Annotated in this window: 49 protein-coding genes (1 of these 49 running past the window's edge); 19 read left to right on the top strand and 30 right to left on the bottom strand. The window is 73.4% G+C overall.

Annotated features, from left to right (window positions below; genetic code table 11):
- The 19 genes from ACWCRA_RS02135 to ACWCRA_RS02045 all read right to left on the bottom strand — a co-directional run.
- Window positions 1-5: the start of a sensor histidine kinase gene (locus ACWCRA_RS02135; protein ID WP_351552687.1), read on the bottom strand. It extends 1393 nt beyond the left edge of the window; the window shows 5 of its 1398 coding nt (coding positions 1-5); the start codon lies at window positions 3-5; its stop codon lies off the left edge, out of view.
- 55 nt (window positions 6-60) lie between these two features.
- The gene (locus ACWCRA_RS02130; protein WP_351552836.1) at window positions 61-747 is read right to left on the bottom strand and encodes a response regulator transcription factor; all 687 of its coding nucleotides are present in this window, start codon (window positions 745-747) and stop codon (window positions 61-63) included.
- Between the two features lie 75 nt (window positions 748-822).
- Window positions 823-1455: a class I SAM-dependent methyltransferase gene (locus ACWCRA_RS02125; protein ID WP_351552690.1), complete on the bottom strand. Its 633-nt coding sequence runs from the start codon at window positions 1453-1455 to the stop codon at window positions 823-825.
- 165 nt (window positions 1456-1620) lie between these two features.
- Window positions 1621-3450 carry a glycoside hydrolase family 3 protein gene (locus ACWCRA_RS02120; protein ID WP_351552693.1) on the bottom strand — a complete coding sequence of 610 codons (1830 nt, stop codon included), beginning with the start codon at window positions 3448-3450 and terminating at the stop codon, window positions 1621-1623.
- A 491-nt stretch (window positions 3451-3941) separates the two neighbouring features.
- Complete coding sequence (locus ACWCRA_RS02115) at window positions 3942-5018, bottom strand: thiopeptide maturation pyridine synthase (protein ID WP_351552696.1); 1077 nt, start codon at window positions 5016-5018, stop codon at window positions 3942-3944.
- Window positions 5015-5968: a thiopeptide-type bacteriocin biosynthesis protein gene (locus tag ACWCRA_RS02110; RefSeq protein WP_451066645.1), complete on the bottom strand. Its 954-nt coding sequence runs from the start codon at window positions 5966-5968 to the stop codon at window positions 5015-5017. Before ACWCRA_RS02110 ends, ACWCRA_RS02115 begins: the two co-directional genes overlap by 4 nt.
- Before the next feature lies 1 nt (window position 5969).
- Entirely contained in the window at window positions 5970-8489 is a 2520-nt protein-coding gene (locus tag ACWCRA_RS02105; RefSeq protein WP_451066644.1) for a hypothetical protein, read from the bottom strand.
- Window positions 8490-8552: 63 nt separating this feature from the next.
- Window positions 8553-8717 (bottom strand): hypothetical protein, encoded by a 165-nt coding sequence (locus tag ACWCRA_RS02100; protein WP_351552703.1) that lies wholly within the window; start codon window positions 8715-8717, stop codon window positions 8553-8555.
- A 258-nt stretch (window positions 8718-8975) separates the two neighbouring features.
- Window positions 8976-10451 (bottom strand): amino acid permease, encoded by a 1476-nt coding sequence (locus tag ACWCRA_RS02095; protein WP_451066643.1) that lies wholly within the window; start codon window positions 10449-10451, stop codon window positions 8976-8978.
- 54 nt (window positions 10452-10505) lie between these two features.
- Window positions 10506-12278, bottom strand: a complete 1773-nt coding sequence (locus ACWCRA_RS02090) for a hypothetical protein (protein WP_451066642.1) — start codon at window positions 12276-12278, stop codon at window positions 10506-10508.
- Between the two features lie 77 nt (window positions 12279-12355).
- Complete coding sequence (gene kynU, locus ACWCRA_RS02085) at window positions 12356-13591, bottom strand: kynureninase (protein WP_451066641.1); 1236 nt, start codon at window positions 13589-13591, stop codon at window positions 12356-12358.
- Window positions 13585-14670, bottom strand: a complete 1086-nt coding sequence (dmpG, locus tag ACWCRA_RS02080; RefSeq protein WP_351552714.1) for a 4-hydroxy-2-oxovalerate aldolase — start codon at window positions 14668-14670, stop codon at window positions 13585-13587. Before dmpG ends, kynU begins: the two co-directional genes overlap by 7 nt.
- The gene (locus tag ACWCRA_RS02075) at window positions 14667-15581 is read right to left on the bottom strand and encodes an acetaldehyde dehydrogenase (acetylating) (protein WP_351552717.1); all 915 of its coding nucleotides are present in this window, start codon (window positions 15579-15581) and stop codon (window positions 14667-14669) included. Before ACWCRA_RS02075 ends, dmpG begins: the two co-directional genes overlap by 4 nt.
- Window positions 15578-16600 carry an amidohydrolase family protein gene (locus tag ACWCRA_RS02070; protein WP_351552720.1) on the bottom strand — a complete coding sequence of 341 codons (1023 nt, stop codon included), beginning with the start codon at window positions 16598-16600 and terminating at the stop codon, window positions 15578-15580. Before ACWCRA_RS02070 ends, ACWCRA_RS02075 begins: the two co-directional genes overlap by 4 nt.
- Window positions 16597-17169: a 3-hydroxyanthranilate 3,4-dioxygenase gene (locus ACWCRA_RS02065; protein WP_451066640.1), complete on the bottom strand. Its 573-nt coding sequence runs from the start codon at window positions 17167-17169 to the stop codon at window positions 16597-16599. Before ACWCRA_RS02065 ends, ACWCRA_RS02070 begins: the two co-directional genes overlap by 4 nt.
- Complete coding sequence (locus ACWCRA_RS02060; protein ID WP_351552725.1) at window positions 17166-17585, bottom strand: RidA family protein; 420 nt, start codon at window positions 17583-17585, stop codon at window positions 17166-17168. Before ACWCRA_RS02060 ends, ACWCRA_RS02065 begins: the two co-directional genes overlap by 4 nt.
- Window positions 17582-18349, bottom strand: coding sequence for a 2-keto-4-pentenoate hydratase (locus ACWCRA_RS02055; protein ID WP_451066639.1), 768 nt, complete (start codon window positions 18347-18349; stop codon window positions 17582-17584). The genes ACWCRA_RS02060 and ACWCRA_RS02055 overlap by 4 nt, the downstream gene beginning before the upstream one ends.
- The gene (locus tag ACWCRA_RS02050) at window positions 18346-19182 is read right to left on the bottom strand and encodes a 2-keto-4-pentenoate hydratase (protein WP_351552730.1); all 837 of its coding nucleotides are present in this window, start codon (window positions 19180-19182) and stop codon (window positions 18346-18348) included. The genes ACWCRA_RS02055 and ACWCRA_RS02050 overlap by 4 nt, the downstream gene beginning before the upstream one ends.
- Entirely contained in the window at window positions 19179-20621 is a 1443-nt protein-coding gene (locus ACWCRA_RS02045) for a 2-hydroxymuconic semialdehyde dehydrogenase (protein ID WP_451066638.1), read from the bottom strand. Before ACWCRA_RS02045 ends, ACWCRA_RS02050 begins: the two co-directional genes overlap by 4 nt.
- Window positions 20622-20789: 168 nt before the next feature.
- Here ACWCRA_RS02045 and ACWCRA_RS02040 point away from each other — a divergent pair, with 168 nt between their 5' ends.
- Window positions 20790-21737, top strand: a complete 948-nt coding sequence (locus ACWCRA_RS02040; protein ID WP_351552736.1) for a LysR substrate-binding domain-containing protein — start codon at window positions 20790-20792, stop codon at window positions 21735-21737.
- Window positions 21738-21893: 156 nt separating this feature from the next.
- On the opposite strand, the gene ACWCRA_RS02035 is transcribed toward ACWCRA_RS02040, so the two are convergent.
- Complete coding sequence (locus ACWCRA_RS02035; protein ID WP_351552739.1) at window positions 21894-22574, bottom strand: class I SAM-dependent methyltransferase; 681 nt, start codon at window positions 22572-22574, stop codon at window positions 21894-21896.
- 215 nt (window positions 22575-22789) lie between these two features.
- On the opposite strand from ACWCRA_RS02035, the gene ACWCRA_RS02030 reads away from it, so the two are divergent.
- From ACWCRA_RS02030 to ACWCRA_RS02020, 3 genes are all read left to right on the top strand, one after another.
- Window positions 22790-23974 (top strand): acyl-CoA dehydrogenase family protein, encoded by a 1185-nt coding sequence (locus tag ACWCRA_RS02030; protein WP_351552742.1) that lies wholly within the window; start codon window positions 22790-22792, stop codon window positions 23972-23974.
- 281 nt (window positions 23975-24255) lie between these two features.
- Complete coding sequence (locus tag ACWCRA_RS02025; RefSeq protein ID WP_351552744.1) at window positions 24256-24789, top strand: hypothetical protein; 534 nt, start codon at window positions 24256-24258, stop codon at window positions 24787-24789.
- Between the two features lie 93 nt (window positions 24790-24882).
- Complete coding sequence (locus ACWCRA_RS02020; protein WP_451066637.1) at window positions 24883-26511, top strand: multicopper oxidase family protein; 1629 nt, start codon at window positions 24883-24885, stop codon at window positions 26509-26511.
- A 384-nt stretch (window positions 26512-26895) separates the two neighbouring features.
- Here ACWCRA_RS02020 and ACWCRA_RS02015 read toward each other — a convergent pair whose 3' ends face one another.
- Both ACWCRA_RS02015 and ACWCRA_RS02010 read right to left on the bottom strand, forming a co-directional pair.
- The gene (locus ACWCRA_RS02015) at window positions 26896-27162 is read right to left on the bottom strand and encodes a hypothetical protein (RefSeq protein WP_351552750.1); all 267 of its coding nucleotides are present in this window, start codon (window positions 27160-27162) and stop codon (window positions 26896-26898) included.
- A complete protein-coding gene (locus ACWCRA_RS02010; RefSeq protein ID WP_351552753.1) occupies window positions 27159-27749 on the bottom strand; it encodes an RNA polymerase sigma factor in 591 nt (196 codons plus the stop codon). Before ACWCRA_RS02010 ends, ACWCRA_RS02015 begins: the two co-directional genes overlap by 4 nt.
- Window positions 27750-28238: 489 nt before the next feature.
- On the opposite strand from ACWCRA_RS02010, the gene ACWCRA_RS02005 reads away from it, so the two are divergent.
- Complete coding sequence (locus ACWCRA_RS02005; RefSeq protein WP_351552756.1) at window positions 28239-29435, top strand: cytochrome P450; 1197 nt, start codon at window positions 28239-28241, stop codon at window positions 29433-29435.
- Window positions 29436-29626: 191 nt separating this feature from the next.
- On the opposite strand, the gene ACWCRA_RS02000 is transcribed toward ACWCRA_RS02005, so the two are convergent.
- The 8 genes from ACWCRA_RS02000 to ACWCRA_RS01965 form a co-directional block, all read right to left on the bottom strand.
- Window positions 29627-30265 carry a class F sortase gene (locus ACWCRA_RS02000; RefSeq protein WP_351552759.1) on the bottom strand — a complete coding sequence of 213 codons (639 nt, stop codon included), beginning with the start codon at window positions 30263-30265 and terminating at the stop codon, window positions 29627-29629.
- A 49-nt stretch (window positions 30266-30314) separates the two neighbouring features.
- On the bottom strand, window positions 30315-30929 hold the full coding sequence (locus tag ACWCRA_RS01995; RefSeq protein ID WP_351552762.1) for a hypothetical protein: 615 nt from the start codon (window positions 30927-30929) through the stop codon (window positions 30315-30317).
- A 239-nt stretch (window positions 30930-31168) separates the two neighbouring features.
- Window positions 31169-31759 carry a hypothetical protein gene (locus ACWCRA_RS01990; RefSeq protein ID WP_451066636.1) on the bottom strand — a complete coding sequence of 197 codons (591 nt, stop codon included), beginning with the start codon at window positions 31757-31759 and terminating at the stop codon, window positions 31169-31171.
- A gap of 231 nt (window positions 31760-31990) precedes the next feature.
- A complete protein-coding gene (locus ACWCRA_RS01985; RefSeq protein WP_351552768.1) occupies window positions 31991-32437 on the bottom strand; it encodes a response regulator in 447 nt (148 codons plus the stop codon).
- Window positions 32434-34023, bottom strand: coding sequence for a sensor histidine kinase (locus tag ACWCRA_RS01980; RefSeq protein ID WP_451066762.1), 1590 nt, complete (start codon window positions 34021-34023; stop codon window positions 32434-32436). Before ACWCRA_RS01980 ends, ACWCRA_RS01985 begins: the two co-directional genes overlap by 4 nt.
- Window positions 34024-34172: 149 nt before the next feature.
- Entirely contained in the window at window positions 34173-35462 is a 1290-nt protein-coding gene (locus ACWCRA_RS01975; RefSeq protein ID WP_451066635.1) for a PP2C family protein-serine/threonine phosphatase, read from the bottom strand.
- Between the two features lie 480 nt (window positions 35463-35942).
- Entirely contained in the window at window positions 35943-39002 is a 3060-nt protein-coding gene (locus ACWCRA_RS01970; protein ID WP_451066634.1) for a BTAD domain-containing putative transcriptional regulator, read from the bottom strand.
- Window positions 39003-39463: 461 nt separating this feature from the next.
- The gene (locus ACWCRA_RS01965; RefSeq protein WP_351552780.1) at window positions 39464-40072 is read right to left on the bottom strand and encodes a response regulator transcription factor; all 609 of its coding nucleotides are present in this window, start codon (window positions 40070-40072) and stop codon (window positions 39464-39466) included.
- Window positions 40073-40837: 765 nt separating this feature from the next.
- On the opposite strand from ACWCRA_RS01965, the gene ACWCRA_RS01960 reads away from it, so the two are divergent.
- The 14 genes from ACWCRA_RS01960 (at window position 40838) to ACWCRA_RS01895 (ending at window position 57486) form a co-directional block, all read left to right on the top strand.
- Complete coding sequence (locus ACWCRA_RS01960; RefSeq protein WP_451066633.1) at window positions 40838-42709, top strand: alpha/beta fold hydrolase; 1872 nt, start codon at window positions 40838-40840, stop codon at window positions 42707-42709.
- Complete coding sequence (locus ACWCRA_RS01955; RefSeq protein ID WP_451066632.1) at window positions 42706-43290, top strand: hypothetical protein; 585 nt, start codon at window positions 42706-42708, stop codon at window positions 43288-43290. The genes ACWCRA_RS01960 and ACWCRA_RS01955 overlap by 4 nt, the downstream gene beginning before the upstream one ends.
- A gap of 379 nt (window positions 43291-43669) precedes the next feature.
- Entirely contained in the window at window positions 43670-44782 is a 1113-nt protein-coding gene (locus ACWCRA_RS01950) for a WD40 repeat domain-containing protein (RefSeq protein ID WP_351552789.1), read from the top strand.
- A gap of 1129 nt (window positions 44783-45911) precedes the next feature.
- Window positions 45912-46970 (top strand): amidohydrolase family protein, encoded by a 1059-nt coding sequence (locus ACWCRA_RS01945; protein ID WP_351552792.1) that lies wholly within the window; start codon window positions 45912-45914, stop codon window positions 46968-46970.
- Window positions 46971-46974: 4 nt separating this feature from the next.
- Complete coding sequence (locus tag ACWCRA_RS01940; RefSeq protein ID WP_451066631.1) at window positions 46975-48237, top strand: glycosyltransferase; 1263 nt, start codon at window positions 46975-46977, stop codon at window positions 48235-48237.
- Entirely contained in the window at window positions 48234-49553 is a 1320-nt protein-coding gene (locus ACWCRA_RS01935) for an MFS transporter (protein ID WP_351552798.1), read from the top strand. The genes ACWCRA_RS01940 and ACWCRA_RS01935 overlap by 4 nt, the downstream gene beginning before the upstream one ends.
- Window positions 49550-50164, top strand: a complete 615-nt coding sequence (locus ACWCRA_RS01930; RefSeq protein WP_451066630.1) for a hypothetical protein — start codon at window positions 49550-49552, stop codon at window positions 50162-50164. The genes ACWCRA_RS01935 and ACWCRA_RS01930 overlap by 4 nt, the downstream gene beginning before the upstream one ends.
- Window positions 50161-51420, top strand: a complete 1260-nt coding sequence (locus ACWCRA_RS01925; protein WP_351552804.1) for an NAD(P)/FAD-dependent oxidoreductase — start codon at window positions 50161-50163, stop codon at window positions 51418-51420. The genes ACWCRA_RS01930 and ACWCRA_RS01925 overlap by 4 nt, the downstream gene beginning before the upstream one ends.
- Window positions 51421-51465: 45 nt before the next feature.
- Window positions 51466-52365 carry a sugar phosphate nucleotidyltransferase gene (locus tag ACWCRA_RS01920; protein ID WP_451066629.1) on the top strand — a complete coding sequence of 300 codons (900 nt, stop codon included), beginning with the start codon at window positions 51466-51468 and terminating at the stop codon, window positions 52363-52365.
- 168 nt (window positions 52366-52533) lie between these two features.
- Window positions 52534-53721 (top strand): glycosyltransferase family 4 protein, encoded by a 1188-nt coding sequence (locus tag ACWCRA_RS01915; RefSeq protein ID WP_351552809.1) that lies wholly within the window; start codon window positions 52534-52536, stop codon window positions 53719-53721.
- Window positions 53722-53821: 100 nt separating this feature from the next.
- Window positions 53822-54730: an aminotransferase class IV gene (locus tag ACWCRA_RS01910; protein WP_351552812.1), complete on the top strand. Its 909-nt coding sequence runs from the start codon at window positions 53822-53824 to the stop codon at window positions 54728-54730.
- Complete coding sequence (locus ACWCRA_RS01905; protein WP_351552815.1) at window positions 54727-55287, top strand: NUDIX hydrolase; 561 nt, start codon at window positions 54727-54729, stop codon at window positions 55285-55287. The genes ACWCRA_RS01910 and ACWCRA_RS01905 overlap by 4 nt, the downstream gene beginning before the upstream one ends.
- An 8-nt stretch (window positions 55288-55295) precedes the next feature.
- Entirely contained in the window at window positions 55296-56636 is a 1341-nt protein-coding gene (locus ACWCRA_RS01900; protein ID WP_351552818.1) for an alkaline phosphatase, read from the top strand.
- On the top strand, window positions 56629-57486 hold the full coding sequence (locus tag ACWCRA_RS01895) for an SDR family NAD(P)-dependent oxidoreductase (RefSeq protein ID WP_351552821.1): 858 nt from the start codon (window positions 56629-56631) through the stop codon (window positions 57484-57486). Before ACWCRA_RS01900 ends, ACWCRA_RS01895 begins: the two co-directional genes overlap by 8 nt.
- The last annotated feature ends 185 nt before the right edge of the window (window positions 57487-57671 follow it).

Here is a 57671-nt window from a genome sequence, read left to right as displayed (position 1 = left end):
ATCACGGCGCGCCTCCCTCGTCCGCGCCGGGAGCCGCCCGGGCGGGGCGCTCCCCGGTGGTCACTCGGTCCCCGCGCTCTCGGTGAGCACCAGCCGGAACCCGACGCCGCGCACCGTCTCGATCACCACCGCTCCGGCGAGCTTGCGGCGCAGGGCGGCCACATGCACGTCGAGGGTCTTGGTCGGGCCGAACCAGTTGGCGTCCCAGACCGCCTCCATGATCTGCTCCCGCGACATCAGGGCGCCGGGCTCCTCGGTGAGAAAGGCCAGCAGGTCGTACTCCTTCGGGGTGAGCGCGACCTCCGCCCCGTCCAGCCGGACCCGGGCGGCCTTGCGGTCCAGCAGAAGCCGGGAGCCGTACCGGTCCGGGCCGCCGGCCGCGGCACTCTGCGCGGGCTGGACCCGGCGCATCACCGCGCGAATCCGGGCGATCACCTCACGGACGCCGAAGGGCTTGGAGACATAGTCGTCCGCCCCGATCTCCAGGCCCACCACCCGGTCGGTCTCGTCGCTGCGGGCGCTGATGACGATGATCGGCACATTGCCGCGCCGGCGCAGCTCCCGGCAGACGTCGAGGCCGTCGGTGTCCGGCAGCCCCAGATCCAGCAGCACCAGGTCGTAGGGCTCGGTGACGGCCAGCGCGGCCGTCCCGGTGGAGGCCCATTCCACGGCGAAGCCGTAGCGCAGCAGCCCGCGCCGCAGCGACTCGGCGACGGGCTCGTCGTCCTCCACCAGCAGTACCCGCAATGCATGCACGGATGCACCCTAGTGTGCGGAGGCCGCACCCATGTACGACAAGCCCGTACCCCCGGGGTTCGGGGGTCAGTTCCGGCGGCCGTGCACGAACAGCTGGGGCTCGGCCGCCGCCTCCGGATGGTCCGGGGTGAAGAGGGTGCTCCGCTCCGCGAGGACCTCGAAGCCGGACGCGGCGACCAGGGCGGTGAACTCCCCGGGGCCGAAGCTGGTCAGCCGCACCGGCCGTCCCATGAACACCCCTTCGACGCCCTCCACGTCCAGCGGGACGGTCGCCGCGGCGAGCAGGCCCCCGGGGACCAGCGCCCGGCCGAGCCGCCCCAGGAGCCGGGACTGCTCGTCGCGGTCCATCTGGAGCAGCGAGAAGTAGACACAGACCGCGTCGAAACTCCCCTCTTCCAGGGGAAGTTCACGGATGTCGGCGTGGCGGAAGACGGCGGACGGCACCTGCCGGGTCGCCAGCTCCACCATCACCGGCGACACATCGACACCCAGCACCTCGTGTCCCGCGTCCGCCAGCCGCCGCGCGGTCGGCCGGCCCGTGCCGCTGCCCACGTCCAGGACCCGGCTGTGCGGTGCGAGCCGCTCCAGCAGCCACTCCAGTGAGGCGTGGTGAGCCGGGGAGTCGGCGAAGGCCTGCTCGTACGCGGCGCCCAGGGCGTCGAAGACCTCTGCGGCGGGGGGACGTCGGTCCTCGGCCATCGGCGTGCTTCCTTCCGTTGCCCTGCGAGGGTGGGCATCGTCTCATGATCCGCCCACCGGCGGGCCGGGTCCCCGGGGCCCCGGGAGCCCGCCCGCCGGTGGACCGCGTACCGCCGGGCCGGTGGTGGACCCACCGGGTGCCGGCGGTGCTCCGGGGCGTTCGGATCAGTCGTCGTAGGACAGTCCGTGCCCGATGGGGTAGAGCACTCGGCCGGGATCGTCGGCGCACTGCACGGGTACGGGCAGCTCACCGCGGGGTTCGGCGCGGCCCGCGATCACCCGGGCGGCGGCCCGCAGCTCCACGCTGGTCCAGCAGTAGGTGGCGAGGGACGCTCCCACTCCGTCGAGGTGGGCGATGTCGTAGGGGTTGCGGACGGCGACATGGACGACCGGCACCCCGGTCGCGACCAGCCGCCGGACCAGGGACCGCTGGCCGTCGGCGGCGGCGATGTCGTGGGTCAGGACGACGATCGCGTCCTTGCCCCGGGCGGCGGCGACCGCCGCGTCGGCCCCCCGCTCGTCGGGAGTGATCCCGGTGGGCAGTGCCGTGACGGAGAAGCGCAGCTCGGTGAGGGCATCGGCCAGCGCCGGCAGGGCGCTGAGGCTCTCGTCGTGGGGGAATTTCTCATCGGCGCCGACGACCAGCAGATTCTTCCGGCGCCGCCTGTTCAGGGGCAGTAGTCCCGCCTTGTTGACCAGCAGGGTCGTGGTGTTCTCGGCGATGCGGTCGGCGGTGGCGAGGTGCCCGCGCGTGCCGACCCCGCGGTCCACCGCCGCCTCGGGGACATACGGGTCCCGGAGGAGTCCGAGCTTCTCCTTGAGGCGCAGGATGCGCAGGATCGCCTCGTCCAGGCGGGCCTCGGCGAGTTCGCCGTCCTGTACCGCCCTGAGGACCGCGTTCCACGCGAGCGGCAGGTTGTTCGGGTAGAGGAGCTGGTCCACACCCGCCTTCAGGGCGAGCACGGGCACCCGCTCCTCGCCGTACTTCTGCAGGACGCCCCGCATGTTGAGGGCGTCGCTCACGATGACGCCGTCGTAGCCGAGCTCCTCGCGCAGCACCCCGGTGATGATGGGACGGGAGAGCGTCGCCGGATCGTCGCTCGGGTCGAGCGCGGGCATCTGGAGATGCGCGGTCATGATCGAGTCGACGCCCGCCGCGATGGCCGCGCGGAAGGGCGGGGCGTCGATCCGCTGCCACTCCTCGCGGGTGTGGGTGATCACCGGGAGGCCGAAGTGGCTGTCCACCGCCGTGTCGCCATGGCCGGGGAAGTGCTTGGCGACGGCGGAGACACCCACCCGCTGGTACCCCTCGACCTGGGCGGCGACCATCCGCGTCACGGCGCCGGGATCGGCGCCGAAGGAGCGGACGTTGATGACCGGGTTGGCCGGGTTGACATTGACGTCGGCGACCGGGGCGAAGTTCTGCCGGATGCCCATCGCGGCCAGTTCGGTTCCGGCGATCCGGGCGGCGGTGCGGGCGTCGCGCGCCGAGCCGCCCGCGCCCAGGGCCATGGCGGCGGGCAGCTGGGTCGCCGGAGCGCCGATCCGGACGTTCGCGCCGTACTCCTGGTCGATGGAGATCAGCAGCGGCACCCCGGCGGAGGAGTCGAGAGCGGCCCGCTGGAGGCCGTTGGAGAGGCCGGCGATCTGGCGCGGGTTCCAGATGTTCCCCGACCAGACGAAGTAGATGACCCCGCCGAGGTGGAATCTGGCGACCGCCTCGGCGCCGGTGCTGACACCCATCAGCGCCCGGTTGGCCTCGGCGGCCTCGGGTACGGGGTCGGTGGCCGACGCGCCGCAGACGAAGGTGGCGAAGACCTGGCCGACCTTCTCCTCCGCGCTCATCCCCGCGATGAGCCGGCGGAGCCGCGCGTCCCGGGCCCCCGGGCTCTCGGCGGCGGCGGACGGGGTGCTGCCGTGGGCGACGACGGCCGTGGCGGCGGTCGCGGTGGAAGCGGCTATGAGGGTGCGTCTGGAGACACTCCGATGGTGCATGTTCTGCCCTTCCGGCCATGCCTGATATCGAGACAGAGAAGTGTCCGAAACCATTCGGACAGCCGGAAAGGTACTGATGGATCAATGGCCGGGCAAGGGAGTTTTCACCAGGAGGGGAAATAGGGCGGAATGGCCGGAGCTATTTTTAACTGATTCATATATTCCACTTACACTTTCCGGCTTCACCTGAACACCCACGGTGTCGGAGAGCCCCTCCACTCCCCTGGTCCGCGCCCCGAACAAGGGTGCGCCGAGCGGGCATTGGGCGAGTGGGAGAGGCGCCCGCTCGCCCGGCGCGGCCGGCTGTGAAAAGCCCCACGACGCTCCTGCCGGGAGAACCACCGTGCCGGGCGGGAACATGTCGGCGGCGGGATATTCGACAATCGGGGCACTACGGGATTCGGGGCTTGGCGGGCGGGGCCGGGAACGCCCGCCGCGCCCGGGAGAACGGGCGCGGCGGCCGGCCCGGTCCGGTGGGGCCCGGGGGCTGCTCAGCTTCGGGCGGTGGCCCAGGCACGGGCCCTCTCCACCGGGGACACCCCGTACTCCGCCTCGACGGCGCCGGCGATCAGATGGCAGAACAGATAGCGCTGGAGGGGGACGAGACCGAGCCGGGAGAGATGGGCGTAGAGCATGTTGATGGCCAGCCGGTGAGTGAGGAACCACTCGGAGCCGAGGACCTCGGTCGTGTAGCGCCCGGTGCCCAGGAGGACCTCGTGGAAGTCGACGGTGTGGCGCTGGACCATCCCCGGCTCCGGCGCCGCGCCGTCCAGATCGATCTCCCCGCCGGCGATCAGCGGCGCGGCGATCTCCTTCTGCCGCGCGACGAGCCGGAGCCACTCCCGGACGTGCCTCGGCGAGCGGTCCTCGTCGACCCGGGCCACCCGGTCGCGGACGAGCGCGCGCAGGGGCGCGGCCTGCCGCTGGTACGCGGCCTCGAACCCCGCCCGGACGCCGTCGCGGTCCTCGCAGTAGGAGCAGAACGCCTCGGCGTGCGAACGGAAGGACATATAGCCGCGGGCGATCGGGGGGACGCTGGTGTGCGCGAAGGCGATCATCAGATCGAGCGCCACCCGGAACAGGCTCAGCTCCCCCCGGCGGATGGCCTCCAGCGTCGGGAACGCCAGCGCCGTGCTCTCGGCGTGGAAGGTGTCGAGGAGATCGATGAGCCGGTCGTCGCGGAGAATGTGACGGCGGTCCTCGTACGGCTCGGTCTGGAGCGTGTTGTCGGGGTACCAGGGACCCAGCGGGCCGTGGTCGCTCTCCCGGACGGCGAGCAGCCGCTGCCGCTCGGTCACGGCGGCCTCGTCGAGGACGGTGGTCGAGGGGTGGTCCCGCAGATGGCGGCCGAGCCTCGCGGTGGCCTCGGGCAGCACCTCCCGCTCCCAGACGTCCGCGTCCGCGCGGAGGTTGAGCCGCAGATGCGGGCCGCGCCGCCAGTGCCGGACGATGTACGGCTGCCGTACCCGGTCGCCCAGATCGGCCAGGAGGGGGCGGACGGCGTCCAGGATGAGGTCGTCCTTGGCCTCGCTGTAGTAGCGGATCTGGATGCTGCGCCAGTCGGTCACGGGCTCTCCCTGAGGTCGAGGAAGGTCATGGCGGTCAGATAGCGCAGATGGGCTTCCTGGGGGCCGGACAGGCCGAGCCGGTTGCAGAGCAGGTGGACACAGCGCAGCAGCAGGATCGTCCTGTCGCCGTGCGGGCCGGCGCCCGGGTGGAAGGACGAGCCGGCGGGCGCTGGACGGAAGCGGCCGGCCGCCTGGAGGGTGCGGATCTCGTGGTGCAGGGTGCGGATCGAGCGCGCCCACGCGCCGGTGAGCCCGTCCGGGGCGGGGTCGGCGGCGATCCGGCGGCAGCGGATGGCCTGGGCGGTCAGCGCGGCGCGCTGGCGGGCGAAGGCCGCCGCCCGCCCGGCCCCGGCCGTGGCGGGGTCGTCCCAGCGGTCGCGGGTGCGCTCCAGCACCGAGGTGACGCGGTCGTGATCCGGTTCCCCGGCCGTCAGCGCGAGCATCAGGGAGGCCAGGGCGAAGCCCAGCCGGCGTTCGGGTGCCGCGGTGCGTTCCAGGACCGCCAGGGCGATACGGCTGGAGTCGGTGAAGTGGCGCTCGACGGCGTCGACCGCCTCGGGCCCGCCGAACACCGCGTACTCCGGCCGGTAGGGGATGTCCTCCACACCGTCGGCGAGCCGCAGCCGCCGGTCGTAGTACGGCAGTTCCTCGGCGCGCGCCAGGCTCTCGGCGGTGAGCGCGTAGCGGTCCGGGTCCCAGCGCTCGGTGGTGGGGTGCTCCTCCAGGTGCTTCTCCAGCGCGGCCCTGGCCCGGTCCCGTACGTCGGCGCCGTCGGCGGGGCGCAGCCGCAGCCGCAGATGCGGGCCGCCCTCCCAGTAGCGGAGGAAGAAGAACCGGTCGAGCAGCCGGTCGGCGTCCAGGGAGCGGACCAGGTCGCCGACCGCGCCGACGATCAGCCGGTCGGTGCCGCCCCGGTGGAAGACGTGCAGCGAGGTCCACGCCTCCGCCATCTCAGACCTCCCGCGGGCCGGTCAGCTCGACCACGAACTCGGTGACATGGCGTCCGTGCCCGCCCAGGTCGGTGGCCATGGTGAAGTCCGGGAGCTGCTCGTGGAAGACGACGCAGGGGCCGCTGTCGCGGAGCCGGCGGTCGAGCAGCGCGACCAGCGCGGGATTCGCGAGATCCAGATAGGTCGGCTTGGCGAGCCGGGACGTCCGCCAGGGGTCCTCGCACCAGGAGCCGGGGTCCAGGGACGACACGAAGCAGCGGGCCGGGATGGCGTGCTCGGCGAACCACTGGGCGAGGAGCAGCAGATGGGACGCCTCGGACTGGCCCCTGCCGCGACGGGGAACCGCCTCCAGCGGCGCGTACCAGGCGGCGCGGGACACGACCACCCGCCCGACCTCGACCCGGGCGGCGCGGATCACGCCGTCGGGTGTGCGCTCCGGCGGCGGGGAGAAGACGGCCCACGTCGGGACGGTGGTGCTCGGCAGATCGCCGAAGAGCTGGAGCAGCAGCCGGGCGGTGCGGGGCAGGAACAGCGCCGCCATCATCCCGGTGTGCAGGGGGAGCACGCGCCGGTCCGCCGCGTCGAGCAGCAGGAGACGGCCGGTGCCGGGGTCGTGGCGGACGGCCAGGTCCCCCAGCGCCATCCGCTCGGCGGGCGGGCGGCCGGGGACGACCCCGGGGTAGTCGATCTCGTACGCGGCGGCGGGCGAGCGCAGATTGACGTTGGTGCCGAAACTCCCCGAGAACTCGGCGGACACCTCCTCGTCGCCGCCGGCCGTCCGGTTGCCGGGACCGCTCCCCAGCAGGCGGTGCACCCGGCTGCGCATGGCGCCGTGCCCGACGGCCACACCGTTCAGCACCAGCCGTGCCGGATGCGCGGAGACCTGCTGGACGAAGCAGGCCAGGGAGCGCGCCGGCCGTCCCGACCGCCATCGGTCCAGCAGGGCGGGATCGATCCGCACCGTTCCGTCGGGATCGGGCCGCCGCTCGCGCAGGGCGGCCGAGGCCCGGTCCCGGGCCTCCTGGAGCGCGCGCAGCTCCGGGACCGCGCTCGTCTCCTCCGTCGCCCGGTACAGCAGGGCGTGCAGCTCGGCCGCGGGTGTGCCGGGCGGCGCGCCGGCCGTCCACGCGGCGAGCGAGCGGTGGAAGCGCCCGAGGGGGACGACGGCGCCGGGGCCGAACCGCTCGGCGAACAGCTTCCCGGCGAGCAGCCCGGTGGCCGCGTTCCGCTGGAACCCGCCGAGGAACCTCCGGACCGTGTGCAGATCCTCGATCGCCGGGCGCCATGTCTCCTCGCCCAGCAGCGGAACGGGCGAGTCGAAGACGGCGTTCTCGTGGAAGAGGTTCTTGTCCGGCAGCCGGTTCTCCCCGGCCAGCTCCGTCAGGGCCGCCCGGACCCGCTCCTGGACCGCCACCCGGTCGGCGGCGCCGGGGTAGTCGTCCAGGGCCCGGCCGAGGTCCGCCAGCGAGCGGGCGACGGGGTGCGGCGCGAGGGCGGCGGCCAGGTCGGCGGAGGGGCGGAGGGACTGGTCGGCGACGGGTGGATGGATCTCCAGCAGGCCCGGAACGGCCAGCCGTTCCAGCTCCCGGGGCGCGATCCCCAGCCGGTCGCGGATGTCGGCGACCCGGTGCCGGGAGCCGTCGCCCAGGACCTCCAGCAGTCTCCGCAGGCTCTCGGTGGGGACGACGCTGTGGTAGCGGTCCTCGGTCCGGCTGAGGAACCACAGCCGGTGTCCGTCCCCGGCCAGGCTCGGATTGATCCTGACCTCGAAGAGCCCGGCGAGGTCATCGTCGCTCCCGGCGAGGTCGGTGAGGAGCAGCCGCAGGAGCCGGACGTCCGGCTCGACGGCGCCGCGCCACTCCCACGGTCCCGTCCAGCGCGCCGCCTCCGCCTTCGCCCGCGCGTCCCACCGGCCGAGGCCCGTCATCGTGAAGGTGGCGTGCGGGCTGGTCTTGGCGACGACCCGCGCGAGGTACTTGGTGAGGCGCAGCGCGACCTTGGGCGGCGGTGCGGTCCCGGGCGGGGACGCCAGCCAGCGGCGGAGCGCCGCCGACAGCGCGGGACTGGCCTGGAGCAGACCGTGGACGAAGGCGTCGGCGGCGACCCAGCGGCGCAGCGCCTCGTGCGCGGCCCGCCGTTCCCGCTCCAGGACGCCGGGCAGGTCAGCGGTCAGCCGGCCGAGCCGGTCGTGGTCGGCCAGCCACTCCTTCAGCCGGATCGCGAGCGCGGGCTCCAGGGGGAGGGCGAGCAGGGCGGGCGGCGGGCGGCGTGTTCCGTACAGGGCTCTGCGCAGACCCACCAGCCGTGGTCGCAGCGGGCCGGAGGAGAGACCGATCGGGCCTTCGAGGGCCACGGCGAGATCGCGGCCCGCTCGGACGAGCCGGCCGCGATCCGCGATGATCTCCTGGACGGTGTGCCAGGTGGCGGTGCACCTCAGCTCGTCCAGGGCGGAGACGGGCAGGGCGGCGATCCTGGCCACCACGGTCTCATCCGCTCCGGGCCCCCGTGTCACTTCGGTCACCGGCACCCGGCTTCCCCGACTCTCGGGTTCTCAGATCTCAGGCTCAGGTCTCAGGCTCGGGTCTCAGACGAGCCAGCTCTTGCCGGAAGGAGTCCCGGAGGCGCCGATCTCGGTGTTGCCGAGGCCCATCGCCGCGGCCTCCACCAGTCCTTCACCGCCCGGCAGCTCGACCGACACCACATCCAGCTCCCCGAGGTCGAGGTCCCACTGCGTTTCCCTCTCGGCCATCTTGTCCTCCAGACAGGTCGGGCGCGAAACATTCCTATGAGCACAACTAACACGGAGGACGAACCGAGTCCATGGAAGGATTCCCCTTGCCCACAATTGATCGCCACAACAAAGGAATGAATCAGAAAAGCAAATTCTCGGAACGGATTTCTTGCGAACTTCAGTTCTTCTGACGCACATCCGATCGGATATCCGGATGGCGGCGACGGTCCCGCCCCCGGCCGGGTGCCGGGGGCGGGACCGCCCCCGGCCCCTCCGCTACGTCCGCCGCGCCCGGCGCCGGGTGGTCAGTCCGTAGCAGACGAACAGGACGGCCGTGAAGGCGAGGCCGATCCCCGCCGCCTGGCGCATGTCGGGAACCTCCACCGCGGTGGCGGCGACGGCGAGCACCCCGAGGACGGCCACGATCGCCAGCTTCCCGCCCGCCGGGACGCTGAAGCCGGTGAACTCCTCCGGGTGCGCCGTCCGGTGGCGCCGGAAGGCGATGTACGACGCGAGGATCAGCAGCCACACCAGCAGCACCGCGAAGAGGGCGATCGACATCAGGATGCCGAAGAGACCGCTGACGTCGTAGAAGGCCAGCAGCGCGGCGGCGGCGATGCCCAGCGTCGAGGCGGCCAGGGCGACCGCCGGGACTCCGCGCCGGCTGAGCCTGGCCATCGGCGCCGGGGCCAGACCGTCGCCGCCCAAGGAGTGCAGCAGCCGGGAGGCGCCGTACAGATGGGCGTTGGCGGCGGACATGGCGGCGATGAGGACGACCGCGTTGGTGAGGGTCGCCGCCGCGGGCACACCGACCTCCGAGAAGACCCGCACGAAGGGGCTCGTCTCGACGCTCCCGTCACCGCCCGCCAACGTGCGCCACGGGGTCAGCGCGAGCACCAGGGTGATGGAGAGGAGGTAGAAGAAGCTCAGCCGCCAGGCCAGCTGGCGCATCGCGGTACGGATGGTGCGCTGCGGGTCGATCGCCTCGGCGGACGCGATGGCGACGACCTCGAAACCGGCGTACGCGAACATCACCACCGACATGGCCAGCCAGATCGAACTCGCCCCGTGCGGGAGGAAGCCGTCGTCGCCGAGGTTCGCGAAGCCGGTGGCCTCGCTGTCGGGCAGTCCGAAGAAGACCAGCAGGGCGGCGCAGAGGATGAACGCGCAGAGCGCGACCACCTTGATGGTGGAGAGCCAGAACTCGGTGGTGCCGAAGGACTTCACGCTGATGATGTTGACCGCGAGGACCACCGCCGCGATCGCCAGGATCGCCAGCGACATCGGGACCTCGGGCCACCACCACCGGATGTAGAGCGCGGAGGCGACGACCTCCGTCCCGATGACGACCACCGCGCTGAACCAGTACAGATACCGGCTGAGGAACCCGGCCCACGGGCCGAGATAGCGGTGCGCGATGGTGCCGAACGAGCCCTGGACCGGGTGGGCGGCGGACATCTCGCCGAGCAGGACGGCGATGATGGCGACCAGCACCGCGCCGATCGCGTACGAGACGATCACGGCGGGACCGGCGACGGATATCGCGGAGCCGGAGCCGAGGAAGAGCCCGGTGCCGAGCGCGGAGCCCAGTCCGATCATGGTGGTCTGCCGGTGGGTGAGGGAACGGACCAGACCCTCACCGCCGGGCGCCGGTCTGACGCCTCCGGCATCGGAGGAGGTCGGGGAGGACGGGGAAGGCGGGGCGGGCGGGGAAGGCGGGGCGGGCGGTGCGGAGTCGCTGGGAGCGGCCATGGCGGTGGTGCCCTTCTGGAGGATGGCGGGGAGCGGGCGAAGGAGGGTCGGGGCTCAGAACTCGCTGGTGCGGAACGGCCGGTCCGGCGCGTCCAGGTCCGGGGTGCCCAGGACCTTGCGCGAGGACAGCGCGTAGATGCCGTGGTTGGTCAGCGTCCAGGCGATGTTGCGGTCCCACTCCACGTAGACGCCGTGGGTCTGGTTGCCGTACGCGTACTCGGGGGTCCCCTGGCCGTGCGCCTTCGGGACGAAGTAGGCGGAGATCTCCGGCGACGCGGGGTCGGAGACATCGAAGAACTGCACGCCCGCGTTGTAGAAGCCGTAGCTCAGCACCCCGGGGGTGTGCCGGCCGGGGTTGGTGTAGTAGCCGGTGCGCTTGGGGCCGAAGCTGCCGCGGCGCTGGCAGTAGTCGGTGATGCCGGCGGCCTTCGGCGGGGTCGGGCGGGGCAGGACGCCGACGACGCGGGGGCGCTTCGGGTCCCGGGCGTCGATCTGGTAGACGTCCTTGTACGGCTCGTAGCAGTCCTCGGTGAGCGGGTAGCCGGAGTAGTAGATCATTCCGGTCCTCTCGTACTGGGAGACGTCGATGTTGTCGCCCTCGGTGCCCGCGACCGAGGCCGGCAGGTCCAGATGGCTGACCGTTCTCATGTCCGAGGGGTTGGAGACGTCCAGCACGGTCAGGCCGTAGCCGCCCATGGCGGCGAAGGCGTAGCGCCCGCCCTTCTCCACGGGCCTGGGGAGGAAGAGCGGCATCCGGGCGCCCATCCAGCTGGTCCGGTTCCCGCAGCGCGGGTTGTCGCGGTACGCGGCGTCCTCGCCGGTCCGCTGGCCCGGCAGGTGCCAGGTGTCGAGGAGCTTCGGGCGGGCCGGGTCGGACATGTCCCAGGACTGGTAGCCGGCCGAGTGCAGATTGGTCGGGTACTCGGTCCCCGACCAGCTGTCGTCCGGCGCCGTGGCGATGAACATGTACTTCTCGCCGGTCCAGTACGGCACGTCGATCGAGCCGGAGCCCTGCTGCGCCCTGGCCGGGTCGCTCCTGAGGGGGTCGGCCTGGGTGGAGTCGGTGGAGACCGTCGACAGCAGCCGCCAGTCCTTCTTGCGCGGCCCGTCCAGCCGGTACACCTTGAACCCCTTGAGACCCGGCTTGGCGCGCACCTTCCGCACGCCCTCGGGGTTGTTGAACTTGTCGCCGGGCGGCTGGTCGGAGAGTTCCGAGATCTGGCGCTTGCTCTCGAAGCTCTGGACCATCACATACGCGTTCAGCTTCCTGTTCCACTGGATGGTGGAGGCGCCCCAGTAGTCGTGCGCGGCCCAGTCGGCGTTCGCCCGGGTCTCGTCGCCGCCCACGTCCCCGCGGCTCAGCCGCTCGACCACCCTGACCTTTCTGACATCGGTGATGTCGTAGACACGGCCCTCGGAGCGGCCGTACTGGAAGAGGTAGCGGCGGCCGTCGAAGTCGACGATGTTCTGCCAGCTGTGGAAGTAGTCGGGGGTGAAGCCCGCTCCCTCGTAGGCGCCTTCGACCTTCATGTTCCTGATGTACGAGCGGGTGTCGTACTCCGCGTTGAGGCCGGGGAAGGGGTGGTTGGACCCCTCGTCGACCGGGGTGAGGGCGGGGTGCCGGAAGCCGCCGTCCAACTGCATGCCGTACGCGCCGGGATCGGCCGGCCCGGGCCTGCGGTCGGCGCACACGTCCACGATGTCCGGGTCGGCGGCCGGGGTGGTGGCGGCGGTGTCCGCGCCGGACACCCCGGGGCTGAGGAGGGTGGCCGTGGTGGCGGCGGCGACCAGCGCGGCCAGGGCGGCGTTTCTGCGGAGGGAACGCATCTGACGGTCCTTTCGGAGGAGGAAGGGAGCGGGATGTGCGCGCGGTGCGCCCCTGGGGCGGGCGGGGGTGGGACCGGTCAGGTGACGGTGGGACGCGTCCGGAAGGCGGGGGCCAGGTGCTCGCCGCCGGTCACCACGGCGCGCAGCTCCCGTACGGCGCGCAGCACGTCGCCGTGGGTGACGTACAGGGCGTTGAACCCGAAGCGGAGCAGGTCGGGGGCGCGCATGTCGCCGATGACGCCGCGGGCGGTGAGGGCGGCCACCAGCGGGTACGCCTCCGGGTGGCGCAGGGCGACCTGGCTGCCGCGGCGCGCCGGGTCGCGCGGGGTGGCCAGGGTGAAGCCGAGGCCGTCGAGGAGTGTGCCGGCGCACTCCTGGAAGAAGCCGGTCAGGGAGAGGCTCTTCTCCCGCACGGCCGTCATCTCGACCCCGTCGAAGGCCGTCAGCGCGGCCTCCAGGGCGAGCAGCGACAGCAGCGGCGGGGTGCTGACGCGGGCCCTGGCGATGTCCGCGGCGGGGGTGTACGTGCCGGACATGGCGAACGGCTCGGCGTGCCCGTGCCAGCCGGTGAGGGGGTGGTCGAAGTCGGCCTGGTGCCGGCGGGCGACATAGGCGAACGCGGGTGCCCCGGGGCCGCCGGAGAGGTACTTGTAGCCGCAGCCGACCGCGAAGTCCGCCTCCATGGCGTCGAGTTCGACGGGCAGGGCGCCCGCCGCGTGGCACAGGTCCCAGTGCGTCAGGGCCCCGGCGGTGTGCGCGGCGGCGGTGAGCGCGGCCATGTCGTGCAGCTCCCCGGTGCGGTAGTCCACCGGGGCGTAGGCGGCGACGGCGACCTGACCGGCCTCGGCGGCCAGCACCGACGCGGCCTCGCGCGCCGGCACCCGGCGGACCTCCAGACCGAGGAGCCGGCCCACCGAGTCGGCGATGTACTGGTCGGTGGGGAAGTGGTCGGGGTCGGTCAGCAGCAGCCGGCGGCCGGGGCGCATCCGGGCGGCGGCGAGCAGGGTGTTGAAGAGCTGGACACTGGTGGAGTCACCGGCGACCACCTGCCCGGGGGCCGCGCCGATCAGCCGGCCGACGGCGTCGCCCGTCCGGGCCGGCGCCTCCCACCAACCGTTGCCGTTCCAGGAGCGGATGAGGTCGGTGCCCCACTGGCGGTGCACGGCGTCCTCGACGGCCGCCGGGACGGCGGAGGGCAGGGCGCCCAGGGAGTTGCCGTCGAGGTACACCACCCCTTCGGGGAGGAGGAAGCGGGCGCGGACATGGGCCAGGGGGTCTGCGGCGTCCAGCGCGGCGGCGCGTTCGGTCAGCACGGGGTGTCTCCGTCGGGGTGGGAGGGGGCGGTGGCGGTGGCGGCGGGGTGGGCGCCGGGGCGGGGACCGGTGTCGCGGTCCCGGGCGAGATCGAGCGCGATGTCCGTGAGCAGGTCCTCCTGCCCGCCGACCAGCCGCCGCCGTCCCGCCTCGACCAGCAGGTCGCGGGTGTCGAGACGGTGGCGCAGGGCCGTGGTCTCCGCGTGCCGCAGGAAGCTGGAGTAGACCCCGGCGTATCCGAGGGTCAGCGTCTCCCGGTCGACCCGCACGGGCCGGTCCTGGGTCGGCCGCACCAGCTCCTCGGCGGCGTCCATCAGCGGGAACAGCGCGCAGCCGTGTTCCCAGCCCATGAGGTCGAGGACCGCGACCACCGGCTCCAGCGGCGCGTTCCCGGCGCCCGCGCCCTGTCCTGCGAGGGAGGCGTCGACCCGGTGCGCCCCGGCCTCCACCGCCACGATGCTGTTGGCCACGCCGAGACCGAGGTTGTGGTGGGCGTGGATGCCGATCTCGGTGGCCGGGTCGAGGACGTCGCGGTAGGCGCGCACCCGGTCCCGTACCCCGTCCATGGTCAGCCGGCCGCCGGAGTCGGTGACATAGACGCAGTGCGCGCCGTACGACTCCATGAGGCGGGCCCGCGCGGCCAGTTCGGCGGGTGGGGCCAGATGGGACATCATCAGGAAGCCCGACACGTCCATGCCCAGTTCGCGGGCGAGGCCGATGTGCTGGGCGGAGATGTCGGCCTCGGTGCAGTGGGTGGCGACACGGACGGATGTGACGCCGAGGGAGTGGGCGCGGCGCAGATCGTCGGCGGTGCCGATGCCGGGCAGCAGCAGGGTGGTGAGCCTGGCCCGGTCGAGCACTCCGGCCGCCGCCTCCAGCCACTCCCAGTCGGTGTGCGCGCCGGGGCCGTAGGTGACGGAGGAGCCGGAGAGGCCGTCGCCGTGGGCGACCTCGACGGCGTCGACGCCCGCCGCCTCCAGGGCGGCGGCGATCGCCCGGACCTGATCGAGGGTGTAGCGGTGCGACACGGCGTGCATGCCGTCCCGCAGGGTGACGTCCTGGACGTAGACCTTGGTCATCGGACCCGGCTCCGTTCGGCCAGGCGCTCGGCGGTGCGCAGCGCGGCGGAGGTCATGATGTCGAGGTTTCCGGCGTAGGCCGGGAGGTGGTGGGCGGCGCCCTCGACCTCCAGATAGACGGAGACGAGGAGCCGTCCGCCGCCCGCGAGACCGGTCAGCGGGTCACCCGACGGCAGGGCGCGGAACTGCGGTTCCTGCTTGAGCCGGTAGCCGGGCACATAGGCGGCGACGGAGGCGGCCATCGCGTGCACGGACGCGGTGATCCGCTCCGTGTCGCAGTCGTCGACGACGCAGTGCACGGTGTCGCGCATCAGCAGCGGCGGCTCCGCCGGGTTGAGGACGATGATCGCCTTGCCGCGGGCGGCGCCGCCCACCCGTTCCAGGGCGCGGGAGGTGGTCTCGGTGAACTCGTCGATGTTGGCCCGGGTGCCGGGTCCCGCCGACCGCGAGGCGATCGAGGCGACGATCTCCGCGTAGTGGACCGGTGTCACGGCCGAGACGGCGGCGACGACCGGGATGGTGGCCTGGCCGCCGCAGGTGACCATGTTGACGTTCCGGGCGCCGAGGTGCTCGTCGAGGTTGACGGACGGGACGACATACGGGCCGATGGCCGCCGGGGTCAGGTCGACGAGGGTCTTGCCGTACGGTGCGAGCGCCGCGGCGTTGCGGTGGTGCGCGGCGGCGGAGGTGGCGTCGAAGACCACGCCGATCTCGTCGAAGCCGTCGAGCGCCAGCAGTCCGGCCACTCCGTCCGCGCGGGTGGGCACCCCGAGCCGGCGGGCCCGCGCGAGCCCCTCCGACTCCGGGTCGATGCCGATCATCGCGGCGGCGGTGACGCTCCCCCGCCCTCTGATGATCTTGATGAGGAGATCGGTGCCGATGTTGCCCGATCCGATCACTGCCGCTCTCATCGGACGGCCTCCTTCGCCCGGGGGGCCAGACCGAAGAAGCGGACGGCGTTGCCGCCGAGGACGGCCGCGCGTTCCGCCGGGGCGAGCGCGCTCTCCCGTACCAGCCGGCCGATCTCCTCCTCGCCGAGCGGGAAGGGGTGGTCCGAGCCGAGCAGCACCCGTTCCGGGCCCATCACGTCCACGAGGAGCCGCAGCGCTCCGGGGTCGAAGACGGCCGAGTCGACGGAGAAGCGGTCGGTGTAGTGCGAGGGCGGGTGCGGGGTGTCGGCGCGTACGAGGTCGCGGCGGTGCCAGGCGTTGTCGGCGCGGCCCAGGAGGTACGGGAAGCTGCCGCCGCCGTGGGCGAACATCAGCCGCAGCGACGCGGGGAGGCGTTCGAAGGCGCCGGAGAGGATCAGCGACAGGATCGTCAGATGGGTCTCGCCGGCCATGCCCGCCAGCCAGGCGAGCATGTACCGGGAGAACCTCGGCCCGGAGGGCAGGTCCCAGGGGTGGACCAGGACCGCCGCGTCCTGCTCGGCGCAGTGCGCGAGGAATTCGAGCAGCGCCCCGTGGTCGAGGTCGCGGTCGCCGAGGTGGTTGCCGATGTGGACGCCGTGGAAGCCCTGGCGCATCGCCTCGCTGAGCGTCTCGCAGGCGGCCTCGGTGTTCTGGAGCGGGACCTGGCACAGCGGGGCCAGCCGGTCCGGGGCGTGGGCGGCGTACCGCAGCAGATGGGAGTTGACGGTGCGGCACCAGTCGATGGCGCGTTCGGGTGCGAGACCGTAGCCGAAGAGCATCGGGGTGCTGGACAGCACCTGCGTGCCGACACCGAGCCGGTCCAGGTCGGCGACGCGGGCCGCCGGGTCCCACAGTGTGCGGCCCACCGGGCGGTACTCGGCGGAGCCGGCCATCATCATCCCGGCGTCCGGTCCGTCCGTGGTGCGCAGCCAGGGGCCGTCGTCGGAGCCGGTGAGCAGCCGGGACTCGGCGCGGCCGATCTCCGGGAAGACATGGGCGTGCACATCGACGACGGTCATGCGCCGGCCTCCTCGTCGCGGCGGGTGCGGGGCCGCAGCTCCTCGGGCCAGTCCCGGCCCGGGTGGACCGCGCCGCACCGCGGGCAGGTGCGGGCGTCGGCGTCGGCGTAGAAGGCGCCGAACACCGGCGGCAGGTCGTCGACGATCGAGGTGAGCTGGACCTCGCTGCGGTGCACCAGGTGGTGGCACTCGACGCAGTACCACTCGAAGGCGTCGCGGTGTCCCGGCGGCCGGGCGAACTCGACGACGAGGCCGACGCTGTCCTCCTCCGGCCGCTGCGGGGAGTGCCGCAGATGCGCCGGGGCGAGGAACACATCGCCCTCCCGGATGTGGATGTCGCGCGGCGGCCGGCCCGGCTCCTCCATGACGCGGAGCACCATGTCGCCCTTGAGCTGGTAGAAGAACTCCTCGATGGGGTCGTCGTGGAAGTCGGTGCGCCGGTTGGGGCCGCCCACGACGGTGACCATCAGATCGGCGTCCCGCCAGATCTGGACATTGCCGACCGGTGGCCTGAGCAGATGGCGGTGTTCCTCGATCCAGGACTGGAGGTTGAACGGTGTCATGGTCATCGGCGCTGTTCCTCGGTCTGGGGAAGGTGGGCCACGGCGCTGATCTCGATCAGCAGATGGGGGTGGGGGAGCTGGTGCACGGCGACGGTGGTGCGGGCCGGCCCGTCCTCGTCGAAGTACTCGGCGTAGACCTCGTTGTAGCCGCCGAAGTCGTTCATGCCGACGAGGTACGCGGTGACCGACACCAGGTCGTCCAGGCGCCCGCCGACCGCCGCCAGCAGGCTCGCGATGGTGTCGAGCACGGCCCGGGTCTGGACGCGGATGTCCAGGTCGGTCACGCCCATCGGGTCGGCGCTCGCGCCGGCGAAGGTGCCATCGGGGCGGCGGGAGCTGGTGCCGGAGACGAAGACGAGGTCACCCGCGCGCCTCAGGTGCGGGAAGCGGCCGCGGGGCGGGGCGGCGCCGGGGACGATCACGCGCCCTCCCCGGTGGTGGTCCGGGCGGCCCCGGTGGTGAACTGGACGGTGCCGAGGCCCGCGACGGTGGCCCGGACGCAGGTGCCGGGCGGCAGGGGGACGGCGGCGGTCGCCGCGCCGGCGAGGATCACGGTGCCGGGCTCCAGCGGACCGGCGAGCCGGGCCGCGGCGGCGAGCGCCCGCAGCGGGTGCCCGAGGATCGCGGCGGTGGAACCCGCCTCGGCGGGGTGTCCGCCGAGTTCGAGCAGGACGCCGAGGTTGCCCAGGTCGCCAAGGGCCCGCCAGGGCCCCACGGCGTAGGCCGCCGCCGAGGTGTTGTCGGCGATCACCTCGGGGAGGGAGAACCGGAAGCCGTCGTAGCGGGAGTCGATGACCTCCAGCGCGGGCGCCACGGCCGCGACCGCCGCCGCCGGGTCGGCGTCGCCGGGGCGCAGGGTCGCGCCCAGGAGGAAGGCCACCTCCGGCTCGACCCGGGGATGGATCAGCCCCGAGAGGTCGTACCGTCCCCCGTCGGGGATCTCCATCCGGTCGGTGAGCCGTCCGTGGATCAGATCGGCCACGCCCATCTGGCGCATCTTGGCGGCGCTGGTGAATCCCAGCTTGACGCCGGTGATCCGCTCCCCCCGGGCCAGCCGCCGCAGGACCAGGGCCTCCTGGACGGCGTACGCCTCGGCGGTGCCGGTCAGCCCGCTGCCGCCGCCCGGCAGCGGGCGCGCCTCCAGCGCGGCGGTGTCGAGGGACTCGGCCAGCGCGTCGGCGCTCATCGGAGTGCCCCTTCCCGGCCGGCGGGCCCGAAGGCCGCGCGCACGGAGCCCAGGCCGTCGATCCGGGCCTCGAACACATCACCGGGCCCGACGGCCGCCATGGGCCCGAGCGCGCCGGTGAGGACGGTGTCCCCCGCCCGCAGCGGACGGCCGAGCCGTACGAGCGTGTCGGCCAGCCAGACGGCGGCGTGCAGCGGGTTCCCGAGGCAGGCCACGCCCGCACCGGTGGAGACGGGCTCGCCCCCGCGCTCCAGCACCATGCCGGCGGTCCGCAGATCGAGGTCCCGCAGCGGCACGGGCCGGGTGCCGAGGACGTACGCGCCGCTGGAGGCGTTGTCGGCGATGGTGTCCACGGCCGAGATGTCCCAGTCGCGGATGCGGCTGCCGACCACCTCGATGGCGGGCAGCGCGAAGTCGGTCGCCCGGATCACCTCGGCCACCGTGTGCCGCTCGTGGAGGAGGTCGTGTCCGAGGACCAGGGCGACCTCGGCCTCGGCCCTCGGCTGGAGCACCGAGCCCCAGGGGATCTCGGCGCCGTCGGGCACGGCGGTGTCGTCGAGCAGCGCCCCGAAGTCCGGTGTGCCGACGCCGAGCTGACGCCGTACGGCGGCCGAGGTCAGGCCGATCTTCCAGCCGGTGAGGCGGCGGCCCCCGGCGCGGCGGCGGTCGGTGAGGACGGACTGGACGGCGTAGGCGGCGTCCAGGTCCCCGGGCGGGAGGAGGTCGCGGACCGGGGCGCAGGGGACGCCGGCGCGGTGCGCGTCGGCGAGGCGCTCGGCGGCCCTGGTCACCCGTTCGTCCGGCTGGTTGATGATCTCGTCCGTCGTGCTCACAGCTTCACGCACACATTCATCGGTTCGGAGAAGAAGTCGAGGGAGTGGTCGCCGCCCTCACGGCCGATCCCGGAGGCCTTCACCCCGCCGAAGGGGGTACGGAGGTCGCGCAGGTTCCAGGTGTTGACCCAGGCGGTGCCGACGTCGAGGGCGGCGGCGACCCGGTGCGCGCGGCTCACGTCGCCGGTCCACACCGTGGCGGCCAGCCCGTACGGGCCCGCGTTGGCGAGGGCCAGCGCCTCCTCCTCGGTGTCGAACGGCGCCAGGTGCACGACCGGTCCGAAGATCTCGTCCCGTACCGCCGGGTGGTCCTCCGGCAGTCCGGCCAGCACGGTGGGCTCCACCCAGAACCCGCCGTCCCGCTCGTCCCCGAAGCGCGGCACCCCGCCGCCCGCCAGGACCTCGCCGTCGGCGGCGGCCCGCTCCAGATGGCCCAGCACCTTGTCCCGGTGGGCGGCGGAGACCATCGGGCCGTAGCCGGACAGCTCCCTCGCCCCGGAGGCCAGCGCCGCCGCGAAGGCGTCGAGAACGGGCCGCTCCACGTACACCCGCTCGGTGCAGAGGCAGACCTGCCCGCTGTGGGTGAAGGCCGAGCGGAGGGTGCCCTCGACGGCCCGCTCCAGATCCGCGTCGGCGAAGACGAGCCCGGCGTTCTTGCCGCCCAGTTCGAAGGAGACCGGCGCCAGCCGGGCCGCCGCCGCCCGCATGATCGTCGACCCGGTGCGCGACTCGCCCGTGAAGGCCACGGCGTCCACCCCGGGGTGCTCGGTGAGCCACTGGCCGGCCCCGTCCGCGCCCGGTCCGTGCACCAGGTTGAAGACGCCCGCCGGGACCCGCGCGTCGGCCATCACCTCGGCCAGCAGACAGGCCGTGCCGGGGGTGAGTTCCGACGGCTTGGCGACCACCGTGTTGCCCGTCGCCAGGGCGGGAGCGACCTTCCAGGTGAGGAGGAGCAGCGGCAGGTTCCACGGCGAGATCACCGCGACCACGCCGAGCGGCTTGTGGACGGTGTAGTTCAGCGCGCCGCGCCCGTCGGGGGTGATGGTGTGCCAGGACCGCTCGCTCCGCCCGGCCAGAAGGTCCGCGTACGAGCGGAAATTGGCCACCGCCCGCGGAATGTCGACCGCCGAGGCCAGCTCGCGGGGCTTGCCGGTGTCGGCGCACTCGGCGGCGACGAACTCCTCGAAGCGCCGCTCGATCCCGTCGGCGATCCGGTGCAGCAGCCGTGACCGCTCCGCCGGGCTCCATCCGGCCCACGGCCCGCGCAGCGCCTCCCGGGCCGCGCGCACCGCCCGGTCGACCACCTCCCGGGGCGCCGCCGGCACCTCGCCGACGGCGCGTCCGGTGACCGGGTCGACGAGCGGGAACGGCACGCCGGACGCGTCGAACGCGCCTCCTACGTGATGCCGCACGGGTGAAGCCACCTTGCAGACCTCCATTGCCGAGCCAGGGGATGTCCGAAAATCGCCCCCGGGGTGTGCCGGTATAGTGCACCCACCCAGCTATGCCGATCCAATGCCGATCGGCGCGTGAGATATAGCGATCCTGGTATGTCGCGGGACCGGCCTCTTCCGGCCGCCCCGCCTCACCGGAAGGAGCCCGCGGGGATGGACCTCCTGGACGGCCGGCTGAAGTTCCGGCATCTGTCCCTGCTCATCGCGGTGCACGAGCACGGGAGCGTCGTACGGGCGGCCGAATCGCTGCACCTCACCCAGCCCGCCGCCACCCGGACCCTCCAGGAGCTGGAGGCCATCGCCGATCTGCCGCTCTTCGTCCGCGTACCGCGCGGGATGCGGCCCACCGTCTACGGCGAGGCGCTGGCGGAGCACGCCCGCGCGGTGGTCGCCGAGGTCCGGCGGGCCGGGGAGCACCTCACCGGGCTGCGGCAGGGACGGGAGGGCACGGTGACCGTGGGCACCCTGCTGGCCGGCGCGAACGTGCTCCTGCCCCGGGCGGTCGCCGGGCTCAAACGGGAACGGCCCCGGCTCACCGTGGTCGTACGGGAGGGCACCCCGGACGTCCTGCACCCGGCGCTGCTGGCGGGTGAGTTGGACGTCATCGTCGGCCGGGTGGGATCGGCCCCGGCGGAAGGGGACGGGCTGCGCCAGCGGATGCTCTACCGGGAGCCCATCCGGCTCGCCGTCCGTTCCGGCCATCCGCTCCTCGGTGCCGCGGACGTCACGCTCCCGGACACCCTCGGGTTCCCCTGGATTCTGCCGGTCGAACAGACCGCTCTGCGCCAGGAGCTGGGCGCCCTCTTCGTGGACCGGGGCCTCGCCCTGCCCGCCGACCGGGTCGAGTGCACCTCCATCCTCACCATGCGGGCGCTGCTCCTCCAGACGGACATGGTGGCGCTCCTGCCCGAACTGGTCCTGCGCGACGACGAGCACCTCGCCGCGCTGCCGGTCGGGCTCCCCTCGGTGGGCCGCACGGTGGGCACCACCGAGGCGGCCCACCGCACCCGCACCCCCGCCCTGCGGTCACTGCTCCACCATCTCGACCGGGAGGCGGTCCTGCTGCGCGAGACACTCGGCGGCCCCCCGGCGGCCCCTTAGACCGTCTCTCTCGGCTCTCGCCGGGCTCGCGAGCCCCGGCACCGGACCCCGCTCACCGGCCCGGCCCGAACCGAGAGAGACTCCCCGGTTCGGCCCGGCTCCCGCCGCGCCGAGGGTCCCCGCGCGGCGCGGGCACCGGCCCGGCGAACCGGGAGTTCACCCGTCCGCGCGCGGCGGGAGCGCCCCCGCGTCGGCCTTGCGGGCGAGCAGGTGCACCTCCTGGAACTGCCGCCGGTCGGTGGGCTGCGGCTCCCGGATCATCCGGGCCACCTCGGCCAGCCCGGCCTCGCGCAGCGTCGCGGCGAGATGACCGGGCGACCAGCGATGGGCCGGGGCGACCGCGTGGTCGAAGGACTGCGTCAGGAGCGACGGGCCGTCGGTCGCCGAGAAGCCGATCAGCAGATGGCCGCCGGGCGCCAGCACGCGATGGAACTCCGCGAGGACGGCGGGGACTTCCGGGGGCGGGGTGTGGATGATGGACCACCGGGCGAGCACACCGCCCAGCGCGCCGTCGGCGATGTCCAGCGCGGCCATCGAGCCGACGTCGAACCGCAGCTCCGGATGGGCCCGCCGGGCCAGCGCGATCATCGCGGGCGAGGCGTCGACACCGGAGGCCGCGAGGCCCAGCCCGGCCAGATGAGCGGTGACATGGCCGGGCCCGCACCCCAGGTCCGCGACCCGCGCGTGCCCGCTCCCGGCGACGGCCTCGGCGAAGGCGCCCAGGATCGCGCGGTCCAGGGGGCTGTCGCGCAGCGAGTCGCGGAACAGTTCCGCGTAGGCGGTGGCGGCGGCGTCGTAGGCCTCGCGGGTGGCGGTGAGGGCATCGTGTTCGACCATGCACGCGACAGTAGTTGCCGGGACGGGGCGGGATGGGACCGGGACGGGGCGGGGAGGCCCCGAGCCGCCGGCACCGGCCGTCCGGCCCCGCGCGCCCGCGTGCCCGCGTGCCCGCGCCGAGGCCTCAACTCACCTGCGTGGAGGCGCCATTGACAGTCCCCGGGATCGGCGCCACGGTGAGGGTCCTTCTGTGACCCGAGACCGGAGGTCGCCCCTTGGCCGGTTCGTCAGTACCCCGTTCGGACACCGACCTCGTCGCACGCCTGCGCGAGCTCCGGCCGCTCATCCGCTCGCACGCGGCGCGCGCCGAGCAGCGGCGGCGGGTGACGGACGAGGTGACCGAGGCTCTCGCGGGCGCCGGAATCCACCGCATGAACGCGCCCCGCCACTACGGGGGCTACCAGTCCTCGCTGCGGACCCAGGTCGACGCGCTGAGCGAGATCTCCACCGCCTGCGGGTCGGCCGGGTATCTGGCGCTCATCCAGGCCGGGACCTCGTTCATCGCGGCCCTGTTCCCCGACGAGGCCCAGGACGAGATCTTCACCAGCCCCGACGCGCGGGTCGGCGGCACGCTCATCCCGAGCTCGAAGGCCGTTCCGGTGGACGGCGGTTACACGGTGAACGGAAGGTCCCCCTTCGCGACCGGCTGCCGGACCGCCGACTGGCATCTGCTGACCGCGCTGGACGACACCGGCGAGGGCCCGGCGCGGATGCTGTGGCTGGCGATCCCCCTGGCCGATCTCACGGTGCTGGACGACTGGGACGTCACCGGTCTGGCCGGGAGCGGCAGCGACACCGTCGTCGCCGAGAACGTCCATGTGCCCGCCCACCGCGTCCTGCCGGTGGGGCCCCTGCTGGAGGGAACGTTTCCGTCCCGGCGCAACAGCGCCGACCCCTTCTACGGGATGCCGGTGATGCTGCTGTTCTGCGCCTGGACGGCCGCGAGCGCCCTCGGCCTGGGCCGGGCGGCGCTGGCGGAGTTCGCGGAGCGCATACCGCGGCGCGGCATCACCTACACCTTCTACGAGCGCCAGCACGAGGCGCCGGTGACCCATCTCCAGTTCGCCGAGGCCGCGATGAAGGTCTCCGCCGCGGAACTGCTCGCCGCCGACTTCGTGGGGCTGATCGAGTCCAAGGCGGCCGGCGGGGAGCCGTACACCACCGAGGAGCGGGCCCGGATCAGGGCGCAGTGCGGCTATCTGGCACGGCTGAGCAAGGAGGCCGTCGACCTGATCGGGTCCGCCTCGGGCGCCTCGTCCCTGCACCGGGAGGTGCCGATCCAGCGGATCGTACGGGATGTGAACGCCCTGAACCTGCACTCGTTCGTCAACCCCTCCGCCAATCTGGAGCTGTACGGAAGGGTGCTGTCGGGGCTCGACGCCGGGACGCCCTTCCTCTAGGTCGTCCCTTTCGGATCGTGCCGGGCTCGCGAGCCCTGGCACCGCGCCCCGCCGATCCGGCCTGATCCGAAAGAAACTCCCCAGGGCGTTTCGCCGGGGCCTCGCCCTCCCCGCCCCGGGTCACCCGGTCCCGCGAGGGCGCCCCGGGGTCGCCGCGGGACCGGGTGACCGTCGCTCCGGTGGCGCGGACACCGGCCCGCCGCGCGCGCGGGGAGTGCGACGACCCCTTCCACCCGGGGGAAACAACGGGACACATACCCACTAGGGGTATGCTGTGCGCCATGGGATCGGATCGGGGAGCACAGGCGGCGCGCGTGCTGCTCCTCGTCGCCCTGCTGCTCTTCGGGATCGCCGCCATGCACACCCTCGGCCATCCTTCCGGGCCCCGCGCCGCCATCCCGGCCGGGCCGGCCTCCGAACCCGCCGCCGTCCTCGCGCCCCCGGGCCACGGCACACCCGCCCGGGCCACGGCTCCGCTCTTCGCCGCCGGCACGGTCACCATCACCGGCCACGAGCCGGATTCCGGTGCCGTCGTCACGCTCGGACCGCACCACGGACCCGCACCCGCCGCCGGTCACGGCACCCCCGAACCCGCCCCCGCACCAGGGGAGCACGGCATGGATTCGGCGATGGTCTGCCTCGCGGTCCTCGGGGCCTGCGCTGCCGTCCTGCTCGTCGCCGCCGGCCGCCGGCTCCCGCGCGGCGCCCGGCGGCGCGAACGGGCGGGCCCGGCGATGCCGCGCGCCCCGGCGCCGGCCCCCGCCCCTCCCTCGCCCCGGACGCTCCTCGCCCAGCTGTCGGTCCTGCGGACCTAGACCGCCGTCCCGCCGCCCCCGCCTCCCCCGGCGGCGGCCGGCACGGCCCGTCCGTATGCCCTGTTCCGACACCACCACGAGGTGCACCCACTCATGCGTACGCACATCACACGCCGCTCCATGACCACGGCATCACTCGCCGTCGCCGGGTCGGGCCTGCTGGCCGCCTGCTCCGGCGCGGGCTCCGGCTCCGGCTCCGGCGGGAGCCACACCGGGCACGGGGGCGGCGGGCCCGCCGGGAGGCCCACGAGCCCGGGGAGCGCCACCGGGTCCGGGGAGTTCGTCGCGCCCGACGGCGCGGAGGTCGCCGCCGCCGAGGCGGAGCGCGGCGGCGGCCCCGAGCGGAAGGTGCGGCTCACCGCGACCCCCGCGCGGCTCGACATCGGCGGGCGGACCGTCCGCAGCTGGGCCTACGGCGACCGGCTGCCGGGCCGGGAGATCCGGGCCACCGCCGGGGAGACCCTCGCCCTGACCCTCGCCAACAACCTCCCCGAGACCACTTCCCTCCACTGGCACGGGCTCGCCCTCCGCAACGACATGGACGGTGTCCCCGGGCTCACCCAGCGGCCCGTCCGGGCGGGCGGGGAGTTCCTCCACCGCTTCGCCCTGGCCCACCCGGGGACGTACTGGTTCCACCCCCACTCCGGGGTCCAGCAGGACCGGGGCCTGTACGCGGCGCTGATCGTGGAGGACCCCAAGGAGCCCCTCGCGTACGACAGGGAGTGGGTCGTCGTCCTCGACGACTGGGTCGACGGTGTGGACGGCTCCACACCGGACGCCGTCCTGGCCGAACTCCGCGAGGGCATGGGCGGCGGCGGCCACGAGGGACACGGCATGACCGGTGTGTCCCTCACCCGGGGCACGAGCGCTCCGGACCCCGGGGGCCCGTCGCGGATGATGATGGGCGCGAACAGCGATCTCCTCGGCGGGGACGCCGGGGACGTGGCGTACCCGCACTATCTGGTCAACGGCCGCACCCCCGGCGCCCCCACCTCCTTCGCCGCGAAGCCCGGCGACCGCATCCGGCTGCGGATCATCAACGCGGGCGGCGATACGGCCTTCCGCGTCGCCCTCGGCGGCCACGAGATGACCGTCACCCACACCGACGGCTTCCCGGTCCGCCACGCGAGGACCGACGCCCTGCTGCTGGGCATGGGCGAGCGCTACGACGTCCTGGTGACCGCCGGCGACGGCGTCTTCCCCCTCACCGCCGTCGCCGAGGGCAAGAAGGCCGCCGCCCTCGCCCTGCTGCGCACCGGCGGCGGTTCCGCGCCGACCGCGTCCGTACGCCCGAAGGAGCTGGACGGGCGGCTGCTGACCGCCGGGAAGCTGCGGGCGCACGCCTCGGTCGCACTCCCCCGGCGGGCGCCGGACCGCACCGCCGAGATCGTACTGACGGGCGGGATGGCGAGGTACGACTGGGCCTTCGACGGCGAGCCGTACGCCCCCGGACCGCCGCGCCACGCCGTCCGTGCCGGTGAGCGGGTACGGCTGGTCTTCCGCAACAGGACCTCCATGTGGCACCCGGTCCATCTGCACGGCCACACCTTCGCCCTGGCGGACGTCCCCGGCGGACCGCGCAAGGACACCGCGATCGTGCTCCCCGGCAGCACCCTGACCGTCGACTTCGACGCCGACAACCCGGGGCTGTGGATGATCCACTGCCACAACGTCTACCACGCGGAGGCGGGGATGATGACCACCCTCGGCTACCGGAAGTAGCCCCCGCCGCGCGGGCCCCGCGCCAACGGCGCCACGGGCCCGGGCTCCTCGGAGAGCCCGGGCCCGCGTCGCGGCGTCCGGGAGGCGGGGGATCTGCGAACCCGGAGCCGGCCTGGGGAGTTTCTCTCGGATCGGGCCGGATCGGTGAGCGGGGTCTGCACCAGGGCTCGCGAGCCCTGGCACGATCCGAAAGAGACGACCCAGGTTCTGCGGCGGCCCGTCGATCCCCGGCCGGGGGCGCCCGGGGTCAGGGGCGCGGACCCATCGCCTCCGGACACGGCCTTCCCTCGCGGGAACCGGCCGCGCGCCCCGCGCCCGGCCGGCCGTCGCCTTCCCGGCCCTGGGAGAGGCCCCGCAGGGGGGCCAACCCTGGCCTGGCGCGGGTCAGCGGTGTCCGGTGCTCGTGAGTTCGCACCGCCCGTCCGCGCAGGACCGCTTCCACCGTCCCATCGACACTGTCCGCACCAGCCCGATCGTCCAGCAGAGCGGACAGCCGCGCAGCGCGAGGAGTCCGAGCGGAGCCAGCAGCAGGCTCCACGGGCCGATGGCCGGAAGGAGGAGCACCGAACCGGCCAGTGCGCCGAAGCCCGCCGCGCCGCGCGCCAGGTGCCGGGGCACCGACGTGCTCGCGAAGGCGGGGCCGGTGGTCATCGGCGCTCCCCCGGAGCCGGACCGGAACCGTCGCGCAGGGTTTCGCGCAGCGTCGCACGGGCGCGGTGGAGGCGGGACTTCATCGCGGCGGTGGTGAGGCCGAGCGCGTCGGCGGTCCGCCGGCCGCTCTCTCCCTGGACATCACGCATGATCAGCACCCTGCGCTGGTCGGCGGGGAGCGCGAGAATCGCGTTCACCACCCAGTCCGCCTCCAGCCGCTCCAGCACCTCGTCCTCGGCGGATCGCCGTGCGGAAGCGGCGGAGTGACCGGCGGTGCTTGTGGCGCCGGCGCCCATCGGGTCCTCCGGGCGGCGCAGCCGCCGTACGCGGCGCAGACACTCGTTGCGGACGATGCGGAACATCCACGACGCCAGCGCCCCGGAGGCACGGAGCATCCCGATCCTCCGGTAGAGGATGATCAGCGCCTCCTGCGCCGCGTCCTCGGCGTCCTCCGGTGAGGCGCAGAGCGAGTGGGCGAAGCGCCGCACGTGCGGGTGGGAGCCGGAGAGCAGCGCGGCGGTCGCCTCGGAGTCGCCCCGCTGCGCGGCCAGGACCAGCCGCTCGCCGGGCCAGGTCGGGTCAGCCACGGGAACGCCCCCGCCCGCGGAGTACGAGAACGGCGCAGAGGCAGATGAGGACAGCCGCTGTGATGACGGCACCGACGAGCATGGATTACCTCCGTGTTCCGTGCCCACCATGGTGTGGGCACATGAAGAAGAGGCGCGGCGGGTCCGAAAGGATTCACGGACCGCGCGACGGCGGCCGGGGCACGGCTCCCACCGGCTCGGGCGACGGAGCCGGCTCCGGCTCCGGCTCCGGCGGCGCGGGCCGCGGGCCGGTGGCTGCCCGTCCGGACGCCCTCCGCGCCTCCGGCGCAGACCCGCCGGAACGCCTCGCGGAACGGTGCCGCGCGGTCGCGCGGAACGACGGCGGCACGGACACCCGTCCCGTGTCGCGGTGTTCCCGAGGTCCCCGGTGGAGGGATGGCCGGAAACGAGTGGTGGTACGGGACGCCTCAAACCGCGCCGGGCCGCGGTCCGTGGTCACCAGGAGGACCCCGAGACAGGAGGCCACCCGTGCCGCTGCCCAGCTATCCCTTCATCGACTCCGTCAGTTCCGACCACTGCCCCCGGGGAATGAGGCTGCTGGAGGACGGGCCGGTGGTGCGCGCGCGGACCGGTACGGGCGCGGAGGAGATCGAGATCTGGCTCGCCCTCAGCCACCGGGCGGTCCGCCAGGTCCTCGGGGACGCGCGCTTCAGCCGGGCCGCGGCCCTGGAGGCGGAGCTGCCGGCCCTCCTGCGCGTCAACAACCTTCCCGGGGTCCTGACGAGCCTGGACCCGCCCGTGCACACCGCTTTCCGGCGCCTGATGGCAGGGGCGTTCAGCCCACGGATGGTCCGCGGTCTGGAGCCCGCGATCCAGCGGACCACCGATGGACTCCTCGACGCGCTGGAGCTGCCCGGCGATCTGATCCGGCCCTTCACCGCGGCACTCCCGATCATGGTGATCTGCGAGCTGCTCGGGGTACCGCACCGGGACCGGGAGCAGATCCGGGCGTGGACCTTCCCGCTGCTCTCGGTCCATGCCCACGCCCAGGAGGAGCTGGCGGCCGCCCTGGCGGCGATCGCTTCCTACGTCGGGGAGCTGATCGAGGAACGCCGCCGCCACCCCGACTCCAGACTCATCTCGGCCTTTGTCGCCACGAACGACCGGGAGCGGGTGATGTCCGACGCCGAGTTGGTCACCAATGTGCAGGGGCTGCTGCTCGCCGGGCACGAGGCGACCGTCAACCAGATCAGCAACTCCCTCATCACCCTCTTCGCCCATCCCGATCAGCTGGCGCTGGTCAAGGAGCGGCCCGAGCTCTGGCCCGCCGCCATCGAGGAGTTGATGCGGCACTCGAAGATGACCGATGGAATCCTGCCGCGGATCGCCCTGGAGGACATCGAGCTGGAGGGGACCCGGGTGCGCGCGGGTGAGGTGGTCATTCCCATGGTCGCGGTGGCCAACCGCGACGCGGCGGCCTTCCCCGACCCCTACCGGCTCGATCTGGCGCGCCCCGGGTCGGCCGCGCACCTGGCGCTGGGCCACGGCCCGCACTTCTGCCTGGGGGCCCAGCTCGCCCGGATGGAACTCAAGGTCGCCCTGCGTTCGCTGTTCACCCGCTTCCCCGCCCTCGCTCCCTCCGGGCCACTGGACGAGCTGCGCTGGAAGGACGGTCTGATCGTGCGGGCCGCCGTCGAGCTGCCCGTGGAACTCGTCGCGGGCTGACGGCCGCCGCGCCGCGGGTGATCCGGGAGCCGGGCAGGGTCCCGCCGGCCTCCCGGTTCAGCCGTTCCAGCGCTTGCGGGCGCACGATGGTGTCCCTCGGCCGGCGCGGACAACGGCGCGGTACGGACATGGACTTCGCCCGTGGCCCGGGGCCCGGGGCTCAGGGCTCAGGGCTCAGGGCCCGGGGCCCTCTACGCCGCCTTTCGGAGCGCGGTGAGATGGGCGAAGACCACGACGTTGGCCGAGTAGCCGGACTTCTTGTCGAAGCGTCCGCCGCAGGTCAGAAGCCGGAGTTCCGGGCGGGCGGCAGGTCCGTACACCGTGTCGTCCGGGAACTCGCTCTTCTTGTAGGTCTTGACGGCGTCGACGGTGAACACCGCCGTACGCCGGTCCGCGCGGACGACCTCGACCTTCTGGCCCCGCTTCAGCGCGTTGAGGTTGAGGAAGATGGCGGCTCCTGTCCGGGTGTCCCGGTGGCCGACGATCAGAGCCGTACCCGTTTCTCCCGGGGAGGGGCCGCCCCGGTACCAGCCGGCGGCCCTGGGCTTGCTCAGCGGGGGCGCGCCGAGGCGGCCCTCGGTGTCGAGGCCGACACCGAGGAGCGGGGCCTCGATCACGATGGCGGGGATGGACAGTTTCACGGGGCGGGAGGGCGACAGCGGCGCGTGGGACGCCGCCGCCTTCTCCGGCGGCCGGTGCGGGTCCTCTGGGGACGGCGGCGGCGCGCCGCCCGCGGCGTCGGAGCCGCGGGCGGCGGACATCGTCCCGGGCGATTCCCCGCTCACCCAGACGATGCCGGTCACCAGGGAGGAGACCGCGCACAGCGTCATGGTGAGACGGCATGCGCGGCTCGGTCCCCGTCGTCGCCGGCAGGGCCGGCTAGGCCTCGCCACGGGAGCGGCGTCGCGCTGCCCTGCGGGCCAGCACCAGCCCTGCGGCACCCGCCGCGCCGGCGACCAGCGCGGTGGCCGTCCCGATCTCCGCCGGGGACGCGGCGCTCTCCACGGTGGGCACGCCGCCGCCGCCCGCCGGCACGGGGCCGGACGGCTTCTCATAGGTCCGGCCGGGGTTCTTGCCCTCGTCGCAGTGGACCACGAAGGTCTTCTGCTTGGTCACACCGCCGGGGACCGTCCACTGGAGCTGGTACGTACCGTCGGCCAGCCGGTACTCGTTGCTGCGGGCCCTGCCCTGGTCGAGGGGCAGATTCCCGGTCAGGGTGTCACCGGGTGGGACGGTGGGCGGGCGGACGGTGATCGTCCAGGCGATGGCCGGGAGGGTTTCGAAGTTGTCCGCGACGAGCTTGAACTTGCAGACCGCGCCGTCGCGTTGGGCGCCCCAGCCCGCGCCGGAGGCCAGAATGGTGAGGTCGCCGCTGTCTCCCGGTGCCGCGTACGCGGCGGGCGCGGCGGCCAGAGCGAGCCCCGCGGCGAGTACGACCGCCGCCGCCGCGGAGGTGCGGGTGCCGCGGGGGTGGACAGAATGGGGGATGTGCATGGTGGGCTCCTTCAAGCCGGAATGATTGTCGTACTAATCGCGTGACGGTCCAAGGGAGGCACGGGCGGCCGGGGAGCGGGGCGGGAAACGCCGGTGAAGCGGGAGAAATCGCCCGACTGGCGGACATCCGCGACGCCGCCCGGAGCCGGGCCGCCGGGCCGCCGGTCGCCCGGCATCGGACCACCGGGCATCGGGCCGCCGGGGCGCGCGCACCGGCCGCGCGCACCAGGACGGCCGTGTCAGAGGCGGTGGACACCCTCCCGGAAGTACGGCGCCGAGCGGCCGTCATGGACGGCATCGCCGGGGTCGACCCGGTGACGGTGACCGGCGCGCGCCGTCCGGCCTGGGACGACGGCGGCGGCCAGTCCGCGGTCTGGTACTTCGCGGAGGACGGTCGCGTGCTGCTGCTGACGTTCGACCACGAGTCGGCGCTGAATCCGTACGCCGAGGAGGACTTCGCCCTCCAGGAGTCCTTCTGCGGGGGCGTCCCCGACGCCCTCGTCGCCCTGGTCCGCGACCGTCCCGAGAACGACGAGTCGCTGAACCTCACGGACTCCGCCACGGGCCGGACGATTCACCGCGCGGGCGGTGTTGTCCGGTACGACGGTACGCGCCGGCACGTGTCCGACGGTCTGGCGGAGCACTGCCGCCGCGAGGGCTGCGGCCTCTTCGGCGAGTCCGGCTTCGCCTACTGCCTGAGCGTCCGCCGCTTCGGCCGGGGCTTCACCCCGGAGACCGTGGTGGCGATCCTGGACGGGGACGGCCGGCACGAGGACGAGAAGGAGAGGGAAGCGGACCTGTCCGGCGTCCGCGAGATCGTCGCCCGGCACGGCCGGGGAGTCTCTTCCGGATCGGCCGGATCAGGCACCAGGGCTCGCGGGCCCGGCCCGATCCGCACGGGACGACCCGGGCCCTCCGGCTGCCGTCCCCGTCGCGGCGGCCGGGGCATCTCGGTGGTCAGGCCGCCGCGAGGAGCGCCCGAGGGCGTGATGGCCGGGCTCGCCGCCCGGAGCCGCTTCGCGCGGGCCCCGGGAGGCGGGCCGGGCCATCACGGAGCCGGGTCAGAAGGAGCGGGGCAGTTTGACGACGGTGACGAAGAAGTCGTCGATCTGCCGGATCGCCTTCATGAACTGGTCGAGGTCGACGGGCTTGGTCACATAGGCGTTGGCATGGAGCCGGTAGCTGCGGAGGATGTCCTCCTCGGCGGCCGATGTGGTGAGGACCACCACGGGGATGTGACTCAGCTCCGCGTCGGATTTGATCTTTTCCAGTACCTGGCGCCCGTCGTACTTGGGCAGATTGAGATCCAGCAGGATCAGATCCGGGCGCGGAGCGTTCGCGTGCTCCTTGCGGCGATAGAGGAAATCGAGGGCCTCCAGCCCGTCCCGTACGACATGGAGGGTGTTCCCGATCTTGTTGTCCTCGAAGGCCTCCCGGGTCATCAGCTCGTCGCCCGCGTCGTCCTCCACGAGGAGGACTTCGACGGGGCGGTGCGGGAGCGTGCTCATGGGGTGATTCCTCCGTGGGATTCGGTCGGGCGGGTTGACGGAGGCGCCGGAACCGCCGAGGCGGCCGGGCTGCCGTCATCGGATTCCGCGCCGGGGGCGGGGGGCGCTGCGGGCAGGGTGAAGACGATCCGGGTGCCGTCCCCGTACTCCTGGTCCACCCATATGCGGCCGCCGCTGTGCTCCACGATCTTCTTGCAGAGCGACAGTCCGATGCCGGTGCCGCTGTAGACATCCCGGCTGTGGAGCCGCTGGAAGATCACGAAGACCTTGTCCGCGAACTCGCCCGGAATCCCGATGCCGTTGTCGGTCACCGCGAAGGTCCACACTCCGGTGGCCCCCTCCTCCGCGCTGTGGCCGGCGGTGATCTCGATCCGGGGAACGCGGTCGGGGCTGCGGAACTTGACGGCGTTCCCGACGAGGTTCTGCCAGAGCATCGTGAACAGGGTGGGGTCGCCCTGGACGGCGGGCAGGGGGTCCGGGACGACGATCTCGGCGCCGGAGTCGGCGATGGCGACCGAGAGATCCCGGACCGCCCGGTCCAGCGACTCGTCCAGGGCGACGGTCCGGACGCTGTCGTGGAGCCTGCCGACCCGGGAGAAGGTCAGCAGATCGTTGATGAGGACCTGCATGCGCTTGGCCCCGTCCACGGCGAAGGAGATGTACTGCGTGCCGCGTTCGTCCAGCCGGTCGCCGTAGCGCCGCTCCAGGAGCTGGCAGAAGGAGGCCACCTTGCGCAGCGGCTCCTGGAGGTCGTGCGAGGCGACATAGGCGAACTGCTCCAGTTCGGAGTTCGAGCGCTCCAGTTCGATGCGCTGCTCCTCCAGATCGGCGGCCTGCCGGGCGAGCGTCTCCTCGTTGTGGCGGGAGGTGTCCAGCTCGGTGACGATCCGTTCCCGCATCGCCTCGACCGAGCGGGTGAGTGCCTGGAGGTCGGCCGGGCCGCGTTCCGGGATGTGATGGGTGAACGCGCCATCGGCGACACGCTGCGTGGCGAGCCGTGTCGCGGTGAGGGGGCGGCCGACGGCGTAGTGGATCAGGGCGGCCAGACCTCCGGCGGTGACCACGAAGGCGCCGAGAATGACGGCGAGGGCCAGGTCCTGCCGGTCGCCGGCCCGGGTGAGTTCGGCGCGGGCCCGCTCCCGTTCGGCCTGGAGCCGCCGCTGCTGGGCGTCGAGGGCCGCGCGGACCTCGTCGAAGCCGGCCTTCCCCGCGTTGTGCGCGAAGGGCGCGCGGGTCTTCTCCGCCCGGATGGCGGGCTCGGCGAACCGGGTGCGCCAGGTGTGCGCGGTCCGCTCGACCTGTTCCAGGTCGGCGGCGGGCCCGGGATCGGCCCGGAAGAGATCGGTGAGGCGGTCGCGGATGCCCCCCTCGGCGGCCAGACCCCGGTGGTAGGGCTCCAGAAGGGCCGGGTCACCGGTGAGCAGATAGCCGCGCACGCCGGTCTCCTGGTCCAGGAGGGCCGCCTTGAGCTGGAACGCCTCGGCCCGCGCGGGGGCGATGTCGTCCACGAGATGCGCGTTGGCCCGTTCCGTCTCGTTGAGGGCCACGGCGCCGACCGTACCGGCCACCGCGGTGACCGTGCCCATCACCAGCAGAGCGAGCAGGAACCACGCCTGGACGGTGAGTCCCCGGAACGCGCGCCGGGGACCGGTGGCGGAGGTCCCGGCGCGCGCGGCCGTCGCCCCGGGCGCCGGGGTGGCGGGGGTGGTGGGGTCATGGGGTGTGGTGCGGGTGGTCACGTCGGCTCGTTCCAGTCCAGGTGCAGGAGGGCGGTGTCGTCCGTGTGCCCGCCGGATTCCGCGGAGAGCGCCCGGACCTCGTCGATCAGCCCGTCGACGAACGCCTCGGAGGGGAGTGCGTCGAGGCGCCGCGCGAGAGCGAGCAGACCTTCCTCGCCCAGCCGGTCGGGGCCGTTTCCGGTACGGCCCTCGATCAGGCCGTCGGTGTAGAGGGTGATCGCCCCGTCGAGCGGCAGCTCCAGCCGGGTCGCGGGCCACTCGGCGGCTTCGGGCAGCAGTCCGAGCACCGGGCCGGGGGGAGCGTCCTGGTGCCGGACGCCGGCGGCGGAGCGGATCAGGAAGCCGGGGTGGCCGGCGCGCAGCACCTCCGCCCGGCGTTCCCCGAGGTGCAGGGTGAGGCTGGTGAGGGAGGCGAAGATCTCGGGGCCCGAGCGTTCGGCGACCAGGACCTCCTCCAGCAGCTCCAGGAGCCGCTGGCCGCGGACCCCGGCCAGGACGAACGAGCGCCAGGCCACCCGCAGACAGACGCCGAGGGCGGCCTCGTACGGGCCGTGCCCGGAGACGTCCCCGATGACCGCGTGCGTCACCCCGTCCCTGGTCTGCACCACATCGTAGAAGTCACCGCCGAGGAGGGCGTGGGCACGGCCGGGACGGTAGCGGGCGCAGACCCTGATCCGGTCGTCGCGGAGCAGGGGTGTGGGCAGCAGGCCGCGCTCCAGACGGCTGTTCTCCTCCGCGCGGAGACGTTCGGCCTGGAGCGCCGCCGAGGCCAGCTCGGCATGCTTGCGCTGGATGGAGTAGCGGACGGCGCGGGCGAACAGGTCCGGCTCCAGCCGCCCCTTGACCAGGTAGTCCTGTGCGCCGGCCGTGACGGCGGCCAGTCCGGCCTGCTCCTCGGCCAGTCCGGTGAGCACCAGGACGGCGGAGGTGCCGGCGACCTCGATGACGCGTTCCAGGGCCTGGAGACCCTGGGCGTCGGGGAGGTGCAGGTCCAGCAGGACACAGTGCGGGCGTTCCTCCCGGATGCGGGGCAGCGCTTCGCCGAGGCTGCGGGCCCACCCCAGGTCGAGGGCCATGTCGCTGTCGGTGACCAGCTCCTCGACCAGCAGGGCGTCGCCGGGGTCGTCCTCGATCAGCAGCACCGTCGGACGCGCCTCCGGCCAGGCGGGGGCGTGGGGCACGGCCGTGGCGGAGTGGCGCGGGGCCGTCCCGGCGGGGCCGGGCTGCGGCGGGACCGGTCTGCCCGCACCGCCCGTGATCGCCGCCCCCACGGGTTCGAACCCCATCTCGGCACGCTCCTTCTGCTGGCGGGTACTCCAGCTCATGGGGCGCGCGGCCGCCACGGTGAAGATTCGGACAAACACCGAGCAGCCTAATTGAGAACCGGAGGGTTCCGTGCGGGAGCACGGGACATCGCGCGGGGGCCCGGACGGCGGGGACGGCCCGCACGGCGTACGCGCCCGCGTGGCCCGGTCGGGCGCGGGCGGTCGGGGCGGCCGGTGGCGGGGGGCAGGGGGAACCGCCCGGCTCCACCCTGCCGGGAGATGGGCGGCGCCGCGCCGGAGCCGGGCGAAGCGGATACGGCCCGCGCGCGGGGACGGGCACGGGGACGGGGACGGGCGCGGGGACGGGCACGGGGACGGGGACGGGCGCGGGGACGGGCACGGGGACGGGGACGGGCACGGAGACGGGCACGGAGACGGAGGCGGGGACGGGGGCGGGGGCGGGGACGGGGGCGGGGGCACCGGGCCGACCGCCGGGCACCGTCACCGAAGTCCGTACAGACCCCGGACCCGCCGGGCCCGCGCCCACTCCTGGTCGGCCTCCTCGGTACGGCCCAGTGCGTGGAGGGCGTCCCCCAGACCCTGGTGCGCCCTGAGTTCCTCCTCCCGGTGGCTGCCCGCGATGCCCAGGGCACAGCGGTGGTGCAGCTCCGCGGTCCGCGGGTCGCCGAGCAGCAGCGCCGTACGGCCGGTGTCGTTGTGGATCTCGGCCTCCAGCGCCAGGTCACCGGCGGTGCGGGCGAGCGCCAGCGCCCGCTCGTGCAGGACCAGGGGCGGCTCGGGCAGGACGTCCCGGGCCGTCCCGGGGTCCTGGTGCACCCGGGACACGACCAGCTTGCTGAGCGCCTCCGCCTCGCCTCCCCGGTCCCCGGTCCGCCGGAAGAGCGCGAGGGCCTCCTCATGGCAGCGCACGGCCGGCCCCCACTCCCCGGCGTCGCCCCGGGCCGCTCCGCTGTTGACCAGACAGTGGCCGAGCCCGTAGCCGTCGCCGGCCTCGCGGAACAGCTCGGCGGCCCGGTCCAGCCGCCGGAGCGCCTCCGCGGTGGCACCCCGCAGGGTGGCCAGCCGGCCCAGGCTGTTCAGGGCGTTGGCCTCGCCGCGGAGGGCCCGGAGCCGGTGGAAGGCGTCCCGCGCCTCGTCGAGTGTCCGCTCGGCATCCGCGTACCGGGCCAGCAGGACGTAGGCGTTCCCGAGGTTTCCCGCCACCCCCGCTGCCCCGGCGTCGTTGCCCGTCGCGCGGTACGCGGCGAGGGCCTGCCGGAACCAGGGCAGGCTCTCCTCGGTCCGCCCGCCGAGGCAGTGGGCAACCGCGATGTTCGCCAGCAGCTCGGCCTCCGCGTTGGCGTCGGCGGTGTGCCGGGCGGACCGCGCGGCGACGGTGTAGACGCCGATCCAGTCCGGTATGCGTCTGCGGTGCAGAAAGGGGATGCGCAGGGCGAGGGCGAGTTCGACCACCCAGGAGTGGCGCCCCCGCGCCGCCGCCGATGCGAGCAGTGCCGTCAGATGGGTGTACTCCTCGTCCAGCCAGGCCCAGGCGGCGTCGGCGCTCTCGAACGCGGGGACTCCTGGCGGTGGCTCCGCCGACTCCTCGGGGCGGGTCTCGCTCAGCGGATCGACCTCGGTCACCGCCCGGAGCAGCGCGGCCCGGTACCAGCGGTACAGCCGCGCACCGGCCGCGTCGCGCGACGCGTGCGGCAGGTCCCGGCCGCGTTCGACGGCGTGGAGCCGGACCAGGTCGTGCATGCGGTAGCGGCCCGGTACGTGCTGGCTGACCAGGTGGGCCGCCTCCAGGGCGCGGAGCACCAGACGGGCGCGGCGGAGCGGCAGCCCGGTGAGCGCGACCGCCGCGGGCAAGGAGATGTCCGGTCCGGGGGCCGTACCCAGCAGGGCGAAGACCTCCGCCGCGCTGTCGTCCAGGGCGCGGTGGGACGTCTCCATCACGGCCCGCAGATCGGTCGTGAGGTCTCCCGCGCTGAGGGCGTCCAGCCGGCCGCCGGCGTCCTGGAGTTCGGTGACCAGGGCGGCGAGCGGAAAGTCCGGACGGGACGCGGCCCGGGCGGCGGCGATGGCCAGGGCCAGGGGGAGCCCGGCGCACAGGCGCAGCAGTCCCGCCACCGCCTCCGGTTCGGCGGCCACCCGGTCCCGGCCCAGCGCACGGACGACGACCTCACGGGCCTCGTCGGCCGCGAACATGTCCAGGGTCAGACCGCGGGAGCCATGGGTGGCGCGGAGGGCGTCGAAGTGGCCGCGGCTGGTCACCAGGACCGTGCAGTGGGCACCGCCGGGCAGCAGCGGGCGGATCTGATCGGTGTCACGGGCGTTGTCCAGCAGGATGAGCAGCCGCCGGTCGGCGGCCAGGGAGCGGTACAGGCCCGCCTGGGCGTGCGGGTCGGCGGGAATCTCCTGGGGCCCGACGCCCAGGGCGTCGAGGAAGGCGCGCACCGCTGTCGCTGGGGGGACGGGTTCGGCGGAGGGGTCGAAGCCGCGCAGATCCATGTACAGCTGGCCGTCGGGGAAGTGAGCGAGGTGGTCATGGGCCCAGCGCAGCGCCAGCCAGGTCTTGCCGATCCCGCCCGCGCCCCCGATCGCCGAGATCACCATCACCCGGTCCGTGCCGATGGGTGTCCTCAGCCGGTCGTCCAGGAACGCCATCTCTCGGTGCCGTCCCACGAACGCGGCCGGTGGCGGGGGCAGTTGGCGCGGCACCGGCCGTGAAACCCGCGCCGGGGCCGGGGCCGGAGCCACGGCCGGGGCAGGCCCTGTGCCGAGCGCCGCGGCGGTGTCGAGCGCCGGATCGGCGACCAGGATCTGCTGATGCAGCCGCCGCAGCGGCGCGCCGGGGTCGATGCCCAGCTCCTCGGCCAGCCGGTGCCGGATGTCCTGGTAGCGGGCCAGGGCGTCGGCGGTGCGCCCGCTCCGGCAGAGGGCGAGCATCAGCTGTCCGGCCAGTCGCTCGTCCAGCGGATACTCCGCCGCCCGGGCGGTGAGCCGGGGCAGCGCACCGCCGTGGAGGCCGCGGCGCAGGTCGAGGTCGAGACTGTCCGACTCCACCGCGAACCGCTCGCGCTCCAGTGTCCGGCGCAGCTCGCCGAACCATGGGGTGTCGACCGCGGCGAAGGGCTCGCCCCGCCAGAGCCCCAGCGCCCGCCGCGTCAGCGCCGATGCCCGCTCGTCATCGGCGGTACGGGCGCGTGCGATCAGCTCCCGGAAGCGGTGGAGGTCGATCGTGGCCGCATCGGCCTCCAGGACATAGCCATCGCTCCGCCGCACGATCCGCGCCTCCGCGTGGGCGGCGCTCAGGGCCCGCCGCAGCCGTGAGAGATAGCTGTACAGGGTTTCCCTGGCCCGCTGGGGTCCGGAGTCCGCCCAGACCCGGCCGATGAGTTCATCGACCGGCACCACCCGGTTGGCATCCACGAGCAGGGCGGCCAGCACACACCGCTGCCGTGGGTGCCCCAGGTCGACAAGGCCGCCGTCCGCCCGCGCCTCGATCGGCCCGAGTACGCCGAACTCCACCACCGTCCACCGCCCTTCGGCGGGCACGCTAGTCCGGGAAACCCCTCTCGGCAGCCCGATTCAACATTTCCCCGGGAAGTGCCCGGGGGCGCGGGCCGCATCCGAATCCCCCGGACACCTCCCGGCGCGGAGGCGGCGGGGGCGCCCCCGGGCCGGGCCGGAGGAGCCCCGGCCCACGGCGCCGGCCCTCGCGGCCCCGGCGCCGGGTGGTACCGCCCTTCCGGTACGGGGGAACCGGCGGCGGCCGGCGGTGACCCTCCCGCACCCCACGGCAACCCGAACCCCAGCCGCGCCACCCACAAAACGGTCGAGCACCAGCGCAGCTCCCCGCCCCGGCCCCGCGCGCCGCGACCTCGGGTCCCGGCCCGCCGCGCGGTCCCCGCGCCCCGGCGCCTCCCGCTCCGGATGTTCACCGGCGGGGCCGTCGACCGCGCCGTCCGGAAGCGCGGGATGTCGCGCGGCGCCGCGCGGCGCCGCGTCCGGCGGGCTCAGATCCAGCCGCGCCGCCGGGCGAGGTGGATGGCTTCGTGCCGATTGGCCACCTTGAGCTTGCCCGTGATGCTGGACAGGTGGTTGCGGGCGGTCCCCTGGGTGAGGACCGCCCGCAGGGCGACCGTGGCGATCGGGGCGCCGTCCGCCGAGAGGGAGAGGATGTCCGTCTCCCTCGGCGTCAGGGGGGAGTCCCCGGCACAGATCGTCTCGGCCGCCAGATCGGCGTCGACACGGCGGCCGCCCCGGTGCACGGCCCTGATCGTGTCCGCGAGCTCCCGCGCGGACGCCGTCTTCGGGACGAAGCCGCGCGCGCCCGCCCGGAGCGCCGCCCTGACATGGCCCGGCGCGGTGCGGGAGGTCACCACCACGCACCGGAGGGACGGCAGGGCCCGGCCCAGTTCGCGGACGATTCCCAGCCCCTCGCGGTCCGGGGTGTTGAGGTCCAGGACACAGACATCGGGGGTCAGCCGGCGAGCCAGGTCGCAGGCGCGGGCGGCGGTCGTGGCCTGGGCCACCACGTCCAGGTCCTCCTCCTCGGCGAGCATGGCCGAGAGCGCCTCCAGGACCAGTCGCTCACCGTCGACGATCAGCACACGTATCCTCATCCGGCTCTCCTCTCCCATCCCTTCGGGGCGGAACGCGAGGACGGCGGGCACCGCGCGCCCGCCCCCTCCTGTCGGGCCGGCCCCGCCCTCACCGGCGCGCACGGACCCGGACCCGGCCGGGGCGCGGGGTGACGCCCCGGTGCCGCACCCGCCCGGCGGCCACGGCGGCGCGCCCGTACACCGGGACCCCGGCCCCGCGCCGCCCAGCGCGGCGACAGCCCGCGCGGAGCACGTTCCCGCCATACGGGACACCGGCGCCGGGCGCGGCGGGCGTGCCCGGCCCATCCTCATGGAGAGGCACGCGAGGCCGGGCGCCCCCGTTCAGATCCGTCTCCGGACCTCCCGTCCCCACCCCCCGGACCGACCAGGCGTGTGGCATGGCTCACATGCGCGAATCCGCCGGCACATCGCGGCCCGTCACGGCGCCGGCCGCACCGGAGCCGGGCGGCGCGACGGGGTACGGGGCGGCCTGACATCCGTCATGGCGGACCCCTGCCGGATGTCATCCATCCGGAGCCGTCACCCCCGGTCAGCCGTGTGACCCGCGTCATATCGCCCGCGTTCCGGCGCTGCTTTCATCCGTGGGAGACCGGCGTCACACCGCGATCGGCGCGGCGGGCGGCCGATCGGTACGGGCTCCCGCGCGGCGTCACGCACTTCTGTGACCGCCGTCGCCGCTGTACGGCGGCGACGCGAGGGCCGCTCCGCGCACCGTCCGGCACCGTGCCGGACGGTGGTCCAGGCACCACTCGCCGAGGGACTGGTATGCGACGATCCGTGCGGGCCCTGCGCGGCCTCTCCCGGGCCGCACTCACACCCACCGGGCCGACCCGCGACCGCGCTCTGGCCGTCGCCGAGCGCCTGAGCGCTCTCACCACACTCCACTCGTCCCTGGAGTACCTCACCCAGCGCCGCCAGACCGAGCGGGGCGGGCTCAACGACTGGTCCATCCTCCGGGACACGTGCCAGGACACCGGTCCCCTGCTGCGCGGGCTCCTCGACCTCGTCTCCGAGCCGCGTGCCACGGCGGCGGTCCATCTCGGGCGGGCCGCCCTCGCGGCGGCGCTGCTGGCGCCCGGCGACGGCAGATGGCGGGGCGCGGCGGGGCTCTGTCTCGCCGTCTCCGGCGCCCTGCTGTCGCCCCGTCATGTCTTCGGCGCCGAGGGTTCCGACCAGGTGGTGGCCCTGGTCCAGGGTGCCACCGGTGCCGCCGGGCTCGTCCGCTCGGACGCCGCCAAGGACGCCCTGGTCTGGTACGTCGCGGCCCAGGCCAACCTCGCGTACGCGACGTCCGGCTGGGTCAAACTCCTGGGACGGGAGTGGCGCGACGGCACCGCCCTGTCCGGGGTGCTGCGGACCCGCACCTACGGTCACGCCGGTCTGTGGGCCCGGGCCAGGCGGCACCCGGGGGCCGCCCGGCTGCTGACCCGCTCGGTCGTCGCGCTGGAGTGCGGATTCCCTCTTCTCTACACCTGCGGCGGACGCCCCGCGCGCCCCGTGATCACGGCGATGGTGCTCTTCCACTCGGTCAACGCCCATGTCATGGGCCTGCCCCGGTTCCTCACCGCCTTCGGCTCCATGCTCCCCCTGGTCGCCTACACCGCCGTCCCCGGTTCCCATCCGGTCGGCGCCCGCCGCGACGACCGCGTCCTCCCGCTCCTGGTCACCGCGGCGGCCGTGACGGTCGCGGGCGCCGCCACCACGGCCGTACGACGCCGGCTGACCGTCCTCGCGGGCGCGCCGGGCAGCCGTAGGCTCGTGACCGGGACCGGGAACCTCCTGCGGTACGAACACCACGCCGAGGGCGAACCGGACCGGCCGGTGGTGGTGTTCGAGACCGGTCCGGCCGCGCCCCCGGAGCACTTCTCCCGGATCGTCGAGCGACTGCGGCAGACCTCGGGGCTGGGACTGCTCGGCTACGCCCGCGCCGGATACGACGGCTCGTCCCGCCGGGCCGCCGGCCCCTACGGACTGGCGGAGTCCGTCCGGGATCTGGTGGACCTCGTCGAGGCACAGGTGACCGGCGGGCGCCGGGTGATCCTGGCCGGACACGCCCTGGGCGGGGAGATCGTCCGGCGTGCCGCACCGCTCCTGGGCGACCGGCTGGAGGGTGTCGTGTACCTGGACCCCGGCCACCCCGCAGGACCGCCCCGCCCGCCACGGCGCTCCCGGGACGCCGGGGAACACGTGAGCGGCCTCCGGCGGATGGCCTGGTTCCTGCGGCTGGGCACCGGGTTCCTCCTCTCGCCGCCCGACTGGATCGGCGACCTCCCCAGGGCCGCGCGCCCGCGCGCCCGCGCGCAGTTCGCCGACAGCCGGATGTGGTGGGCGGCGGCCCGCGAGTGGGAGGCCGCGGAGCGGGAGTTCCGCTCCGGCCCCGGGGAACTCCCCGCCGCGCCCGGCCGGGCTCTCGTCGTCTCCGCCCGGCGGACGGTGGACGGCGACCCCGGACAACCGCTGTTCCACCGCGCCCTGGTCCGTGCCCACCTGCGCGGCGGCGCGTGCGTGGTGCTGGAGGACGCGGGGCGCGACGACCTGCTCACCCGGCCCGCGCACGCCCTCGACATCGCCCGTCTCATCGCGGCCTTCGCGGCCGCCGACCGATCAGGACAACCGACAGAAGGAGTCAGGACATGACCGTCACCGGCATACTCAAGGACGCCGTGCGCGGCCCCGGCGCGGGCTGGCGCGTCGCGGGGGCCGCGGCGCTCGCCCTCACCGCCGTCTCCCAGCACCCCGACGAACTCTTCGGGCGCTCCCGGCGGAAGGACCACCTGGGCACCATTCCGAACTGGCGGTTCTTCGCCCCCCACCCGTCCGTGCACGACTCCGAGCTGATCCACCGCACGCTCTCCCACACGGGCGAGACCTCCGCGTGGAGCGTGGTACCGCCGGTGCGGGACCGGAAGGCGCGGCAGGTGGCGTGGTATCCCGACCGCCGTGTCCCGAAGGCCGTGTTCGATCTGGGCAGCGACATCCTGCGGGTCGTGGACAAGGGCTTCTCCACCGTCCGGGAACGGCCCTCCTACCGCGTCCTGGTGGACTTCCTGCGCCGCGAGATCCGGGAGTCCGGAGGCGGCGAGGACGTCAAGGGCTTCCAGTTCGCCCTCGTCAGCAGCGCCGGGTACGACCTGGACGAGAAGGCGGAGTGGCAGTTCATCTCCCCGTACACCTCGGCCCTGCCCCGCACACGCATCGTCGCCGCGCAGGGGAAGTAGCGGCTTCGGCGCGTCCGTTCACGGGGCCGACCGGTCCGGACGGCCCCCGGCGACGCCATCGCCGGGGGCCGTCCGGGCGCGCCGCCCGCGATCCGCCGTCCGCCTCCTGGCGGCGGGTCACGGCGCGGGCCAGGCAGCGGTGGCGCGCTCCGCGCCTCCCGTCGCGGCAGGCCGGGACGGGCGACGGGTGAACGCCCCGCTCGCGGTTCCGGCCGGGGTCCCGGGGAAGGGCGGCGGTCGAGGGCGGCCCGCGCGCCGCGCCGGGCCGGCGCGGGTCCCCGCTACGTCATCCGACGCATTGACCCCACCGTTCCGGCGCGGTTGCATGCTGGTGGTCCTCCGGTGGGGAGCCGGAGGCGGAACCCGTCTGGGGGAGAAGTTGAGAGGAATCACGCACCGGGGCACGAAGGGCACCACCAGACGTCTGCGGACCCCTGTGAGCGCGGCGGCGGTCGCCGTCCTCGCGGTCACCGCGGTGCCGCCGGGGGCCGCCGCGGCCGGCCCCGCCGGTGTCCGGGCGGCCGGGGTCGAGAGGCTCAGCGTCGCGACCGACGGCACCCAGGGCGACGGCCACTCCGTCGACGCCTCGATCACGCCCGACGGCCGGCGGGTCGTCTTCACGTCGTCGGCGGGAAACCTCATCCCCGGCGGCACGACGGCGACCAGGAAGGTGTACCTCCGCGACCGGCAGGCGGGGCAGACCACGCGGCTCGGGCACGAGGAGCCGCTGAAACCCGCGGCGATCAGCGGTGACGGTGGGTTCGCCGGCTATCCGGTGCAATGGATGAGGAACGAGCACATCCGCCTCCACCGGGTGAGCACGGGAGAGTCGATCGGCCACAGCTGCACGGCCTACAACTGTGAGATGTCGCTGGGCGCGGACGGTCTGCGCCTGGCCTACAGCGTCCGCTTCAGGCCGCCGGAGCCCAACCAGCGCATCGAGGTGGTCGACTGGGTCAGCAACCACACGTACACCGTCGACGTGCTCCACAACACCCACCCGTCGCGGCCGTCCCTCAGCGACGACGCCCACCACCTCGCCTACCAGGACGGCGGGGAACAGGACGTCTTCGTGTGGAACCGGACCACCGGCACCCCCGTCGGCCCGATCGAGGGCCCCGCCAGGGCGGCGACCCTCGTCCAGCTCAGCGACGACGGCAGCACGGTCGTCTATCTCTCCGGCGCCGACACCTATGTCCACGACACCGCCTCGGGCACGGCCCGGACGGTTCCGGATGTGCGGGGCGTGGCCATCGATCCCACCGGCCGCTTTCTGCTGTACGCCCCGTCGGGCACGAGCGGACCGTCGCCGCTCACCCTGCGCGATCTGCGGACGGGCACCGACGCGACCGTCTCCGCCCAGCCCGCCACGGCCGGGATCGACGCGGTCAGCGCCGGCGGGCGCGAGGTGGTCTTCCAGTCCGCGGCGGAGGACATCGTGCCCGGTGACACCAACGGCCGTACGGATGTCTTCCTCCGCAGTCTCCCCTGACCGCGGGGGCGGGAGCCGAACCCCGAGGGGCCGCTCCCGCCCGCACCGTGTGGACGCCGGACCGGCGGACCGGGCACGACACCCACCGCCGGCCCCGGCGACCCGCCCCACGAACAACCGGTCGGCGACGGCCGGACCACCTCCGGCCAGGCGGCACCGGGGCCGCCGCCGGTCCGGTCGCCGGTCCGGTCGCTGGCACACCGCCGGCGCGCGGCGGAGCGCTGGGCGGCCGAATCCGGGCGCAGGACGCGTCGAGGACGCGACGGACCCGGCGGGGCATCGGCGGACCCCCGCACCGCGGAGACCCCGGTGCCGGCCGTGCCTCCGGAGCCGTGCGCGCGGCACCCGCTCCCCCTCGCCCACCCGCACAGCCGCACGGATCGATCCGGTCGGCAGAACCAGCGCATGACCACCTCGCCCCCGCTAGAGCGCGTTCCGGCCAGAAGGCGGCGGGAGTGCTCCGGCGACCGGTGGCCGCAGAGTGTTCCCGGGCTCGACTCCGCCTGTCATTGCAAGAGCGAAGGCGGGAGAGTGACCGGGAAGACACCCTTCCCAGCGCCGCTCGCCCCGCCGCGCCCCCTATCACCGAGTGATCACCACCGCGGTCCCGTCCGCTCCGCCGGACAGCCGGGAAGCGCCCCCACAGGCGAACTCGCCGCGATCACGGCCTGACACCCGGGAGAGCCGCACGGCGGCGACGGCACTCGATCCGGCGTGTCCGGAGCGCGGCGCGGTCCGCCCACCACGCCTCCACGTCACTGGGCATCATGATCCGATTTCACTGCGTGATTTGCTCGGGGAGTGCGAAGTGACCATGTACATGCCTAACATCCTCACGGTCCGCATCTCCGAGGGGAGTTCAGTCACCGTGTCACCCGGTCGCAGCCCCAGCCCTGAACCACCCATGGCGTCCGCCATGGGTGACACGTGACCTCCTCCCGTCCCCGCAGGTCGATCCACGCGACACCGCGGGCGCCGATTCCCGAGCAGGACCGCCCACCGCCCGCCACCGCTCTCCGGCTGCCTCGGCAGCGGTGCTCGCGGACCAGCACCCCGCTCCCGGGCCCCCCTCGCACGGAGCGATGAACAAACGATTCATTCAAGCCAACGGTCGAAAGGCAGGCACCCCATGACCACCCCCCTGCTCATCCACACGCATGGCATGGAAGACCTCGACTACAGCTCCATGGAACCGGACGACCTCGTGGCGCTCAACGATCACGCCACGGCCCGCGGGACCGACGTGGTCCCCGGGATATTCCTGGCCCGCAACTACATCGGCACCTGGGAGAAGGTCGTCCGGCGCTACGCCGACCTGCGTGACGAGCTCCCCGCTCTGGCCGGCTTCTCGGTGGAGGGCCCTCTCCTGGGCAACCTCGGCGGGGTCCCGCCCCGGGGCATCTGGTCTCCCAACGCCGATGAGTGGGAGCGGATCGCGGACCTCGGGCGCTACGGACTCGCCTACATCGTGATGGCCCCCGACGGAGGGGATCTCGACGACCGGATCGAGGGCGGCGTCACCTACCGCGATGTCATCGATCTGTTCTACTCCCGCGGGGTGCGCCTGGCGCTGGGCCACTTCCGGCACAGCGACCCCCAGCTCAGCGCCGACCGCACGGCGGCGGCCATCGACTATGTGTCGCGGCGCTTCGGGCCCTCCCCGTCGGCTCTGCTGACGGACCATCTCTTCAACGACATGCCGCGCAACTTCCGGCATGTGTGGCGCACCCGGGAGGAGCGGGCTCAGCGCGCCTCCCAGCTGGCGGAGTTCCTCGCCGACGACTGGGCGTCGGCGGACCTGTCCGCGCTTCTCGGCCCCGTGCCGGCCACCCTGGTTCAAGCCGCCCACGACGGAAAACTCTTGCCCTTCCTCAACTTCGATGGCGATCATGTGGATTTGGAAATTTGCCGGCGCACCCTGGACTTCTTAGGATCGGAGAAGATCATCGGCATCACCGACGACACCGAACGCCCCTTCCTGGCGGGGGAGGAACTGCATCAGCGGTCCGGCAACGGCCTGTGGTACCGATCCGACGGGATCGTCGCGGCGGGCACCGGCAGCTTCAGCCGGCAGTGCGAGAACCTCGCCCTGATCGGCCGCGGCCCCCAGGACATCGAGCTGCTCTTCGGCACCAACCCCCGGCGCGCCATCGCCCCCCTGTCCGCTCTCTCCGAAACCCGTGGGTGACACGGTGACGAACCTCGGCACACCCGCGACAGAGCGGCACGGCGATCCCGATCCGGACGCGACACGGCTGGCGGCCTCCCTGGCCGCCACCTATGTGACCGGCGTCGATCCCCACGCGATCGTCAACAGCAACACCTGGCAGAGCTCCGCCGCCGAGTACGCGGCGTTACGCACGCGTCTGACGCACGCCGGGCAGGGCGACGAGGCCGTCTCCGCACCACTGCGCAGACTCGCCGATGAGCCGGCCGACGGCGAGGCCCACCGGGATCTGATCGCCGGACTGGCCGCCCGGCTGCGTGCCGACCCCGGTGTGCGGCGGAGCCTCGAAGCCGCCCTGGACGCCGTCTCCACCGCCAGCTACGTCAGCTACCACCTGGGCGACGCGTATGTGCGCGATGCCCGCGCCGACAGCCTGGCGGACCCCGGGGACGTACTCCGGCTCTGCCCGGAGCGGACACCCGGGGGGCAGAACCCCGCACCGGACATCGCGGTGATCATCCCCCTGCGCGCCCTGCCCGGCGACGAGAGCCGGCTGCGCAACGCCGTGGCCGCCGTCGCCGCCGCCGGCACCCAGACCCTCCCCCGGGAGCGATTCACCGTCGTGGTGGTCGAGCAGGACGACGAGCCGCGCTGCGAGAAGTATCTGGCCGGTCTCACGGACACCTATGTCTTCGCCCGCAACGCCGGTGACTTCAACAAGAGCTGGGCGTTCAACATGGGAGTGAACGCGGCGCCGGGCGCCCGGCAGCTCTGCTTCCTGGACGCCGACATCCTGCTGGCGGAGGACGCCCTGGAGTCGGTGGTCAGGGAACTGGACTCGGGCACCGAATGCCTGCTCCCGTACCGGGAAGTCGTCTATCTCGACCAGGGCACCAGCGCCCTCGCCATCTCGGAACGCCTCGGCCCGGACCGGGCCCTGCCCTTCGACCGGCTGCGCGGCTACGGGCTCAAGGACACCTGGGGCGGATGCATATGCCTCACGAGACGGCTGTACGACAGTGTCGGCGGCTACGACGAGCGCTTCCGCGGCTGGGGTGACGAGGACAACGAGTTCTACCGCCAGATCATCCAGCGCACCCCGGTGCCGCGCTGGGAGATGCCCATGGCCCATCTGTGGCACGCCCGCCCGGTGATGGCCGACGCGGAGGGCGTCCGCCCCAACCAGCACATCGCGGGCACCGCCCGCCCCACCGTGACCGGCCCCCTCGGGAATCCGCACAAGTACGCACACGAAGTCCTCATCTCCGAGGGAGAAGCCCAACTGTGAGTGAGCAGCACACGCCCCGCGGAGGCCGCTTCGGCATTCCGCAGATGACCGGGTACGGGAAGGTCACCACCGCGGTCCTCGTGGACACCGTCGGTGCCGGACTGGTCCTCCCCATCTCCCTGCTCTACTTCACGCTCACCACGGACATCGGCATCGCCCAGATCGGTGTCGCGCTCAGCCTCGCCACCGCGCTGTCCCTGCCGGCCGGCCTCATCGGCGGATCGCTCACCGACCGGTTCGGCGCGAAGGCGTCGATGATCGGGAACAATCTCTGCGCGGGCCTCGGGTACTCGCTGTACCTGTTCGCGGACAGCATCGAGATGATCTTCCTGGCCATGCTGGTGGTCTCCGTGGCCGACCGGGTGTACTGGTCCTGCTGGTCGTCCTATGTGCATGACATGTCCAACGGCCAGCCGTTCGAGCGCTGGTTCGCCTTCCTGGAGTCCATCAAGGCCGGGGCCATGGGACTCGGCTCGGTGATCGCGGCCGTGACACTGGCGATCAGCGCCGTCAGCGGGGCCAAGGCCCTGGTACTGATCAATGTGGCCACCTGTGTGGCGGCGGCGACGCTGTTCATGTTCCAGTCCAAGGCAGCGCCACCCGCCCCCGGCGCTCCCACAGCCGACCCGAACGCCCTGGACATCGACGAGGAGCCCGAACTCCTGGTGGCCATCAAGGGCTGGCGGACGGTCCTGTCCAACCGCGGCTTTCTGCTGTTCGCCCTCGGCCAGGTGCTGCTGAGCCCCATCATCCTGCTGCCCACGGTCGCGCTGCCCATCCTCTTCGTGGACCGCTGGGAGATGCCCGCTCTGGTGTCGTCGGTGCTGTTCGGGCTGAACACCGGGCTGGTCGCGCTCTTCCAGTCCCCCATCACCTACGGCATGCGGCGGTACTCCCGTGTCGCCTCGATCACCGTCGCCGCGATCATCCTGGCGGCCACCATGCTGGCCCTGGTGGTCATGCCGCAGGGCAACTCGTCCGCCGCGTGGGTCTGCGTGATCGTCACCGGTGTGGTCCTCGCCCTGGTCGACATCCTCTACATGCCCGCGTCCAACGCGCTGATGACCGACGCCGCCCCCGACGCGGTGCGCGGTCGGGCCACCGCCGTGTTCCAGACCGCCTCCGCTCTGGGTGTGACCATCTTCCCGGCGCTCGCGGGATTCCTGCTCAGCGGCGATCCGAGGCTGCTGTGGATCATCGTCGCGCTGGTCACCCTCGCCGGGGCGGCGTGCTTCGCGGTGGCGGCCCGAGAGCTGCCGCCGGAGATCCGCTTCTCCGATCCCGAGGCCGCCGCCCGCTCGGCAGCGGTGCGGTGACCGCCGACCTGACCCGGCGGAGCGCCGCACCGTATCCAGGGCGCACAGCGGTCGAGTACCTGCTTCCGGTCTCCGGCACAGCGGTGCGCTCCCCGCTGGTCTCCGGGGACACGCTCTACTACGTCAACGCGGCCCACGGCCATCTCACCGAGGAGCGCGCGGGGAGCCGGCGGGTGCTCCTGCCCAGCGTGCCCGCCGACGCGGTGGTCTGCGCCCTGGGACCCACGCTCTATGTCACGGTGCCGGAGGGCGGCTGGGGCATCGGCTTCACGGTCCGGCACGGAGTGGCGAGCTGCCCGGTGGGCCGCGTCGAGGGAGGACTCGTACGGGCACTCGCCCGGCTCGCCGCCTTCGGGGACCCGTCCGGTCACGGCCGGTTCGCCCAACTGGAGGTGGAGAGCGCCGCCATGCTGCTGCGGCTGAGTCTGCCCGTCCTGGGCCCCGGCCCGCCGCGGCTGCCCGACCATGTCGCGCCGCTCGTCGCGCACACCCTCCACATGACCCATGAGCTGCTGCTCCGCCCGGGGCCGGACGAGCGGGATGTGATGGCGGTCCGCGAGCTGCGTCCGCCGCTGCACATACGGGCGGACCGCCGGAGTGTCGCGTCATGAACACACGGAACCAGGACCGGGTGGACTGGCCCGGAGTGGTGATCGTCGGAGCCGGGGTCACGGGTCTGCTCATCGCCGAGCAGCTGCGTGAGCGTGGCATTCCCGTGCTGCTGGTGGAGAAGCGCGGACTGGCCGCCGGACAGACCGGCCACTGCCACGGCTATCTGCACCGCGGCTACATCTACCGCCGGCTGGAGGCGGCCCAGCACAAGGAGCTGAAGGGTGCCGCCGACTGGTGGCAGGAGAGGCTGGAGTCCGCCGGACTCCAGCCGGTGGCGCGGACCAGTGTCGTCGCCTTCCACCACCCGGATCAGCGGGAGGAATCCCTCCGCACCTGGGACGCGCTCGGCATGGCGGCCGAGCGGATCGACACCGGCGGCATCCTGCCCGGCGCCCTGCCGGGCTACGCCGTGCCGGAGGCGACCGTCACACCCCGGGAGGCCCTGGCGGCAGCCGCGCCGGCGTCCAGGGACCATCCGGTGCTGCCGGGGCGGCTGGTGGAGCTGCGGAGCAGCCATGACCGGGTGGAATCGGCGGAGATACTCGGCGCGCACGGCCCGCTCACGGTCACGGCGCCGGCCTTCGTCCTGGCCACGGGGCTGGGTACCGCCTCCGTGCTGGGCCGCATGGGCCGGGCGGGAGACGGCGCGTCGATCCGCACCCGGCTCTCCTTCATGCTCGTCTGCCACTCCACCCAGCCGCTGCCCGCCGCCTTCTGTCTGCCGTCGGACGAGGCACAGGGTCTCTTCGTCGCCTCCCGGCGGTCGGCCGCCGGCACCGTCCATCTCTTCTCCACCTTCGTGAACTTCTGGCCGGGCCGCGCCCCGGACATCGCGCGGGAGATCTGGCTCCAGGGCGTCGGCCGTGTCCTGGCCGAGCAACTGCCCGCGCTCTGGCACGACCCCGACGCCCGGTGGGGGGTGTATCCGGCGGGAAAGGCCGAACTGGACACCCGGCCCGGCAGCGGTCTCCCCGAGGGCGGGGTGATCCCCTTCGGCCGGAGCAACGCGCTGGCCGTCCTCCCGGGGAAGTTCGTGCTCGCCCCGGCCCTGGCACGCCGCGCGGTGCGGCGGCTGCTGGAGATGGGGGTGGGGCGCACCGCCGGCGCGTCCCCCGCCGCGCTGCCCTCCTGGGCCGGCACCGGGGCCGACTGGGCGGCGGAGGACTGGGAGGTCACTCCGCGACTGACCCGGCGCCAGCTGTTCGAGCACCCGCTCGTGACCGGGAACACCGGGATCTCCCACGACAGACCTTGATCGCTCCCTGCGGAATCGGTGAGAAGCACGAGAGGTGATCTAGCCATGGAATGCCTGATTCTGGCCGCCGGCGCGGGCAGCCGACTTCATCCCCTGACCCTTCGGCACCCCAAGCCGCTGCTGCCCTTGGGGGACAGCACGATTCTGGGACGCCTGGTCTCCCAGGTCGCGGAGCTGCCGCTGAAGCGGGTGCTGTGCAATCTGCACCACCGGGCCGAGGCGGCCCAGGAGTACTTCGAGAACACCGAGCTGGCCCTCCCCGTCGAGACCCGGGTCGAGGAGGCACCCCGCGGCCCCTCCGGCTCGATGCACACCTTCCACGACGAACTGGCCGCGACCGATCTGGTGGTCGTGCTCTCCGGGGACCTCTATCTCCGCGGTGACCTCACCGAGCTGGTCCGGGCCCATCAGGAGTCGGGAGCGCTGCTCACCGTGCTGGCGACGGAGGTGGACGACGGCTCCCGGTTCGGGGTGTTCCAGCTGGACCAGGAGGGACGCCCGGTGGATCTCGTGGAGAAGCCCGACTGGGCCCGCAACCGGCGGAGCTGGGTCAGCGGGGGCGCGTACTGCGTCGACCCGTCCCTGCTGGCGGAGATCCCCGCCGACCGGCCCCATGACTTCGGAGCGGATCTCATTCCCGCCCTGCTGGCCCGGGGAGCACCGGTGACGCTCGTGCCGTGGCTGGGCCGCTGGGACGATCTGGGGACGGTCGAGGCGTACCGCTCCGCGGTCCTGGACGATCTGGCCGATCCGGCGGACCGGGGGCAGCCGGTGACCCATGTCTCGCCCGGAGCGGTGGTGCGTCCGGGCGCGGAGTTCACCGGCCGGGTCTACATCGGGCCCGGCGCCGAGGTCGGCGCGGGGGCCCGTCTGCACGAGACGGTCCTGCTGCCCGGCGCACGGGTGGCCCCGGGCACCGTGGTCGCCGGCGGATGTCTGGCCTGACCTGCCCGCACCCCCTTCCCCCGGGTCCCGGAGCCGGCTCCGCCCGGGATCTCCGGGCGCCGGCCACCCGTGTCCCGTCCGCTCTCGCCCCCCTCGTCGTCCCTCGTCGTCCCTCGTCGCCCCTCGTCGCCCCTCGTCCACTCTCGTCCACTCTCGTCCACTGGAGACATGCCCGTGCGCGTTCTGATGCTTGCCCCCGCCTACCACCCCATGATCGGCGGTGCCGAGTCCTATGCCCGCTGCGTCACCACCGGCCTGGCCCAACGCGGGCACGACATCATGGTGGTGACGGACGGCGACCGGGTCACCGCTCCGGAGAAGGACACCGATGGCGGAGCCCGGGTCGAGCGGATCAGCGGCTATCTCGATCTGCTGTCGGACCCCACCAAGCTCCGCTGGGAGCAGATGCAGTTCAGCACCACCGGTGAACTGGCCGAGGTGATCGAGCGATGGGGCGTACCGGACATCGTCTTCGCCAACAGCCATGAGACCGCGGTACTGGGCTCCATGGTCGCGCTCGCCCACCACGTACCGCTGGTGGCCAACTTCCACGAGCAGGAACCCGAGCGCGGCCCCCTGGGCACGGGCCGAGCCCGGCTGGTCTACCAGCACCTCCCCCTCGCCGCTCTCATCGCGGGCAGCCGCTTCTATTACGACAAGGCCGTCGACCACGGCAGCCCGGCCTCCTCGACCCATCTGCTGCACCACGGGATCGACTGCGATCTCTTCGCCAATGACGGATTCCGCGCCCCGGACGGGCGGTTCGTGATGACGCTCAGCGGACGCATCGCTCCCCGCAAACAGCAGGACCTGATGGTCAGGGTGCTCGCGGGACTGGTCGGGCGCGGCATCGACGCGCATGTGGTGATCGCCGGCCGAGCCCACTCCTCGCAGCGCCGCTACTACGAGGACCTGCTCGAACTCATCGAGGAGTCGGGCATGTCCGAGCGGGTCGACGTGCGCCAGGAACTCGGACTCCACGACATGCCCCAGGTCTACCGGGACAGCGATGTCGTCGTCCAGCCGAGTGTCGCGGAGGGGCTGGGCCTGGCCGTACTGGAGGCGATGGCCGCCGGCCGGCCGGTGGTGGTGAGCGAGACCACCGGTCTGCGCGAAGTGGTCCGGGAACAGCACACCGGCATCCGGCTGCCGCCGGGGGACGAGGAGGGCTGGACGGAGGTGCTCGAACAACTGGCACGCGATGTGGATCTCCGTGCGAAGTACGCCGCGAACGCACTCACCTGGGTGCGCAGGGAATTCACCATCGACCGCATGCTCTCCCAGACCGAGCGGCTGCTGGAGAGCGTGCGCGACTCCTGGAGCCATCGCCCCGACCAGGAGCCGGAACTCGGCTGAGCCGGGCCCGGTCCCCCTCATCCGACCGCAACGCCCGGTCCCGCCGGGGTCCCGGCCCGGGCACCGAGCACTCCATGGACATACGAGAGGACAATCTCCGATGCAGGAACAGAACGGCACCATCTGGGTCGACGGCCGCCAGGAGAACTGGGCCGATGTCAGGCTTCCGCTGATGTCGGACGCGCTCCTGCGCGGGCTGAGCGCTTTCGACGGCATGGTGGCCCGCCGCCAGCCGGGCGGCGGGCTCGCGCTGCTCGCCCCCGGCCGTCATCTCCGCAGGCTCCAGCGCACCTGCGCCGTGCTGAACCTTCCGCTGGAGGAGGAGTACGAGCAGCTCCTCAAGGGCTGCCTCGTCGCGGCCGGCATCGAGGCGGAGGGACATCCGGAGTGCGAGGTGTACGTCCGGCCGATGGTGGTGGGGGCCAGGCTGACCGAGCGGGCGAGTGCGGCGTCGGTCACCGTCGCCGCCTTCCGGCAGCCCCCCGCCGGAGCCGACCCCGCGCCGGTCACGCTCACCACCAGCTCCTGGCGCCGCCCCTCCGGCGACAGCATGCCCCCCTCGCTGAAGGTGGTCGGCAACTATCAGCTCACCCGTCTGGCACGGCTGGAGGCCAAGGAGGCCGGCTTCGACGACGCGCTGCTTCTCAACTCCGCCGGCCGGGTCGCCGAAGGCGCGGGCGCCGCGATCGTGATGGAGCGCGACGGCAGGCTCGTCACCCCGCCCGTCTGGGAGGACTGCCTGGACTCGGTGACCATCGCGCTGCTGGAGACGCTCGCCGCCGCCGAGGGCATCCCCTTCGAACGGGCCCCCGTCCTGCGGACGGACGCGCTCAGCGCCGACGGAATGGTTCTGGCCGGAACGCTGGCCGACCTGGTCCCGGTGCGCAGGCTCGACCACCGGGAGTTCGGTCTCGAACCCCCGCTGCTCACCCGCCTGCGCCACCGCTATCTGGCCGCCTCACGCGGCGGCGAGGGCAGCGCCGCGCTCGAACTGGTGGATGTGGGGTGAGCGACGACGGAGTCGAGTTCCTCGTCCGCGGCACCCGCGAGGCCTACCGCTCACCGTATCTGGTGGTGCGCGAGGAGGACGTGACCTTCCCCGACGGCTCCCCCGGGCTGTACAGCATCGTCGAGAAGGAGGACTTCTCCCTGGTGATTCCCGTGCTGCCGTCCGGGTCGCTCTGTCTGGTGAGTGTCTACCGGCACCCCGTGAGGCAGCGGTTCTGGGAGTTCCCCCAGGGCTCCTGCGCCAAGCCGGGAGAACCCGCCCCGTCGCCGCTGGAAACGGCGAGGACCGAACTGCGCGAGGAGACCGGCTACCGGGCCGCCCGATGGGAACGGCTCGGTGAACTGCACGAGGCATACGGCTACGCCACCGGATCGTGTCATGTCTACACGGCGTCCGGTCTGCGGCGAGGAACGGCGAGTCCGGAGCCCTCCGAGGGGCTTCTGCACACCCAGGAGTTCACACGCGAAGCGGTTTGGCGGATGGTCGGGCGGGGCGAGGTGCGCGACGCGGTGACGGTCGCGGCACTCGGACTGTACGAGCACCGCCGGAAAGGGTGACGACGGACATGGCCAGTGACACCTTCGGGGGACAGACGATCGCGCGGACGGCGAACGCGGCACCGGCGGGCGGTGCCGCCAGGGTGATCGACGCGGTGCGCGAGGGAAAGGCCAGAAACGTCATCCTCTTCGTCGGCGACGGTACCGGCGAGGCCGAACTCACGGCGGCCCGCAACTATCTCCGAGGAGGTGACGGGCGGTTCGCCTCGCTGGACTCCTTCCTCCTCAGCGGCAGTTGCACCAACTACTCGGTGCTCAGGGGCGCCCCGGACAAACACAACTACGTGACCGACTCGGCGGCGGCGGCCACGGCCTGGTCGACGGGGGTGAAGACCTACAACGGCGCCATCGGTGTGGACGCGCACGGTGAGCCGCGCCAGACGATCGTGGAGTGGGCCCGCGAGCAGGGGCTGCGCACCGGAATCGTCACCACGGAGGAGGTCTGCGACCCGACGCCGGCGGCCATGGCGGCACATGTCGCCGACCGGACCTGCCGGGGCCCGGACTCGATGGAGGCCTGCCCCGTGCAGGACCGGGCCAACGGCGGCAGCGGGTCGATCGCCGAGCAGTTGGTGCGGACCCGGCCCGATGTGCTGCTGGGCGGCGGGGCCGGGTACTTCGCGCAGACCGTGCGCGACGGGCACCAGCCGCCCCGCACCGTGCTGGATCTCGCCCGTGCGGCCGGCTACGAGGTGGTCACCACGGCGGACGAGCTCTCGGCGGCTGCCGGGGACGGCCCGGTGATCGGCCTCTTCTCCGAGGGCCCCCTCGCCCGTCGGCTCGTCGGCCCCATCGCCAGCCCCGAGGGCACCGCGCCGACCCTGTGCGCCCTCAACCCCGACCGCCCCTCCACACAGCCCTCCCTGCGCCATATGACCGAGCGCGCGCTGGAGTTGCTGTCCCGGGGCCGGGAGGGCGACGACCAGCCGGGCTTCTTCCTGATGGTGGAGTCCGCGCTCATCGACAACGCCTCCCACGACGCCGACCCCTGCGGCATGATCGGAGAGGTCGGCGAACTCGACGACGCCGTGTCCGCCGGCCTCCGCTACGCCCGGGAGCACCCCGACACCCTGGTCCTGGTGACGGCCGACCACTGCCACACCAGCCAGATCGTCCCCGTCGACGTGAAGAGCCCCGGGGCGACCGTGACATTGACGGCTCACGACGGTGAGCCGATGATGATCAACTATGGGACCAATCTCGTCGGCCTGATCCAGGTGCACACCGGGTCACAGGTGCGTATCGCGGCCGAGGGACCGGGCGCGTATCAGGTACTCGGGCTGATGGACCAGACCGGTCTCTTCTCCCTGATTCAGCGAACTCTGAAGGTGTCGACCGAGCATGTCTGAATTTGTTCCAGAGAGCATCACACCGGCCCACTCCGGCCCCTCCACCGATCTCAGCGGCCGGACCGCTCTGGTGTCGGGGGCCAACCACGGCATCGGGGCGGCGGCCGCGATAGCCCTGGCCGCGCGGGGCGCCGGTGTGCTCCTCACCTACCTGCGGTTGGACGACGCGCCCGATCCCGGTACCCCTGACGCCTATCGCCGCAACCGGGCCCGGGCCGCGGCGGATGTCGTCGAGGTGATCCGGGGCGCGGGCGGCACGGCCGTGGCCGTGGAGGCCGACCTCGCCGATCCGCTGACGCCGGCCCGGCTGTTCGACGCCGCCGAGGAACAGCTCGGCGGGGTGGACATCCTGGTCAACAACGCCAGCGGCTGGCTCGCCGACACGTTCAAACCCGGGGCGACCGACCGCTTCGGCCGGGCCCTGCTCCCGGTCACGGCCGAGAGCTTCGACCGCCAGTTCGCGGTCGACGCCCGGGGCGGTGCGCTCATGATCGCCGAGTTCGCCCGCCGCTCGGTCGAGCGGAAGGCAGGCTGGGGCCGGATCGTCTCGCTGACCTCCGGGGGCGGCGGCGGATTCCCGGAGGAGGTCTCCTACGGGGCCGCCAAGGCCGCGCTGGTCGACTACACGCTCGCCGCCGCGACCGAGCTGGCCCGGTACGGCATCACCGCCAACGCGGTGCACCCGCCCGTCACGGACACCGGCTGGGTCTCGGACGAGGTGCGCGACTATGTGCGCGGTGCCGGCGGGTCGGGGCATGTCGCCCTTCCCGGGGAGGTCGCCGAGGTGATCGCCTTCCTCGCCTCCGACGCGGGCCGCCTGGTCACCGGAAATGTGCTCCATCTGAAGTGAACCGCGGCACCAACCGCGGCACGAACGCTCCCCGGGCGCGTCCTCGGCGGCAGGGGTGAGTCCGGGAACCGAACACGACGCCGGCCTCGGCGACCCCAACGGGACGAGGTGGGGAGCCGGTAGCCGTCGTCCTGCCCCGAGCCGTCGTTGAACTGGGTGGTCAGCGGAAGGTCCGCGTACACACA

This window comes from Streptomyces sp. NPDC001889 (assembly GCF_053594535.1).
This window is presented reverse-complemented; position numbering and strand designations above follow the sequence as displayed.

Excerpts from the sequence above, each read along its gene's own strand:
- ACWCRA_RS02045 (WP_451066638.1), bottom strand. The coding sequence starts at position 20,621 with ATGGAGGTCTGCAAGGTGGCTTCACCCGTGCGGCATCACGTAGGAGGC.
- ACWCRA_RS02025 (WP_351552744.1), top strand. The coding sequence starts at position 24,256 with ATGGGATCGGATCGGGGAGCACAGGCGGCGCGCGTGCTGCTCCTCGTC.
- ACWCRA_RS02100 (WP_351552703.1), bottom strand. The coding sequence starts at position 8,717 with ATGGCCGAGAGGGAAACGCAGTGGGACCTCGACCTCGGGGAGCTGGAT.
- ACWCRA_RS01915 (WP_351552809.1), top strand. The coding sequence starts at position 52,534 with ATGCCCGTGCGCGTTCTGATGCTTGCCCCCGCCTACCACCCCATGATC.
- ACWCRA_RS01945 (WP_351552792.1), top strand. The coding sequence starts at position 45,912 with ATGACCACCCCCCTGCTCATCCACACGCATGGCATGGAAGACCTCGAC.
- ACWCRA_RS02095 (WP_451066643.1), bottom strand. The coding sequence starts at position 10,451 with ATGGCCGCTCCCAGCGACTCCGCACCGCCCGCCCCGCCTTCCCCGCCC.
- ACWCRA_RS02125 (WP_351552690.1), bottom strand. The coding sequence starts at position 1,455 with ATGGCCGAGGACCGACGTCCCCCCGCCGCAGAGGTCTTCGACGCCCTG.
- ACWCRA_RS01980 (WP_451066762.1), bottom strand. The coding sequence starts at position 34,023 with ATGGGCACGGTCACCGCGGTGGCCGGTACGGTCGGCGCCGTGGCCCTC.
- ACWCRA_RS01900 (WP_351552818.1), top strand. The coding sequence starts at position 55,296 with ATGGCCAGTGACACCTTCGGGGGACAGACGATCGCGCGGACGGCGAAC.
- ACWCRA_RS02090 (WP_451066642.1), bottom strand. The coding sequence starts at position 12,278 with ATGCGTTCCCTCCGCAGAAACGCCGCCCTGGCCGCGCTGGTCGCCGCC.
- ACWCRA_RS01925 (WP_351552804.1), top strand. The coding sequence starts at position 50,161 with ATGAACACACGGAACCAGGACCGGGTGGACTGGCCCGGAGTGGTGATC.
- ACWCRA_RS02055 (WP_451066639.1), bottom strand. The coding sequence starts at position 18,349 with ATGAGCGCCGACGCGCTGGCCGAGTCCCTCGACACCGCCGCGCTGGAG.
- ACWCRA_RS02065 (WP_451066640.1), bottom strand. The coding sequence starts at position 17,169 with ATGACCATGACACCGTTCAACCTCCAGTCCTGGATCGAGGAACACCGC.
- ACWCRA_RS02070 (WP_351552720.1), bottom strand. The coding sequence starts at position 16,600 with ATGACCGTCGTCGATGTGCACGCCCATGTCTTCCCGGAGATCGGCCGC.
- ACWCRA_RS02000 (WP_351552759.1), bottom strand. The coding sequence starts at position 30,265 with ATGACGCTGTGCGCGGTCTCCTCCCTGGTGACCGGCATCGTCTGGGTG.
- ACWCRA_RS02040 (WP_351552736.1), top strand. The coding sequence starts at position 20,790 with ATGGACCTCCTGGACGGCCGGCTGAAGTTCCGGCATCTGTCCCTGCTC.
- ACWCRA_RS02110 (WP_451066645.1), bottom strand. The coding sequence starts at position 5,968 with ATGGCGGAGGCGTGGACCTCGCTGCACGTCTTCCACCGGGGCGGCACC.
- ACWCRA_RS01965 (WP_351552780.1), bottom strand. The coding sequence starts at position 40,072 with ATGAGGATACGTGTGCTGATCGTCGACGGTGAGCGACTGGTCCTGGAG.
- ACWCRA_RS01985 (WP_351552768.1), bottom strand. The coding sequence starts at position 32,437 with ATGAGCACGCTCCCGCACCGCCCCGTCGAAGTCCTCCTCGTGGAGGAC.
- ACWCRA_RS01910 (WP_351552812.1), top strand. The coding sequence starts at position 53,822 with ATGCAGGAACAGAACGGCACCATCTGGGTCGACGGCCGCCAGGAGAAC.
- ACWCRA_RS01995 (WP_351552762.1), bottom strand. The coding sequence starts at position 30,929 with ATGCACATCCCCCATTCTGTCCACCCCCGCGGCACCCGCACCTCCGCG.
- ACWCRA_RS02015 (WP_351552750.1), bottom strand. The coding sequence starts at position 27,162 with ATGACCACCGGCCCCGCCTTCGCGAGCACGTCGGTGCCCCGGCACCTG.
- ACWCRA_RS02075 (WP_351552717.1), bottom strand. The coding sequence starts at position 15,581 with ATGAGAGCGGCAGTGATCGGATCGGGCAACATCGGCACCGATCTCCTC.
- ACWCRA_RS01960 (WP_451066633.1), top strand. The coding sequence starts at position 40,838 with ATGCGACGATCCGTGCGGGCCCTGCGCGGCCTCTCCCGGGCCGCACTC.
- dmpG (WP_351552714.1), bottom strand. The coding sequence starts at position 14,670 with ATGACCAAGGTCTACGTCCAGGACGTCACCCTGCGGGACGGCATGCAC.
- ACWCRA_RS01955 (WP_451066632.1), top strand. The coding sequence starts at position 42,706 with ATGACCGTCACCGGCATACTCAAGGACGCCGTGCGCGGCCCCGGCGCG.
- ACWCRA_RS02120 (WP_351552693.1), bottom strand. The coding sequence starts at position 3,450 with ATGCACCATCGGAGTGTCTCCAGACGCACCCTCATAGCCGCTTCCACC.
- ACWCRA_RS02020 (WP_451066637.1), top strand. The coding sequence starts at position 24,883 with ATGCGTACGCACATCACACGCCGCTCCATGACCACGGCATCACTCGCC.
- ACWCRA_RS02035 (WP_351552739.1), bottom strand. The coding sequence starts at position 22,574 with ATGGTCGAACACGATGCCCTCACCGCCACCCGCGAGGCCTACGACGCC.
- ACWCRA_RS01895 (WP_351552821.1), top strand. The coding sequence starts at position 56,629 with ATGTCTGAATTTGTTCCAGAGAGCATCACACCGGCCCACTCCGGCCCC.
- ACWCRA_RS01920 (WP_451066629.1), top strand. The coding sequence starts at position 51,466 with ATGGAATGCCTGATTCTGGCCGCCGGCGCGGGCAGCCGACTTCATCCC.
- ACWCRA_RS01975 (WP_451066635.1), bottom strand. The coding sequence starts at position 35,462 with ATGGGGTTCGAACCCGTGGGGGCGGCGATCACGGGCGGTGCGGGCAGA.